Below are 54951 nucleotides of genomic sequence, written 5' to 3' on the forward strand. Positions count from 1 at the left end.
GGCCATCCGCCTCAAGGAAGCCGGCAAGGTCGAAGAGATCGTCGTGGTTTCGATCGGACCTGCGCAGGCCCAGGAAACGCTGCGCACCGCTCTCGCCATGGGCGCCGATCGCGCCATCCTGGTGAAGACCGACGAAGCCGTCGAGCCGCTCGGCGTCGCCAAGGTGCTGAAGGGTGTGGTCGAGGCTGAGACGCCGGGCCTGGTGCTGCTCGGCAAGCAGGCGATCGACGACGATTCGAACCAGACCGGCCAGATGCTGGCGGCCCTGCTGGGCTGGGCCCAGGGCACCTTCGCCTCGAAGATCGAGCTCGCCGGCGATCATGCCAACGTGACGCGCGAAGTCGATGGCGGCCTGCAGACGGTGTCGCTCAAGATGCCGGCGATCGTCACAGTCGACCTGCGCCTCAACCAGCCGCGCTATGCCTCGCTGCCCAACATCATGAAGGCCAAGAAGAAGCCGCTCGACGAGAAGTCGGCCGCCGACTTCGGTGCCGACATCACGCCGCGCCTCAAGGTGCTGAAGACCGAGGAGCCGGGCGGCCGCAAGGCAGGCATCAAGGTCAAGACCGCGGCTGAGCTCGTCGACAAGCTGCGCAACGAAGCCGGCGTGCTCTAAGCGAAGCGGAAAGGGATCAAAAACATGGCAATTCTCCTCATCGCCGAACACGACAACGCTTCGCTCTCCGACCAGACCGCCAAGGCGCTGTCGGCGGCCCAGAAGATCGGTTCCGACATCGACGTGCTGGTCGCCGGCAAGGGCGCCAAGGCAGCGGCCGATGCCGCCGCCAAGCTGAAGGGCGTGCGCAAGGTTCTGCTCGCTGAAAGCGAAGAACTGGCCGAACGCCTGGCCGAACCGACTGCGGCACTCGTCGTCGGCCTCGCCGGCAACTACGACACCATCGTCGCCGCTGCCACCTCGACCGGCAAGAACGTTGCTCCGCGCGTCGCTGCCCTGCTCGACGTCGCCCAGGTCTCGGAAATCATCGAGGTCGTCGCCCCGGACACCTTCAAGCGTCCGATCTATGCCGGCAACGCCATCCAGACGGTGCAGGCACCCGGGGCCAAGAAGGTGATCACCGTGCGCACTGCCTCGTTCCAGGCAGCCCCCGAGGGCGGTTCAGCCGCCGTCGAGGCGGTTGCTGCAGCCGCAAATCCCGGCCTGTCCTCCTTCGTCGAGAACAAGCTGTCGGAGAGCGATCGTCCGGAGCTGACCTCGGCCAAGATCATCATCTCGGGTGGCCGCGCGCTCGGTTCGTCGGAGAAGTTCCAGGAAGTCATCCTGCCCGTCGCCGACAAGCTCGGCGCCGCCGTCGGCGCCAGCCGTGCTGCGGTCGACGCCGGCTACGCTCCCAACGACTGGCAGGTCGGCCAGACCGGCAAGGTGGTCGCCCCCGATCTCTACATCGCCTGCGGCATCTCGGGTGCGATCCAGCACCTCGCCGGCATGAAGGACTCGAAGGTCATCGTCGCCATCAACAAGGACGAAGAGGCCCCGATCTTCCAGGTGGCCGACTATGGCATCGTCGGCGACCTGTTCACTGTCCTGCCCGAGCTCGAAAAGGCGCTTTGACGCCCGATCAGCTCAGGGATTAAAATGTGATGGCCGGGGTAGACGAGTGCTACCCCGGCCATTTAGTTTGCATTGCACAAAACTAAAAGAGCCTGCGACGGGATAGGTGTGATGACGGGTAAGATCGAGACGATCGGCATTGTCGGCGCTGGCCAGATGGGCGGCGGTATCGCACATGTTTCGGCACTCGCCGGCTACAGTGTGCTGCTCTACGACTTGTCGCCGGAGCGCATCGAAAAAGGCATCGCCACCATCAATGGCAATCTGGCGCGCCAGGTCGCTTCGGGCAAGCTCGAGGACCAGGCCCGCAAGGATGCGATGAACCGCATCTCGTCCGCACCCGCCATGGCCGACCTCGCCAGCGCCGATCTCGTCATCGAGGCGGCGACCGAAGACGAGACGATCAAGCGCAAGATCTATGCGCAGCTGTGTCCGCAGCTGAACCCGGAGGCGATCCTCGCCACCAACACCTCGTCGATCTCGATCACGCGGCTGGCCGCCCAGACCGATCGTCCCGAGCGCTTCATCGGTATCCACTTCATGAATCCGGTGCCGGTGATGAAGCTGGTCGAGCTGGTGCGCGGTATCGCCACCGAAGACAAGACTTTCGAATCCGCCAAGGCCTATGTCGCCAACCTCGACAAGACGGTGACGGTCTCGGAGGATTTCCCGGCTTTCATCGTCAACCGCATCCTTTTGCCGATGATCAACGAGGCGATCTACACGCTATATGAAGGCGTCGGCACCGTCGAAGCCATCGACACGGCAATGAAGCTCGGCGCCAATCACCCGATGGGGCCGCTGCAGCTCGCCGACTTCATCGGCCTCGACACCTGCCTGTCGATCATGCAGGTGCTCCACGACGGCTTGTCGGACTCGAAGTATCGCCCCTGCCCGCTGCTGGTGAAATATGTCGAAGCCGGCTGGCTCGGCCGCAAGACCGGACGCGGCTTCTACGACTATCGCGGCGAGCACCCGGTCCCGACACGCTGAGCGGCGTTCCGGCGGGCGCCTCGCCTGCCATGAACCTGCTGCCTCAGTTCGGACGTCCCTGATAATACCAGCTCGGCGTCCGTTCCGGCGGCATCGGCGCCAGTTCGACGCGGTTGCGGCCTGCGCCCTTGGCTTCGTAGAGATGCAGGTCGGCGACGCGGAACAGCTCCTCGAACAACACCGGCCGGTCGAACAGGGCGCCACCGACGCTGACCGTCAGCGTGTGGCGGTTGCCGCCGGGCCGGAAGGGTGCGTCGGCCACCGAACGGCGGATACGCTCGGCGATATCTGCGGCACTGAGCGGCGACGCGCCGGGCAGGAAGACGGCAAACTCCTCGCCGCCGAGACGGCCGAGCATGTCGTCTCCCCTCAGGCAGGGCTGGATCGCCGCGACGATGACGCGCAGTGCCTCATCGCCTTCGGCATGGCCGAAACGGTCGTTGACCATCTTGAAGTGATCGGCGTCGATGACGAGCAACGCGCCCATGGCGCGCTGGCGGCGCGCGATCTCGCGGGTAAGCACATTCTCGACGCGGGATGAGAACGCCCCCCTGTTGAGGCAGGCGGTCAGTGCGTCGGTCGAGGCGGCGACAACGAGCTTGTGGTTGACGACGGCCAGTTCGCGCAGCTTGAGCGTCAGGTAGAAAAACAGCGGTGCTGCCAAAAGTATCGGCACGAGCGTCGCTTCGATCAAGGCGAGACCGAGCATTTCCGAGCCGGCATTGCGAAACAGGGCAATCGTGACCACGAGCGAGACGGCGACACAACCGAGCGTTCCGAACACTGTCCAGCCCGCGAGTTGCAACCATGCCCTTGAAGACAGTTTCGTCAACGATGCCGGCAAATCTGACACCTCCTGGATCGTGAGCCGATTTTCGATCAGGCTGCATGAACAAGAGGTTAGCACAGGTCGTCAAATTCAAGCGATCGCTCACGATTGCTGTCGGACAGCCATGCGCACGTCGAAAGCTCAGCAAGACACAACAGCAGCGAGGTTCGTCGCCCTCCCTCTAGACGCGCTTGCCGTCGCTGCCGAAGAAATGCAGCTTTTCCCGCCGCGTAAAGATCGGCAATTGGTCGCCCGCCTGCACCTCGGTGCGGCCAGCGACGCGCACCACGATCTTGCCGCCGCCAGCCGCGCAATAGAGGAAACTCTCGGCGCCCACCGGCTCGACGCCCTCGACCCTGGCCATCAGCCGGAGGCCGTCACTGGATGCAGCACCATCGGCGCCGACTTCGCAATCCTCGGGGCGGAAGCCGATCGTCGCGGCGTTGCCTGCTATTTCGGGCAAAGTCACCGCATCTTCGAGCTGGCCGCCGCGCAGCGGCAGAAGGTTCATCGGCGGCGCGCCGATGAAGGAAGCGACGAAGGTCGATGCCGGCTTTTCATAGATGTCGAGCGGCGCGCCGAGCTGTTCGACCAGCCCGCCATTCATCACCACCAGAACGTCGGCCAGCGTCATCGCCTCGAGCTGGTCATGGGTGACATAGACCGAGGTGACGCCGAGCTGGCGCTGCAGGCTCTTGATCTCGACGCGCATCTGGCCGCGCAGCTTGGCGTCGAGGTTGCTGAGAGGCTCGTCGAACAGGAACACCTTGGGGTTGCGCACGATGGCGCGGCCCATGGCGACGCGCTGGCGCTGGCCGCCCGAGAGCTCACGCGGGCGACGTTCAAGCAGGTGCTCGAGTTCCAGCGTCTTGGCAGTGGTCCGCACGCGCTTGTCGACCTCGTCCTTCGGCATGCCGCGGTTGCGCAGGCCGTAGGCCATGTTGTCGTAGACCTTCATATGCGGGTAGAGCGCATAGTTCTGAAACACCATGGCGATGTCGCGCTCGGTCGGGCCGACGGCGTTGACCACCTTGCCGTCGATCGAGCAGGTGCCGGCCGAAATAGTTTCCAGCCCTGCAATCATGCGCAAAAGCGTGGACTTGCCGCAGCCCGAGGGGCCGACGAGCACGCACAAAGCCTTGTCGGGAATGGCGATGGAGACGCCCTTCACCGCTTCGACCCCGCCGGCATAGACCTTGCGTACGTCCTTGAGATCGACGGTTGCCATTATTTCTCCGTATCGACGAGGCCGCGGACGAACCAGCGCTGCATCAGCACAACGACCAGGATGGGCGGCACGATGGCCAGCATGGATGTGACCATCACCAGATGCCATTCGGTATCGGCATCGGCAAAGGAGATCATCTTTTTCAGTGCAATGACGATGGTGTTCATGTCGTTACGGTTGGTGACGAGCAGCGGCCAGAGATATTGCGTCCAGCCATAGATGAACAGGATGACGAACAACGCCGCGATATTGGTGCGCGACAGGGGCAGCAAGATATCCTTGAAGAAGCGCCAGGGGCCGGCGCCGTCGACGCGCGCGGCCTCGACCAGCTCACCCGGGATGGTGAGGAAGAACTGGCGGAACAGAAGCGTCGCGGTGGCGGACGCGATCAGTGGCAAAATCAGCCCAGTGTAGGTGTCGATCAGGCCGAGATCGACCATCACCTTGTAGGTCGGCAGGATCCGCACCTCGACCGGCAGCATAAGCGTGATGAAGATCAGCCAGAAAAACACCATGCGGAACGGAAAGCGGAAGAAGACGATGGCATAGGCCGACAGGATCGAGATGACGATCTTGCCGATGGCGATGCCGAGCGCAACGATGGTGGTGTTGACCAAAAGGGTTGCGACGCTGACCCCGCCGATGCGCCCGACGCCGCCGAACAGCGCCTCGTAATAATTCTCGACAAAACGGTCGCCGGGCAAAAGCGGTAGCGGCGGACGCAGGATCGTCTGCAGCGAATGGGTCGAGGCAACGAAGGTGTAGTAGATCGGGAACGCGACGATGACGATGCCGAGGATCAGGATGGCATGCGCGACGTAAATGCCGGCGATCGACTGGCCGATCATCAGCTTGTCGTGACCGCTCGCAGGCACAAGGGCTTTCGGCTCAGCCATAATGCACCTTCCTCTCGACATAGCGGAACTGGATGGCGGTGAGCGCGATCACGATGACCATCAGGATCACCGACTGTGCCGCCGAATCGCCGAGGATCAGATTGACGAAGCCGTCATTGTAGACCTTGTAGACCATCGTCTCGGTCGCCTTGCCCGGCCCGCCGCCCGTCACGGCATGGATGATGCCGAAAGTGTCGAAGAAGGCGTAGACGGTGTTCACCACCAGCAGGAAGAAGGTCGTCGGCGCCAGCAGCGGAAAGACGATGGTCCAGAAGCGCTTGTTTTCGCCGGCGCCGTCGATGGCCGCCGCCTCGATCAAAGTCTTGGGGATCGCCTGTAGGCCGGCGACGAAAAACAGGAAATTATAGCTGATCTGCTTCCACGACGCGGCAGCCACCACGAGCACCATCGCCTGCTCGCCATCGAGCAGCGGGTCCCAGTTGATGCCGAGCCAGCGCAGGCCATAGGCAAGCGAGCCGATCGAGGGGTTGAACAGGAACAGCCACAGCATGCCGGCAATGGCGGGTGCGACCGCATATGGCCAGATCATCAGCGTGCGGTAGAGCCCGCGGCTGCGCACCACCTTCTCGGCCATGACGGCGAGCAGCAATGCCGTCGCCATCGCCACCGCCGCGACCGAGATCGAGAAGATCGCAGTCACCTGGATCGAGTTGAGGTAGTTGGGGTCCGACAGGACCTTCTTGAAATTGTCGAACCAGACGAATTTCGACGACAGCCCGAACGGGTCCTCGCGCAGCATCGACTGGCGCAACGCCTGGCTGGCCGGCCAATAGAAGAAGATCAAGGTGATCGCCAGCTGCGGCGCCACCAGCAGGTAAGGCAGGATCTTGTTGGGAAAGACGACGCGTGGGGACAATGAGGGCCTCTGGTTACGCGTTTGTCAGAAATGGCCTGGCGCCGCATTCTTCGGCCCAGCGTTTGCGCTGCCCCTCACCCTTACCCTCTCTCCCCGTGAAGAACGGAAAGAGGGAGCGGGCCACCTTGCCGCTTGTCCCTTCTCCCCGTCATAAGGGGAGAAGGTGCCGGCGGGCGGATGAGCGGCAGCGCTACGATGGCATCAAGCGGGCGTCAGTTGCCGATCGCTTCCTGGATCGCCTTGTTGCCGCGCGTGACAGCGTTGTCGAGCGCCTGCTGGGCGGTCTGCTGGCCGGCGAGCATCTTTTCGAACTCTTCGTTCTCGATGTCGCGGACCTGCGGCAAGTTGATGAGGCGCACGCCCTTCGAGTTTTCGGTCGGGGCCTTGCCCATCATCTGGGTGATCGGAATCTCTCGGCCCGGGTTCTTGTCATAGAAGCCGGACTTCTTGGTTTCTTCATAGGCAGCAATGGTGACCGGCAGGTAGCCGGACACCTGGTGCAGGCGGGCCTGAATCGGCGTCTGCGACAGGAAGGTGAAGAAGGCTGCGACGCCCTTGTACTCTTCGTCCGATTTGTCGCCAAAGACCCAGAGGCTGGCGCCTCCCGGGATGGTGTTCTGCGGTGTGCCTTCGAGATCAGGATAGTAGGGCAACTGGCCGAGGCCATAGTTCATGCCCGACTTGATGACGTCGCCCAAGCCGCCCGAGGACTCGGTGAAAAGGCCGCATTCGCCGGCGAGGAAAAGCTGTTTGGCCTCGGAAGTGCGACCGCCATACTTGAAGGTGCCGTCCTTGGCGAGGTCGGCGATTGCCTGGAAGTGCTTGACGAAGGGCTCCGAATTGAACTTCAGCTCGACGTCTGTCCCGGCAAGGCCGTTTTCGTTGGTGCCGTACTGGAGGTTGTTCCAGGCGGCGAAATTCTCCAGGCCGATCCAGGTCAGCCAGGTCGAGGTGTAGCCGCAATTCGCAGCGCCGCTGGTCTTGATCTTCTTGGCGGCTTCGAAGACTTCCGGCCAAGTCTTGGGCGGATTGTCGGCATCGAGACCGGCCTTCTGGAAGATGTCCTTGTTGTAGTAGAGGATCGGCGAGGACGAATTGTAGGGGAACGACAGCATCGTGCCATCCGGCTTCGAATAATAGGCGACAATACCGGGCAGGTACTGGCTCTTGTCGAAGGCCGCGCCACCCATGGAAAGGATATCGGCGACCGGCTTGACCGCGCCTTCGGCTCCCATCATGACGCCGGTGCCGACGTCGAAAACCTGGATGATGTGCGGCGACTGCTTGGCGCGGAAGGCGGCGATGCCGGCATTCAACGTTTCGGGATAGGTGCCTTTGAAAACCGGAACGATCTTGTAGTCGCTCTGGCTCTCGTTGAATTCCTTGGAAAGCTGCTCGACGACCTCGTTGTTCGCGCCGGTCATGGCATGCCACCATGAGATCTCGGTGACGGCGAAGGCGGAGGTGCTGGACAACAGCGTCATGGTGGCGGCAACTCCGGCCGCGAAGCCTAGGGTCTTCATTGTCTCGCTCCCGTTCTGGTTGGCGAAATGTTTAGTTCCGCTAGGACCAGTATTGTCGGATTATGACAGCGCCACAACAGTTTTGTAGCGATCGTATGAAGGTCGCATTTGGCGCGCTTCGATTTCGCTTTTTCCACAACCACATGACATGCTTTCGTTTTTCTAGAAAACGAAAACAAATTGCCGAGAATTGGACTCACCCCACCTGCCGACAACGCCGGCTAATGAACGGCTGGAAATGGAATGGACATGCCGCGCGGCTTCCTTCGCGGATGAAAACCGCGAAGATGACGGCCTCGACAGTGCAATCTCAAATTGCAGCGGCGCAAAAGCAAACGTGTGTGGACACGCAAGGCCCTAATTGGCGAGCGCCGCCTCGACCAGCTTTTTGGCGTCGGGGCTGGCCCATTCGGCGGGGCCGTTCATGTTGGCAAGCAGGCAGCCTTCGCCGTCGATCAAAAGCGTGACCGGCAGGCCGAGCGCCAGCCCTCGCTTCTTCAGATCGTTGAACACGGCGAGCGTGTTGTCGCGGTAATGGCCAAGCGAGGAGATGCCGATCTCTTCGAGGAACTTCTGCGGCTTGGTGTCGTCGCCGGTGTCGACATTGATCGCCACGACCTCGAACTCCTCGCCGCCCATCTCGCGCTCCAGAGCATCGAGCGCCGGCATCTCGGCGCGGCACGGCGCGCACCAGGTGGCCCAGAGATTGACCAGCAACGTGCGACCGGCATGGTCGGCGATGGTCATCGGCTTGCCCTCGGGATCGTTGAAGGCAAGCGTCTTCAGCGACTGCGGCGGGTCGGCCGGCATCATCGCGGCGACATGGCCGACGGCGACGGCACCCACGGCTTTGGCCTTTTCTGCCTTCGCCGCGCACAGCTTGTCGTCGGGGCTTGCAGAACTGGTGTCGGCGGCGACCGTCGGCTGCGGCGTCTTGTTGCCAGGAAGGGTCGTGCTGACATATACCGCGACCGCGCCGGCGATCACGCCCGCAACGGCGGCAATCAGTATATGGCGTGGGGCTGGAAACATTTTTCTGCGGTCCGACATCTAATCAATTTTCTCCGGAGCCCGGGTATCACGATGAGCGACAAGAAGGCCAGCAACCAGATGTGGGGCGGACGTTTTGCCTCGGGCCCGGCTGCGATCATGGAAGCGATCAACGCCTCGATCGGCTTCGACAAGAAGCTGTATGCCCAGGACATCCGAGGGTCCGTCGCCCACTCCGAGATGCTGGCGGAAACGGGCATTATTTCGGCTGGCGATCAACAGAAAATCGCTCACGGCCTGAACACGATCCTGCGAGAAATCGAGGACGGCAAGTTCGCCTTCTCGACCCGGCTCGAAGACATCCACATGAATGTCGAGTCGCGCCTTGCCGAACTGATCGGCGCCTCCGCCGGACGCCTGCACACTGCACGCTCGCGCAACGACCAGGTGGCCGTCGACTTCCGGCTCTGGGTCAAGGACGAGTTCCATCGCGTCGCCGAGGCACTGAAGGGGCTGATCGCCGCCTTCCTCGAACGCGCCGAGCAGCATGCCTCTACCGTGATGCCCGGCTTCACCCATCTTCAGACGGCGCAGCCGGTGACCTTCGGCCATCACTGCATGGCCTATGTCGAGATGTTCGCCCGTGACCTCAGCCGCGTGCGCGACGCCATCGAACGCATGAACGAGAGCCCGCTGGGTGCGGCAGCGCTTGCCGGCACCGGCTTCCCCATCGACCGCTTCAAGACTGCCAAGGCCCTCGGCTTCCGCGAACCGACGCGCAACTCGCTCGACAGCGTGTCGGACCGCGACTACGCGCTGGAGTTCCTGTCGATCGCTGCGATCTGCGCCACCCACATGTCGCGCCTCGCCGAAGAGATCGTCATCTGGTCGACGCCGCAATTCGGCTTCGTGCGCCTGTCGGATTCGTTCTCGACCGGCTCGTCGATCATGCCGCAGAAGAAGAACCCCGACGCCGCCGAGCTGGTGCGCGCCAAGACCGGCCGCGTCAACGGCCACCTGATCGGCCTCTTGACCGTCATGAAGGGCCTGCCGCTGACCTATTCCAAGGACATGCAGGAAGACAAGGAAGCGGTGTTCGACGCCGCCGAGACGCTCGACCTGATGCTGGCCGCGATGACCGGCATGGTCGGCGACATGACGATCAACGAGCAGGCGATGAAGAAGGCCGCCGGCTCGGGCTACTCGACCGCCACCGACCTAGCCGACTGGCTGGTGCGGACGCTGGGCATGCCGTTCCGCGAGGCACACCACGTCACCGGCCGTGCCGTGGCGCTGGCCGAAAGCAAGAAGGTCGGGCTCGAAAAGCTGGCACTGGAAGACCTCAAGTCGATCCATGACGGCATCACCGACGACATCTTCTCCGTGCTGTCGGTGCAGAACTCGGTGAAGAGCCGCACGTCCTTCGGTGGAACAGCACCTGCAGAGGTCAAGAAGCAGGTTCGCTATTGGAAGAAACGGCTGGCAAAAGCGTGATCTAGCCGGGGTGCAAAGCCCAAGAATCTCCGCTACAAGCAGCGGGGAAATTTTCGCGGACGGATGGAACATGACCGCTGGCAGGATTCTGGTGACGCTCGGGCTGATTGCGGCGGTTGGCATGGCTTCCGCCTGCGGCCGCAAGGGCGACCTCGACACCCCCTATGAGGCTGCCGTGCAGGCGCAGAAGGATGCCCAGAAGGCCGGCCAGCCGGCTGGCCCGGCACCGGTAAAACCGGTCGAGGACAAGCCTTTCATCCTCGACCCGCTGCTCTGAGCCGCTGTTCATTTTCGAAAGCATGCTGCCGTGAACCATTTCGACTATCGTGACGGCGTCCTCCACGCCGAAGACGTGGCGCTGACCGATATCGCCGCTGCCGTCGGCACGCCGTTCTACTGCTACTCGACCGCGACGCTGACGCGTCATTTTCAGGTCTTCTCCAAGGCCTTCGCAGATCTCGATGCGCTGGTCTGCTATGCGCTCAAGGCCAACTCGAACCAGGCCGTGCTGAGGACGCTGGCAAAGCTCGGTGCTGGCGCCGACACGGTGTCGGAAGGCGAGATGCGGCGCGCGCTGGCCGCCGGCATCCCGGCCGGGAAGATCGTCTTTTCGGGCGTTGGCAAGACGGCGCGCGAAATGGACTTCGCGCTGCAGGCCGGCATCCTGTGCTTCAACGTCGAATCCGAGCCGGAGCTCGAGCTTCTGTCGGCACGCGCTGTTGCCAACGGCAAGACCGCACCAGTGTCGCTGCGCATCAACCCTGATGTCGACGCCAAGACGCACAAGAAGATCTCGACCGGGCTTGCCGAGAACAAGTTCGGCATCCCGCGTCAGCGGGCGCGCGAAGCCTATGCCCGCGCAGCAGCCCTGCCCGGCATCAAGGTCACCGGCATCGATATGCATATCGGCAGCCAGATCACCGAGCTGCAGCCTTTCGACGACGCCTTTGCGCTGATGGCCGAGCTGGTGGAAACGCTGAAGGCGGACGGCCATGAGATCGACCATGTCGACCTCGGCGGCGGCCTGGGCATTCCTTACAAGACCGACAACAACCCGCCGCCTTTGCCCGACGCCTATGCCCAGATCGTGCACAAGCGCGTCGGCAAGCTCGGCCTCAAGGTGATGTTCGAGCCGGGCCGGCTGATCGTCGGCAATGCCGGCATCCTGGTTTCGGAAGTCATCTTCGTGAAGGAAGGCGACGCCAAGAATTTCCTCATCGTCGATGCGGCGATGAACGACCTGATCAGGCCGACGCTTTACGATGCCTATCACGACATCCGCCCGGTGGTGCAGCCGGCAGCAAACGTGCCGCGCATGACCGTCGACATCGTCGGTCCCGTCTGCGAGACCGGCGACTACCTCGGCCTCGACCGCGACCTGCCCAGGCTGAAGGCCGGCGACCTGATTGCCGTCGGCACGGCCGGCGCTTATGGCGCGGTTCAGGCAGGCACCTACAACACGCGGCTGCTGGTGCCCGAAGTTCTGGTCGACGGCGACCGTTTCCATGTCGTCCGCCAGCGCCGGACCTATGAAGAGCTGATCGGCCTCGATTCCGTGCCCGACTGGCTCGCCTGACGGCGCACCAGATTGTCAGGGTGAGCAGGGAATTCTACGGCGTTCCTTACGCCTGCCCCGGAAGTGCTGTGCGTTGAGCTTCACGATTACGTTGGTCGCCTCGCCTTCGCCGCGATTGATGGTATTCTCCCAGAGGCAGGGTGGCTGCATCCCGCGCCGCCCAAGCGGAAGGGCCGATGACGGAACCGACACGACCAGCGCTGCATCGTAGCATTGCCGCCGGCCTGGGCAGGACGCGCCTGGCCATCGCCACGGCGATGATCGTCGAGCGCGGCTGGCCGCTGGTGTTGCCGCTGATCGTTATTGCCAGCCTGTTCGTCAGTCTGTCCTGGCTCGGCCTGTTCCGGCTCCTGCCCGACATGGCGCGACTGGGGCTGGCCGTGACCTTCGTCGCAGCCGCGTTGGCCTCGCTCTATCCGCTGCGCTTTTTCCGCCTGCCGAGCTGGGCTGAGATCGACAGCCGTCTCGAACGCGCCAACCAGCTGCTGCACACGCCGGTGCAGGTCCAGACCGACAAGCCGTCGGGCAAGCCGGACAGCTTTGCCGACGCCTTGTGGCGCGAGCACCAGAAGCGCATGGCCGAACGGCTTGGCACGCTGGGCGGCGACCTGCCCCGGACGCAAGTACCCGAACGCGACCCATGGGCACTTCGCGCCGCCGCTGCCCTGTTGTTCGTTTGCGCCTTCGCATTTTCCTTCGGCCCGACCGGCGGCCGGCTGGGCGACGCCTTCCGGGCGCATGCGGCGCACGACACTGTGCCGCCGCGCATCGACGCCTGGGTGACGCCGCCGACATATACGGGCAAGGCACCGATCTTCCTGACCGCCGATGCAAGCAGGGACGTTCCTGTCATCAACGTGCCCGAGGGCAGCGAACTGTCGCTACGCGTCACCGGCGGCTCGGGCGACGAAACGCTCGCCTTCACCGATGCCGCAGGCACAGTGCGCGACATCGTACCCAATGGCGTCAACACCGACGCAGCAACGCCTGTCGCGACAGGCCCGGTTGCCACGGTCAGGCAGTTTGCCGAAAAGCTCACCGCCCAGGGTAAGCTCACGCTGAAATCCGGCGACGACGAGCTCGACAGCTGGGCCTTCACCGTCATTCCCGACAGCGCGCCGAAAATCAGCTTCGTCGGTGAGCCCAAACGCGCCGTCAACGGCACGCTGGAACTGACCTACAATATCGAGGACGACTATGGCGCGGCCTCGGCCAAGGCCGAATTCGCCCTTGCCGACGCGCAGCCGCTGGATGCACGCCCGCTCTATGGCCCGCCCGAAATGCCGCTTTCCCTGCCCCGCCGTGGTGCGACCAAAAAGCCGGTGAAGGCGACGCGCGACCTGACAGAGCATGTCTGGGCTGGTGCTTCGGTGAAGCTCACCTTGCATGCTAGCGACGATGCCGGCCAAGAAGCCAAGAGCGAAACCAAGACGATCATCCTGCCGGAAAAACCGTTCACCAACCCGCTCGCCCGGGCGGTGATCGAACAGCGGCGCCTGCTGGCGCTCGACGCCAACGCCAAGCGGCGCGTGCTTGATCTGATGGACGCGATCACACTGCGTCCCGAGGACACGATCGACAATCTCTCGCACTACCTGGCGCTGATGAGCGCCCGCTCACGGCTCAAGATGGCCAGCTCTGACGACCAACTGCGCGAGGTGGTCACCTATCTCTGGCAGGTGGCGCTCGGCATCGAGGACGGCGACCTGTCGGCGGCGGAAAAGCGCCTGCGCCAGGCCCAGCAGGCCTTGCAGGACGCGCTCGAACGCGGCGCCAGCGACGAAGAAATCGACAAGCTGATGGCCGAGCTGCGCGAGGCGATGAACGACTTCCTGCGCGAGTTCGCCGAACGCAACCAGCAGAACAAGACCGCGCAGGACCAGACGCCGGCCCAGGAGTTGCGCCAGAGCGACCTGCAGCGCATGCTCGACCAGATCGAGAACCTCGCCAAGTCGGGCAACCGCGACCAGGCGCGCGAGTTGCTGTCGCAGTTGCAGGACATGATGAACAACCTGCAGGCCGGCAAACGGCAGCAGGGTCAGCAGGGCCAGCAGAATTCCGAGATGCGCCAGCAGATGGACAAGCTCGGCGAGATCATGCGGCGCCAGCAGGAGATGATGAACGAGACCTTCCGCATGGACCAGATGCAGCGTGGCCAAGGCGAGCAGAGCGATCCCTTCGGCGAGAACGGCGAGCCCGGCCAGCAGCAGCAACAGGGCGAGCAAGGCCAGCAAAACAAGGGCCAGCAGGGCCGGCCGATGACGCCGCAGGAATTTGCCGACGCGATGAAGCAGCTGCAGCAGGGCCAAGGGCAGCTGGAAAAGGACCTCGAAGCGCTGATGAAGGGGCTCGAGGGCCTCGGCATCAAGCCGGGCGAAGGTTTTGGCGACGCCGGGGAATCGATGAACCAGGCCGAGGGTTCACTCGGCAAGGGCGAAAGCGAACGCGCCGTCGGCCACCAGGGCCGCGCGCTGGAAGCGCTGCGCAAGGGCGCCCAGGACATGATGCAGCAGATGCAGGCCATGCAGGGCGACCAGGGCGGCAGCGGCGAAGGCGGCCGCCAGCAGAATGCCGACCGCGACCCGCTCGGCCGGCCCCGCGCCACCACCGGTCCCGACTTCGGCGACTCGACCAAGGTGCCCGACGAGATCGACGTGCAGCGCGCCCGCCAGATCCTCGACGCCATCCGCAAGCGCCTGGGCAATGCGCTCAGCCCCGAACTGGAGCGGAGTTATCTCGAACGCTTGCTGGAGCTGCGGTAGCCGCGAGCTCACTACGTTTGTTCCTCCTGTACCGACGCACTCCGCCCCACCCCTCTCTGTCCTGCCGGACATCTCCCCCGCAAGGGGGGAGGTTAGTCTCGTCACCGGCACTGCTCATCCTGTCACGTGGTAGCAACGGGCCGTGTGGCTGGTGGTTGGCGGTGGGGGTCGATGACGGCATGATCTCCCCCCTTGCGGGGGAGATCCGGCGGGACAGAGAGGGGTGCGAGAGGCGCGAGTTCGAAGGCGTAATGCTCAAATCGCTCACGCCTTGGCGCCGCACACCCAGCCTCAGCCGGGAACCATGCCCGCCTCCTGCGCCATCGCAAAATCCTTCTGGCTGGCGCGCTGGAAGGCGGGGCGTGCTGCCAAGCGCTCGACATAGTCCAGGAACACCGGCTTCTCGGGCAGCGTCTTCAGCACACGGATGCCGAAATTGATGCCGCCGCCGATCTGGGTGTCAGCTGCGGTGAAGCGGTCGCCTGCGATGTAGGGGCGCGAGGACAGCGTCCTTTCGAGATTGTCGACCATCTCGCTGAACGAGCCGTAGGAATAGCCGCTGCCCATGAATTCGTGACCATACGCCTTGGCCGCCAGCACTGGGTCGAACACCGAATCGGCATAGACGAGCCAGGTCAGGTAAGGCGCGCGCAGCTTGTCGCCTATGGCAGGTGCAAGGCCGGCTTCGGGGAAGACATCACAGAGATAGGTGCAGATTGCCGCCCGCTCGGTGACCAGGATGCCATCGTGGATGATCGCCGGTACCTTCTTGTTGGGCTGGATCGAACGATACTCTTCCGGCACCCCGCCAGGTGCGCGGATATCGACCTTCTCGACCGTGTAGGGGGTGCCGAGTTCCTCAAGCAGCCAAAGCACGTTGGACGCGCGCGACCAGGGCGCGTGGTAAAAGGTGATCATAACTTCCTCCTCATTTCAGAATGCCGCCTGCATAACATTGGTCTCCTGACAGCCTTTTGTCAGGAAGCATGGCAGGATACGGCTTGTTCCCAGCGATCAGCGCCGCTGATGGAAAGCCTCGCGGATGGCGTCGGCCATGGCGTCGACGGCTTCGCTGTTGGCGCGCGGATTGCGATGCATGACGACCCTGGTCGTGTCGATCGCCCCGAATCCTTCGGCCTCCGTCAGCTCGCGGCAATCCGGTGGAATGTTGCTGCGGGCCATCGGCGCCAGCGCCAGTCCGGCGGTGACGGCAAGGGAGAGGCCGTTGGTGGTATCGCTGGTGTAGGCGAAACGGTAATCGATGCCGCGCTGCTCGAGTGAGCGAAGCGCATACTCCCGCGACCAGCCGTGGCGGGTGTACATGGCAACCGGCAGCGGCCGCTCCAGATGCAGCTGGTGGTGAATGGAGGTCACCCAGACCGTCGGGTCATTCATCAGGACTTCGGCGCCCGATGGAAATTGCCACTCGAAGACCACGGCAAGATCAAGTTCGCCGGCCGCGAGCGAAGCCAGTTGGGAGACCGAATAGCCGAACCGCACCGTCACCTCCACCTTCGAATGGCGCTTGGCAAAGGCACCCAGGGCACGCGACAGAACAGGCTGGCCATATTCCTCTGGGATGCCAATGCGGACCGGTCCGCCAAGCGGCGCCGCGCGCATCGACGACGCCGTTTCATCGAGCAGGGCAACGATGCGGCGCGCATTTCCGACGAGCTCGGTGCCGCGTTCGGTCAGGGCGACGCCGCGCGCGCCGCGCGTGAACAGCACCTCGCCGACGACCTCCTCGAGGCGCTTGATCTGCATGCTGACCGCGGACTGGGTGCGCCCGACACCTTCGGCCGCGCGGGTGAAATTGCCGCTCTCGGCAACCGCGAGGAAGGTGCGCAGCAGGTCGCTGTCGAGGCGTGCGGTCATGAAAACGTTTTCAGCCATAAGAAATTCTAATGGCTGCCATCATTCCAATTCGTTTGCATTGTGTCAAACGGCGGGGAATAGTCCCGCTACCCATTGGAAGGTGGTCGCAAGAGATGCGGCTGCGGACTGGTAATACCGTCCTCACTTTCACCCGCCGCAATCTTGCCGGCGGGTATTTTTTTGGGGCAGCTGTGCGCCAGTCGCTGTCGCCGCTGGCCCAACAGGAGGCGCCGACAAGCGCTCTCGTTCCGCCCGATCTCAAGGTACAAATATCGGGACGACCTCTTAGCCAGGCACTCCTGCACCATGCACAACAGAACGCTTCTCGGCATCCTCTGCCTTTGCCTGGGCGTGCTGGTGTTTTCGATCCAGGACGCGCTGATCAAGGCCGTGGCCGGCACCTATCCGGTCAGCGAAGCGCTGCTGATCCGCGCCGTGGTGGCGTTGCCGATCCTGCTCCTGCTGGTGCATCGCGATGTCGGGCTTCCGGCACTCGCCTCGCCCAACTGGCGCTTCCTCGCAACGCGCTCGACGATCCTGTTCGTGTCTTACTGCGCCTACTACCTGGCGATACCGGCGCTGCCGATCGCCGATGCGGCGGCGCTCTTCTTCCTGACGCCATTGCTGATCATGACCATGGCCGGTCCCTATCTCGGCGAACCGGTGCCGTGGCAGAGCCTTGCCGCCGGCACGGTCGGGCTTTTCGGTGTGGTCATCATGGTCAATCCCGGCGCCGGCATCTTCGAATGGGCGGCCTTGCTGTCGCTCGCCTCGGCGTTTCTCTACAGCTTCTCGCAGCTGATGGCGCGCAAGGTCGGCGTGACGGAAAGTGCGACGACAATGGCCTTCTACCAGAACGCCGCCTATCTCTTCGGCGCCGTGCTGATCACCACGATCTTCTCGGCCGCCGGCTTCCAGCAGACAGGCCATCCCAGCCTCGATTTTTTGATGCGGCCATGGATCTGGCCGAGCCTGCGCGACTTCCTGATGATGGGCGCCTGCGGCATCATTGCCGCTGTCGGCATGGTGCTGCTTGGCCAAGCCTATCGGCTGACGCCCGCCAACAAGGCGGCGACTTTCGAATACACCGGGCTGTTGTGGGCACCGCTGTGGGGCTTCCTGTTATTCGCCGAGGTGCCCGGAACCGGCACGGTGATCGGCGCGCTGCTGATCGTCGGCGCCGGTATATTCGCGCTGAATGTCGGGACGCGGACGCCTCAGGCGGCGCCGGCGAGCGCCACTGCCGACTGAGCAGCCAGCGCCCGCGAAACGCGGTCACGAATGTCGTTGAGCGTGAACGGCTTCTGCACCACATCGATGATGATGGCGTCGAGTTCCTCTGCGCGCTCGCGCTGGTCGGCATAGCCGGTCATCAGCAGGATCGGCAGCCCGGGATAGGCGCGTGCTGCATTCTGCGCCATCTCGATGCCGTCCATCTCCGGCATGCGGATGTCGGTGACGATCAGGTCGTACCCGCCGCGCTCTGCGTGAATGGAGTCGAGCCCTTCGGCGCCATCGCAAGCGACGTCGACCTTGTGGCCGGCGCGTTCGAGCGCGCGGGCTGCGAGAGTGCGGACGGACTCATCGTCCTCAACGATCAGAAGTTTTGCCATGGCGGCGATATTTGCCGCGACTGGTTGACGATTCCTGAATGCCGCAAAATTTGTGATTAGCGGCTGATCAGTCTTCGCCCTTGACCACTCCGACGAAGGGCAGTTCGCGGAAGGCGTGCGCCACATCCATGCCATAGCCGACGACGAAATAGTCGGGACAGTCGAAGCCGACATAATCGGCATTGAGGTCGGTCTTGCGGCGCATGCGCTTGTCGAGCAGCACAGCGATCGAGCAGCTCTTGGCGCCGCGCGACATCATCAGCTCGCGGGTGAACTTCAGCGTCTTGCCCGATTCGAGAATGTCGTCGATCAGCAGGACGTCGCGGCCGGCAACCTCGTTGTCGATGTCACGCAGCACGCGGACCTCGCCGCTCGTGGTGCCGGCACCATAGCTTGAAATGAAGATGAACTCGACCTCCGGCGACAGGCCGACGTCGTGCATGGCGCGGATCAGGTCGGCGGCGAAGATGAACGAACCCTTCAGCACCGAGATGACCAAAAGGTCAGTGTAGTCGTGCGCCGCGATATCCTTGGCGAGTTCGAGATTGCGCCGTGCGATCGCCGAGGCGGAGAACAGCACTTCGATTTCCTTGTCGCGCACAACAGGCATGACAGCATCCTATTCCGAGAAAGCGACCCTGACGGTCTTTACCCCGTTCATAGGCACGTCGAGCCGGCTCGAAAAGTCCCATCTTGCGCCGGCTGCCACCGGAACCGTGCCTGTCCCCAGCCTGTAACGCAGGACTTTACCGTCTTCGCCGGTGACGGCGATGACGATCGGCGGCAGCGATACCGCCCTGTTTCCGTCGTTGAAAGCGGTGCCGTCGACGAGCAGAAGCGGCTTTCGGCCGGAGCTGTCGATGCGCGAAACGACGTCGGCGAGGCGCAGCTTCGGCGCCTGCCATGACAGCGGAAACGCCGCAGCATGCAGCACCTGGTGTCCGCCGGCGACCCAAAACGCCATTGCCACCAAGGAGATACAGGAGAGCCAGAAGATCGGCCCGCCGCGCGTCGGCCGGGCGTCCAGCCGCGAATGCGCTGGCCTGAGCATCTCCATTCCGCCCCGATTGGCTGGCTGAGTGGCGAGGACAGGCTGGACGGCGGATGATTCGTTTCGGCGATCGGCGCGAGCCACGACTTCGAAATCGGCGTCGACAATGTCCAAGGCAGGCGCGCGCTGGGGTTGGGCGGATGTGTCGCGGCCGTCATCGGTCATGATTTCGCCGGAAACCGGGCGTGCTTTCCGCTGCTCAGCCATCAGACCCCTTAGACATTCTGCCGAGAGGGGGTAAACGGAAATGGTTAATGCTTCGCCACCGAGGTGCTTCGGCGCCCCATTCCGGACGGAAATTAACCGTCTCTTAACCATGCGGACCCATGGTCGTTTCGTAGAAACGGGCAGCCAGGGTCCCGATGAATCTCCGTGGATTCGCAAGTTCCCAGGGTTTCGTAAGTTCCCAATGTTTCGCAAGTTCAAGGTCTGCAGCACGTGATCCGCTTCGAGAATGTCGGCCTCAGATACGGGATGGGACCGGAGATCCTGCGTGACATCTCCTTCCACATCCCCGAGCGCTCGTTCCAGTTCCTGAGCGGGCCGTCGGGCGCGGGCAAGACCACCCTGCTGCGGCTGCTGTTTTTGTCGCTCAAGCCGACGCGTGGCCTGATCAGCGTCTTCGGCAAGGACCGTTCGCGCATCTCGCGCACCGAGCTGCCGCTGATGCGCCGGCGTATTGGCGTGGTGTTCCAGGATTTCCGCCTGCTCGACCACATGACCACCTACGAGAACGTGGCGTTGCCGCTGCGCGTGCGCGGGCGCGAAGAGGCAAGCTACCGCACCGACGTCACCGAACTGCTCAAATGGGTCGGCCTCGGCGAGCGCATGCATGTGCTGCCGCCGGTGCTTTCGGGCGGCGAAAAGCAGCGCGCCGCGATCGCCCGCGCGCTGATCGAGCAGCCCGAGATCCTGCTGGCCGACGAGCCGACCGGCAATGTCGACCCGCCACTGGCGCGGCGCCTGCTCAGGCTGTTCATCGAGCTCAACCGGCTTGGCACCGCGGTGGTGATCGCAACCCACGATCTCGGCCTGATGGACCAGGTCGATGCTCGGCGCATGATTCTCGCCGGCGGAAGGCTCGACATCTATGACTGAGGCCCAAGCCGACAGCAGCACACACCACGAGGAATTCGAGGACGAATTCGAGGATGCGCCGCTCCAACAGCCGGCGCCAAGGCTGCAGCGCAAGACCGCCCCCATCGTGCCGTCACAGAACATCGCCGGCCGCGCGCTGGTGCTGGTCATCGCCATCATGACGTTCTTGTCGTGCCTGACGCTGGGTGCGGTCACGCTGGTGCGCGACACCGCCTCGGTGTGGGAAAACCAGATCGCCCGCGAGGCGACGATCCAGATCAAGCCCGCCGAAGGGCTGGACATGGAGGCGGCACTGGAGACGGCCGCACGCATCGCCGGCGAATTCGCCGGCGTCAGCGGCACCAAGATCGTCGATCGCGCCGCTACCGCGCGGCTGCTCGAACCGTGGCTCGGCTCGGGATTGAACATCGACGAGCTGCCGGTGCCGCGGCTGGTGATCGTCACCATCGACCAGAGCAGCCCGCCCGATTTCGGCGCGATGCGCCAGGCGATCAGCCCCAAGGTGCCAACCGCCACGCTCGACGATCACCGCACCTGGGTCGACCGGCTGGTGGCGATGGCGCGCACGACGGTCACCATCGGCACCGGCGTGCTGGTGCTGATGCTGGCAGCGACTGTGCTGTCTGTGGTGTTTGCGACGCGCGGCGCCATGGCCGGCAACGGCCACATCATCGAGGTGCTGCATTTCGTCGGCGCCGAGGCCAATTTCATCGCCAGCGAGTTCCGCCGTCACTTCCTGCTCACCGGCATGACGGGTGCGGCCGCCGGTGGCGTTGCCGCTGTGGTGGTCTTCATCATCTTTTCGTGGTGGTCGTCGCTCAATCTCGCGACGCCGGAAGCCGACCAGGCAACCGCCCTGTTCGGCAACTTCGCCATCGGCCTGAACGGTTATCTCGGCGTCGCCGTGATCGTCGCTGTCATTGGCGCATTGACTGCCGCGACATCACATTTCACCGTCGTCAGCTATCTCGGCGACATCGACGTGCAGCATCCGGAAAGGATGTGATCACCGATGATGTCACTTTGTTGCAGAATGTGCTTAGATAGGCGCTGCAAAAGCCGCAATCCCTGCTTAACCATGGCTTCGTGATGGGTCAGAACGCGCTCGCCGCATCGGGGACGGTTTCCGGATCGAAAATCTACCCGGCCGGGCTCAAGCCGCGCCGGAGAAGTGTTTTTTTGCGCCGCATTTTGTTCATCCTCGTCGCAGCGGCCTTCATCTTCACCGGTGGCTTCGCGCTGTTTGCAACGCATGTCAGTCGACTGACCACGCCGGCCAACCCTGCCAAGGCCGACGCCATCATCGTTTTGACCGGCGGCCAGTCGCGGCTGGATGCGGCACTAGACCTGCTCAAGGCCGGCAAGGGCGAACGCCTGCTGATCAGCGGCGTCCATCCCTCGGCAACGCGCCGCCAGCTGCAGCTGGCGACGCGCAGCGACAAGTCGCTGTTCAACCGTGTCGACATCGACCGCGCCGCGCTCGACACCATCGGTAATGCCGAGGAAAGCGCCAAGTGGGTCGAAAGCCACGACTATGCCCGTGTCATCCTCGTCACCAACAACTACCACATGCCGCGCAGCATGCTGGAAATGGGCCGGCTTTTGCGCAAGGCCAGCCTGGACCCCTACCCGGTCGTCAACTCCAAGCTTGGCGAAGGCCGCTGGCTGACCAAGCCCGAAGCGTTCCGCGTGCTGTTCACCGAATACAACAAGTACCTGCTGGCGCTCGCGCGCGGCATCGTGCCGGTCAAGCCGACCTCGGACGGCATGGTCGTGGTGCAGGCCGCCGCCGAATAGGCACTCTGCCACGCAAAAGCTCATTCCAAGACGAAGCGGCGTTTTCCTTTTTGGACGGCTTGGTGTAACCAACGGCGAAATCCCGTCCTCAGGCGCCCCTCACCAATGCTCCATATCCGCTCGCTGGCATTCAACTTCGTCTTCTATGTCAGCCTGATCGCCCAGATGATCTTCTGGACGCCCTACTATTTCCTGTCGCCACGCCACCGCGCCTGGCTGGTGCCCAAATTCTGGGCGCGTTCGAGCCTGTGGCTGCAGGAAAAGATCGCTGGCACGAAGAGCGAGGTCACGGGGCTCGAAAACCTGCCTGCGGGTTCGTTCATCCTGGCGCCCAAGCACCAGTCGTTCTGGGACGCCATCGCCTTTTTCCCCTACTTGCGCGACCCGCTCTACATCCTCAAGCGCGAGCTGATGTGGATCCCGTTCTTCGGCTGGTACATCGCCAAGATGAAGATGATCCCGGTCAACCGTGGCAAGCGCTCGGCAGCCCTGAAGGCCGTTGTCGTGGCAACCCGCCGGGAAATGCAGAACGACCGCCAACTGATCATCTATCCCGAGGGCACCCGCCGCGCGCCCGGCGACGAGCCGGCCTACAAGTGGGGCATCGCCGAACTTTATGCGGCGCTCAACATGCCCGTCGTGCCCGTCGCCCATGTCGCCGGCCTGTACTGGCCGCGTCGCAAGTTCCTGCGCTACCCCGGCACCATCAAGGCCCGTTTCCTGAAGCCGATTCCGGCGGGCCTTTCGCGCGAGGAATTCATGCAGCGCCTGATCTCGGAAACCGAGGCCGCCTGCGACGCGTTCCTGATCGAAGCGGCAACCTCGAAGAACCCGCCGCCGATGCCGCCGACGGCGGTAAAGCGGCTCAGGGAATTGGGCGTCGAGGTCGGCTAGCTGCCGGCCGCCAGCTCGCGCTTCATCCAGCTCGTATCGCCCCAGGTCGACAGCCAGATCATCATGGCTGTCGCCGCCGAGATCGCCCCATAGGCCAGCCTGTAAGGCACGCCCTTGGCGGACCTGCGCTGGCGCGCGACCTCAAGATGCTCGAGTTCCTCCTGCTGGATGTCGAGGATGGCGGCATGCAGCCGCTCGTCCCGACGTTCCAGGAAACGAAGCTGTTCTTCGAGATGGCGATGCACGGTGGCCTCCACCGCTTCCGTGCACAGCCAGACCATCTGCGGTCCAAGCACCGATGTAACCAATCCCAGCACATAGCCGCCAAGCGACCAGAACTTCATGACACGGCACGGCCGCGTGTCGCGTGTCGGCATGGCGTCGCGAAAGATCCTGGCGTGAAGGATCTCGTCGGCGCGCATTTTCTCCAGCTCCGGCTGGATCACCGGGAAGAACCGCCGGGCAACAGCGATTTGCGCGCCATAGATGTTGATCGCGGCGCGTTCGCCAGCGTGATTGACCTTGAGGATACGCTGGATCGTGATCTTGTCCGCGCTTGCAGGCAGCAGCATCGATGTCCCCCGACTACGATGCTCCCTTGATATCACTGATCCTTGATATGTGACACGAGGCTAGCCAGCGGCCATCCGCCGCTCGTGTTCAAGCAGCCAGCGCTTGCGCCAGAGGCCACCGCCATAGCCCGTCAGGTCGCCGCTGGCGCCGACCACCCTGTGGCACGGGATGACGATGGCGATCGGGTTGGCGCCGTTGGCGCGGCCGACCGCACGTATGGCTGCGGGGTTGCCGATCTCGGCGGCGAGGCCGGAATAAGTCACCGAGACGCCCGCAGCAATGCGGCGCAAGCCGTCCCAGACCTGACGTTCAAAGGACGTGCCCTGCGGTGCCAGCCGAGTTGCGAACTCCGCAGACGTGCCAGCGAAATAGGCGGAGAGTTCCGCCTCGATCTGATCGATCGGTGCGGCCCTGCCGAAGGCGATGGCCGAGCCGGTGACCGCCTGCAGCTTGCGCACCTCTGTCGCCAGCGCCTTTCGCTCGAGGAATTCGAGGATGTGCAGGGCATGCTGGTCCGCAATCGCGATCATCGGGCCGATGGGCGTCTCGATCCAGTCGGCCTTGAGCATGGTCTTGCCGCGCAGCTTGGCCGGCGCCTCGCCGAGCAGCCGGGTGACAGCCGCGCGAAATCCGCTGCCGGAATCGAAACCCGCCTCGACCTGGGCGTCGACGACGCTGTCACCTGACGTCAGCCTCTCTGCCGCTTGCCCCAACCGGCGCAGCCGCGCCATTTCGAGAAAGCTCATGCCGAAACGACGCTTGAAGGCGCGGCGCACTGTCGAGGCATCGAGGCCCATGGCGACGATATCGGCCTCCAGCCAGCGCCGTTCCGGCTCGCGTTCGAGTGCTTCGGCCAGCGCTGCGACCAGCGGCTCCGCTTCGCCCGAGCCCATCATCGGCCGGCAGCGCAAGCAGGGCCTGAAGCCGGCATGCAGGCATTCGGCGGTGGTGTCGAAGAACTGCACGTTCTCGCGCCTGGGCTTGCGCGCGGAGCAGGTCAGCCGGCAGAAGATGCCGGTCGTCCTGACGCCGACATAGGCAAAACCGTCATAGCCTGCATCGCGGGCGATCAGGGCATCATAAAGCGTGTCGTCATCGGGGCGTTGGAACAGCATGGCTGATCCTTAGCGCGTCTCCGCTCGGCGCGCCGCCGAAAAACGGGCGTTGATTTTGCCTCCTGACACAGAGCTATTTGCCGACCAGACGTGCCACATCTTCGAGCCAATGGTCGCGAATGCCGAGCGCCCTGAGATGCTCGACGGTGCTGAGCACATAATCCTCGTTGCGGCCCGACTGGCCGACGGCTCCGGTGACGATTTCGGCCGCGTGCGCCGCGTCGAGATTGCCGGCATACTGATGATGCTTGCGGTCGGCGATGTAGCACACCGCCTCCGCCTTTCCGCCGCCATCGAGCTGGATGGTCAGCTGGCGTTCGAGATAGACGCTGGTGACGAGCTCGCGGTCCCTGAGATAGGCAACCACCTCGTCGCGCAGGTCGCCCGGCACGCGGAAGGCGAGGCCGACACAGGAGCCGCCACGGTCGAGGCCGAGCACCAGGCCCGGCCGCTGCTCGGTGCCACGATGGACCCAGGAGCGGATGCAGAGCGAACGACGAAACCCCATCAACCGGGCACGGCGCGTCTCGACATGCGCGAAACCTGGCCGCCACATCAGCGAACCGTAGCCAAAAACCCAAAAATCGCCCATATCGCCAGCCTGTTGGTGATCGCGGTGAACAGAACCGCGTTAGCGAGAGCCCGAGCATGCCGTCAAGTCAGGAACCAAGAGCAAACTACAGCCGCCGCTTCATGTGGCTCGGGCTTTTCATCGTGCTTCTGTTCGGCGGCTACAGCGCCGGATGGTTCTGGTTCGCCGGCAAGGCCGAAAGCGAGGTGCGCAAGGCGATCGCCGGAGTCAACCGCGATGGCGTGTCGCTCGAATGCGCCAACCCCGAGATCAAGGGCTTCCCGTTCCGCATCGGCCTGTTCTGCGACCGGCTGGACTACGAGGATGCGGGGCGCAGGATTTCGGCCAGCGCCGGCAGTTTCCGCACCGCCGCCCAGGTCTATCAGCCGATGCACTCGGTGCTGGAGATCGACGGCCCGCTCAGGATCACCGCGCCCGACCTGCCTCAGTTGCAATTCAACTGGGATTTGCTGCATGCCAGCGCACGTATCGCCAAGCCGTTGCCCGAACGTATCTCGGTCGAAACGCTCAAGCTTTCCGGCCAGGCAGCGTTTATCGACGGCGTCGCCAAGCCGCTGTTCACCGCCGAGCAGACGCAGACGCATCTGCGCCCGAACGGCGCCAACATCGATCTCGCCGGTACCTTCACCGGCTTGCAGATCGACCCGCAGGCGATCGGCGGACGCACGCTGCCCAAGCTCGACGGCAGCGCCGACACCTCGCTCAACAATGGCGTCGCCCTTGTGGAAAACAGGCAGCCGGCGCTGCGCGGCCAGTCGGGCAGCATTCGCTCGCTGACGCTGACGTCGGGCGGTACGACCGGCGTCGCACTCAGTGGCCCATGGTCGGTCGGCGACGATGGACTGATCGATGCAGATCTCAAGGTGACGATCCAGAACCCGCGCGAGCTGTCGCGCATCCTGTCTCAGGTCATTCCGGAGCAGGCCAAGCAGTTCGAGACCGCCTTCACCGGCCTCGCTTTGCTCGGCGACGCGCCGACCCTGCCGCTCAAGATCGTCAAGGGCAAGGCGACTTTGGGCTTCATTCCGCTCGGCATGGTACCGGCGGTAGATTAGGGGAGTAAGGCAGTAGGGGAGTAGGGGGACGATCCCCTGCTCCCCTGTTCCCCTATTCCCCTAACCCTTCGCCGGATGCTCGATGGCCTCGCGGCCGAAGTTCGGCACGTCGACTTCCTGGCCGGCGTCGATGATCGAGCGGCGGATGGCGCGGGTGCGGGTGAACATCTCGAACAGCTTGTCGCCGTCGCCCCAGCGGATAGCCCGCTGCAGCGACGCCAGGTCTTCCGAGAAGCGCGCCAGCATTTCCAGGATCGCGTCCTTGTTGTGCAGGCAGACGTCGCGCCACATCGTCGGGTCGGAAGCCGCCAGACGGGTGAAGTCGCGGAAACCAGAAGCCGAATATTTGATCACTTCCGACTTGGTCACCGACTCCAGATCGTCGGCTGTGCCGACGATGTTGTAGGCGATGATGTGCGGCAGGTGCGAGACGATGGCGAGCGTCATATCGTGATGTTCGGGATCCATCGTATCGATGTTGGAGCCGCAGCGGCGCCAGAACTCCGACAGCTTCTCCAGCGCCACCGGATCGGTATCAGGCAGCGGCGTGAAGATACACCAGCGGTTCTCGAACAGCTCGGCGAAACCGGCATCGGGGCCCGACTTCTCGGTACCGGCCAGCGGATGGCCGGGGATGAAATGCACGCCCGCGGGTACATGCGGGGCCATCTGCGCGATGACGGAGGCCTTGGTGGAGCCGACGTCGGTGAGGATGGCGCCCGGCTTCAGCGCTGAAGCGATGTCGACAGCCACCGCTTCCGAAGAGCCGACCGGCACCGAGACGATGACGAGGTCGGCATCCTTGACGGCTGCCTTGGCGTCGGTCGAGTAGCTGTCGCCGAGGCCGAGTTCCTCGGCGCGGGCGAGCGTGGGTGCGCTGCGGGTGGTGATCGCAATGTGACGGGCGAGCCCTTCACGGCGGATGACGCGGGCCAGCGACGAGCCGATCAGGCCGATGCCGACGAGGGCGATCTTTTCAAAGAGAGGATCTGACATGGTTCAACTTTTCAGGAATTCGGTGAGTGCGGCGACGACGCCGCGATTGGCTTCTTCGGTGCCGATGGTCATGCGCAGCGCATTGGGGAAACCGTAGCCGGTGACCCTGCGCAGGATATAGCCGCGCGCCGTGAGATAATCGTCGGCGGCAGCGGCCGAGTGCTTGCCGTCATCGGGGAAGTGCACCAGCAGAAAGTTGCCGACCGAAGGCGTGACGCGCAGGCCGAGCTTTTCGAACTCGGCGACCAGCCATTCCGCCCATTTGGCGTTGTGCGCCACCGTGCGCTCGACATGGCCGCGGTCTTCCATTGCCGCCACGCCGGCCTCGATGGCCGCCGCATTGACGTTGAAGGGACCGCGCATGCGCTCCAGCACGTCGATGATGTGCGACGGCGCATAGATCCAGCCGATGCGCATGCCGCCAAGGCCGTGGATCTTGGAGAAGGTCCGCGTCATGACGACGTTCTCGTTGGCCGCGACCAGCTCGACGCCCGATTCATAGTCGTTGCGGCGGACATATTCGGCATAGGCGGCATCGAGCACGAGCAGCACGTTCTTGGGCAGTGCCGCGTGCAGGCGGCGCACCTCCTCGAACGGCAGGTAGGTGCCGGTCGGGTTGTTGGGGTTGGCGAGGAAGACGATCCTGGTCTTCGGCGTCACCGCCGCGATGATGTTGTCAACGCTGGCCTTCTCGGCATCCTCCTTGGCAACGACCGGCATGGCACCGGCTGCCTGGGTGTAGATCTTGTAAACCATGAAGCCGTGCTCGGTGTAGACGGCCTCGTCGCCCGGCGAGAGATAGCTCTGGGACAACAGGCCCAGCACTTCGTCGGAGCCATTGGTGCACAGGATGTTGGCAGGATTCAGCCCATGGGTCGCCGCGATCGCCTGCCTCAGGCGTGACGCCGACCCATCGGGATAATACTCCATCTTATGCGATAGCCTTTGGACGGCCTCGATCGCATGGGGCGAGGCGCCGAGCGGATTTTCGTTCGACGACAGCTTATGGACCTTGGCGACGCCTGCCGGAGCGGAGCTCTTGCCGGGGACATAGGCTGCGATGTCCATGATGCCGGCGCGGGGTTCGGGGCGAATCTGCTCGGGTGCCTTGGTCATTTCGAAATATCCTGGATTGGCGCCTCCGGCCGGAGGCCGCAGCGGAAATACCGCCCGGTGCACGCAATGTCGAGGAAAACCGGCGGAACCGGGCGGTCTGGCCGGACGAATGGGTCGCGGTTGACGCAATCCCCGACCGGGCGTAATAGCAGGGCATAGACCCGTGGTGATTTGGCCGGTCGGCTTGCAGCCACGTTAAACAAGTCGCTAAAGGGCCGTTTGCGATCCGTAAACCGGCTTTGCGACAGCAATGCCGGTTTTGTTTTTTGGAGTTCGCACAGTGCCGATCAAGATCCCGGATCAACTCCCCGCCCGCCAAGTGCTGGAAAAAGAGGGCGTGTCCATCATGGATGAGCAGACAGCTCTCCGCCAGGACATCCGTCCGCTGCAGATCGGCCTGCTCAACCTGATGCCCAACAAGGTCAGGACCGAAACGCAGATCGCGCGCCTGATCGGCGCCAGCCCGCTGCAGGTCGAACTGACGCTGGTGCGCATCGGCACCCACAAGGCCAAGAACACCTCAGAAGATCACCTCATCGCCTTCTATCAGACCTGGGAAGAGGTCAAGGATCGCAAGTTCGACGGCTTCATCATCACCGGTGCGCCGGTGGAACTGCTGCCTTTCGAGGACGTGACCTACTGGGACGAACTCAAGCAGATCATGGACTGGACGACGACCAACGTGCACTCGCCGTTCTTCATCTGCTGGGGCGCGATGGCGGCCGCCTGGCATTTTCACCGCGTTCCCAAGCACACGCTGGAGCACAAGGCGTTCGGCGTCTACCGCCACAACAACAACGCGCCTGCCTCGCCCTATCTCGCCGGCTTCTCCGACGATTTCGCCATACCGGTGTCGCGCTGGACCGAGGTCCGTGCCTCTGACATCCCCGAAGGCTCCGGCCTGGAGCTTTTGATGGAATCGGAAGAGACCGGCCCGAGCCTGCTGGCCGAAGAAGCCGGCAACCGGCTCTACATGTTCAACCACATCGAATACGACTCGACCTCACTCAAGGAAGAGTATGACCGCGACGTGGCCGCCGGCGTGACGATTGCCGTGCCGCACGAATATTACCCCGACGACGACCCGCAGCGCCGGCCGCTGAATCGCTGGCGCTCGCACGCCCATCTTTTGTTCGGCAACTGGATCAACCGCGTCTACCAGACCACCGAGTACGATCTGGAAAACATCGGCAAGGGCCGCTAGCCTCCCCGAACAGGACCGCGCTCGACGCCGGGCGCGGTCCTTTGCCCTACCCCGCTTTGGCTCGATGCTCGTGGAAGGCGCAGGCGAGGATGCGCAGGGCTTCGCGCGAGCGGCGGTCGGTGAGCGACGAGTGCAGCACGATTTCGGTTGCCGGCACATCGGGCAGACCGAACTTGCGGCTGACTTCGACGGTTCCGGGAGGCGCGAGACGGCTGGGAAAGACCGCCGTCGCCAGCCCGGCCGACACTGCCGCCGTCACCAACGACGAGCCGCCGCCGACGAACACCTCGACCCAGGGAATGCCGGCATCGTCGAGCGTGCGTATCGCCAGATCGCGCACGCCGCACAGCCGCGACAGCGTCGCCAGCCGGATCGGCTCGCCAAGACGATGATCGAACTCGGGCGTCGCAAACCAGCCGAAATGCTCCGGTCCCAGCACCTCGCCGTCGCGGCGGTCGTCCTCGCGCCGGACAATCGCCGCATCGAGCTCGCCACGGTCGAAGGCGTCGAGCAGCAAGGTCGAATTGTCGACCTGGACCTCGATGGTCAGGGCCGGGTCGTGCTGGCTGAGGCGGGCCAGCAGCGTCGTCACCTCCGGTCCGGCGACATGGCCGGCAATGCCGAGCGTGAAGCGCCGCGCCGAACATGACAGGCCGGCAACCGCTTTGTCATGCGCGGCTAGGAAGCTGCGTGCCGATTCGATGAACAGCGCGCCGTCGGCCGACAGCCTGACGCGGCGCGGAGTACGTTCGATCAGCTTGCGGCCGACACGCTCCTCCAGCCGCTTGAGCTTGACGCTTACCGCCGCCTGGGTCGAGCCCATGGCGTCGGCTGCACGGGTGAAACTCTGCAGCTCCGCCACCATGACGAAGTTACGAACGGCCTCGGCGTCGAGCCACAGCATGTCATCTATACCGACTTGTTATCACTGATATAGTTTTGCATAGCATTTATGCATGATCAAGCTTGGCATATCTCGGATGTTTCCAGATAACCAGCGGCGACCGGACTTCCTCCCCCGACGCCGCCAGCCGGAGACATGGGATGAAGCTGACGATGAGAGACAGTCTGGCGCTGGGGGCGATCTGCCTGTCGGCGCTGATGTTTGGTCTTGAGATATCGAGCGTGCCGGTGATTCTGCCGACGCTCGAACATGTGCTGCATGCCGACTTCAAGGACATGCAGTGGATCATGAACGCCTACACCATCGCCTGTACGACGGTACTGATGGCAACAGGAACGCTGGCCGACCGCTACGGCCGCCGGCTCGTTTTTGCGCTTACGGTTGCCGCTTTCGGCGTGACCTCCTTGATGTGCGGCCTCGCCCCCACCACCACAGTGCTGATCGTCAGCCGCTTCCTGCAGGGCATGGCCGGCGGCGCCATGTTCATCTGCTCGATCGCCATCCTCTCGCACCAGTTCCAGGACGCCAAGGCACGCGGCAACGCCTTTGCCGTCTGGGGCGTCATATCAGGCATCGGCCTTGGCTTTGGCCCCATCATCGGCGGCGTGATCGTCGCCCTGTCGACCTGGCAGTGGGTCTTCCTCGTGCACGCTCCACTGGCATTGCTGTGCCTGGTGCTGACCTTCGGCAGCGTCAAGGAATCGCGTGACCCGCAGGCGACGAGGCTGGACCTGCCCGGCATCGTCATCCTGAGTGCTGCTGTCTTCGGCCTGACCTACTACATCACCCAAGGCGCTGATCTCGGCTTCCTCAGCCCGACGGCACTGGCTATTGCCGCGGCGACGCTGATCGGCCTGATCGCCTTCGTCGCGGTCGAGCGGCGGCACTCGCACCCGATGTTCGACTTCTCGGTGTTCCGGATCCGTGACTTCTCCGGCGCCATCGTCGGCTGCGTCGGCATGAACTTCAGCTATTGGCCGTTCATGGTCTACCTGCCGATCTATTTCACCGCAGGCCTCGGCTATGACAGCACCGAAACGGGGCTCGCCGTGCTCGCCTATACGGTGCCGTTCCTGGTGATGTCGCCGGTGGCGCAGTATCTGCTCTTGCGCACCAGCCCACGCACCGTCATTCCGCTCGGCCTGTTCACCATCGGCCTCGGCTTCATCGCCATGTGGCTGGGCAGCCCTGTCGAAGGGGCGAGCGGCCTGACGGTGCTGCCCGGGGCGCTGATTGCCGGCATCGGTCTCGGTCTGACGACGACGCCGGCCACCAACATGACCACGGGTTCGGTGCCGGCCAGCCGCGCCGGCATGGCCTCGGGCATCGATGCCAGCGCCAGGCTGATCGCGCTTGCCATCAATATCGCCGTCATGGGCTTCGTTCTCGTCGAGGGCATCCTTGCAGGACTTAGGGGGGCGCTGCCCGAGGGCGCCGATGCCGGCCAGCTCCGCTCGCTGGCCGAGCGCATCGCCGCCGGTGGCGTAACCGACGGCGCACAAGGCGCCCTCGATGTGCCGGCCGACGCGGTCCATGCCGCGCTGGTCAACGGATTCCACTGGGTGATGCTCTATGGCGGCCTCGGCGTATGGGTGCTGGCGGCACTCAGCTTCGTGCTGTTCGGTGCCGGAAAGTCGTCGGCCAAGCCTTGCTCGGATGCGCAGACGCACGCGATCTGAGCGCACCGCTGCAGGCCTGCTCCAGCGGCCTGCAGCCCGGCCGATCAAGCCGGAGCCTTGGCCTTTGCCACATCCTTGATGCGGATCGGCTTGAGCACCGGCCCACGCTTGTCCTTGGCAAGGTGGACTGTCCGGTCGAACAGGCCGCCATTGTGACGTTGCGGGCCAAAATAGACGACGCCGGTGCTGGCGAGCTCGCCCTCGAACATGTCTTTGACCCGCTGATGCGCTGCTGCGTCGAGCGTCTCGAAGGCCTCGTCGACAATCGCCCAGTCTGGCTTGTGCAAACGCAGTCGCGCGAAGGCGACGAGCCGCAATTCGTCGCTGGTGAGTTCGTCGTTCCATGGCGCGACACGGTCGAGCGAGGTTGCCAGCCGCTCCAGCCCGACGGCGGCAAGCGCTTCGGCAAAATCCTTGTCGTCGAGGACTGTGCCGCTGGACGGATAGGCAAGCACCTCGCGCAGCGTGCCCGGCGGCAGGTAGGAAACGCGCGGCAGGAAGGCGACCTGCTTGTCCTTGGGCAGTTCGATGCGGCCCTTGCCCCATGGCCACAGCCCGGCGAGCGCGCGGAACAGCAGCGTCTTGCCGGCACCTGCCTCGCCCGTGACCTGCAGGCGCTCGCCCGGCCTGACCCGGAGATGCGGCTCCGAAAGCCGGATGCAACCGCTTGGCGAGACCAGCTGGAGATCGTCGAACGCCAGGCTGCCGTCGTGGCTTTCGGCGACGTCGATGCGCTCCTCCTTGTCGTGCAGCCCGTCGGCTGAGACCAGCACGCGGCGGATCACGCCGACGCGCATCAGCGTGGCGCGCCAGTCGGCGATGGCGCCGACATTGTTGATGAACCAGCGCAGCGAGGCGTGGACCTGGTTGAAGGCGCTGACAGCCATCATCAGCCCGCCGAAGCTGATGTCGCCAGCGAAATAGACCGGTGCAGCGACCAGGATCGGCGCGACCACGGTAAACCAGCCATAACCGTCGGTGACCCAGCCGAGATTGATCTGGGTGGCGAAGATGCGGCGCAGCGAATTGAGCACGCCGGCAAGATCGAGCTCCAGCCGGCGCTTTTCATCGGCCTCGCCGCGCGCCAGCGAGATGGCGTCGATGTTCTGGTTGATGCGGACCATCGAGAAACGAAGCTCGGCTTCGCGCGAATAGCGATCGGCGTTCTGGGCAATCAGCGGCCGGCCGACCAGCCAGCTCAGCAGCGATGCGGAGCCGGCATAGGCGATCGCCGCCCAGACCATGTAACCGGGAATGCTGAACGAGCGCTCGCCGACGTGGAAGACGAAGCCGGACGACAGGCTCCACAACACCCCGACGAAGGACACCAGCAGGATCGAGGCCTGCAGCAGGCCGATGGCGAGGTCGGTTGTAAGGTCGGCAAGGTGGCCGGCATCCTGCTGCATGCGCTGGTCGGGATTGACGCCGACGGCCCCGGCATTGGCGAGGCGGAAGGCACGGCCAGGCCGCAGCCATTCGGTGATGAGGTCGAGCGTCAGCCCCTCGCGCAGCTTGAGCCGGATCATCTGGTTCAGCCATTGCTGGCCGACATTCAGCACCAGGAGGCAGCCGGCGATCGCCGCGAAGATCGTCAGCTGGCGCAGGAAGGCGTCGAGGTCGCGGTTTTCGAGCGCGTCGTAGAACGGCTTGTTCCAGCGGTTGAGCACGATCTGCCCGGCCGACGTGGCGAGGATGACGGTCAGGATCGACAGGCCGAGCCAGACGAGTGTTCGGCGCACCGGAGAGCCGGCAAGCGCCTGCCGCGCCATTCTGAGATGGTCGAAAAACCGGCCGTCGACATCCGCTGCCAGAGGCTCACGATTGGTGTGGATGAACGATTGGGCTGGCATGCGCATCCTCCGGCTGGCCGCTTCGTGCGAATCGGCGCGGGCGGAGTGTGCCATTCAACTGCGATGGCGTATCAGCGAGTCGGCTGAACAGACCGTGATTGAAAACGCAGTCTTTGGCCGAGGCTCAGCCCTTCGGCACGAACACGTTGACCGATTTCGGCCGGATGCGGAAATGCGCCGGCGTCCAGGTAACCAGCTCGCCGTCGGTGTTGACCGGTCGCGGCTGCTTGGTGCGGATCGTCACCTCCGTGGTCTTGAAGGCGCGGACGTCGTCCCACTGGCCTTGCGTGCCCTTGCGCAGGCTGGGCAGAAGCCTGAGCAGCCGCCACCAATGGTCGACCTCGAGGCTGTAGAGATCGAGCCAGCCGTCGTCGGCGGTCGCGGTCTCCTCGACGGTCATGCCGCCGCCATAATGGCGACCGTTGCCGACCGAGACCTGCATGGTGCGGATCTTTTCGGTGGTGCCGTCATGGTCGACATAACAGGTGAACAGCCGCGAACGCATCAGGATGCGGGCGGCGACGATGCCGTAGCCCAGCGTGCCCCAGCGCTTCTTGGCGTGCTCGGTGAGCTCGCCCGCCAGTTCGGCGCTGAAACCGATGCTGGCGACGTTGAAGAACAGATGGCCGTTGACCTCGCCGAGATCGACGGTTGCCTGGTGGCCGGCGGCGATGATTTCCGCCGCCTTCACCGGGTCGGCGGGAATGCCCATCGTGCGGGCAAAGTCATTGGCTGTGCCGAGCGGCAACACGCCGAGCGTCAGGCCGGAATAGGACAGACCGGCGGCCGCGTTGTTGAGCGTGCCGTCGCCGCCACCAACGATTGCCATGTCGAAATGATCGGCATTGCGCGAGATCAGCTCGGAGGCGTTCTCGTCCTTGCTTGTTGCCATCTCCTCGATCTGGAGACCGGCATCGACGAGCACCTGACGGGCGGCATCGATCGACCCGCCACCACGGCGTGCGCGCGGATTGACGATCAGCATCGCGCGCTTGCCCCTGGAATGCTGCACGGCGCGCTTTTGGTTGATGACGTCGGTCAGGAGGAAACCCCTATTCTTCACGGTGGGCCAAGCCCGCTGTCATCTAGGGATCGATCTGGCAAATTTGAAGGCAGGCGGATGAATATGCCGGCGGCGAAGCCAAGTAACCGGAAATATTCGCGTCAGTCCTGGGACGTTTCACGCACGCCGCGCCAGGCCGAGATGATGGCTGCGGCGGTAGCCTTGCCGGCCGCGTCGTCGATGAGCCAGGAAATCACCGAAATGCGCATCACCTCGCGTCCGCGCCATTTGGCGCCGCCGGCGAAGGCAACGCCGTCCCGCTGGAGCCGGATGATCGTTGCCCGGGTCAGTTCATCGCCGCGCTCGGCAGGCTCGTCGGCGCCGAAACGCACCAGCACCTGGTTGAGCACGACATCGTTGAGTACTGCGATGGCGTTTTCACCACGCAGCTCATCGGCGATCAGCCGGGCAACACGACAGTGCCGCTCGACCATCGTGGCTATGCCCTCGCGGCCGAGATGGCGGATGATCGCCCAGGTGGCAAAACCACGCGCCCGCCGCGACAGTTCGGGAACGAAATGGCTGGGGTCGCGCTCGCCCTCCATAGCCGTCGGCAGATAGCTCGCCGCAATCGTCATGGCGCGGCGATGCGCCTCGCTGTCGCGGACGATGGCATAGCCGCAGTCATAAGGCGTCTGCAGCCATTTGTGACCATCGGTTGCCCAGGAATCACAAGCGTCGAGCCCCTCGGTGAAATGCCTGAAAGCAGGGCAGGCACGCGCCCAAGCCCCGAAAGCGCTGTCGACATGGATCCAGGCACCGACCCCGCGGGCGATCGGCACCAGTTCGGTGAACCTGTCGAAGCCGCCGGTGTTGATCTGGCCCGCCTGCAGGATGACGATTGCCGGCCCCCGCACGTCAGCCGCACGGCGAGCGAAATCCTCCGGCTCCATCTGGCCTTGGCTGTCGGTGGCGACCCGGATCAGCCGATCATGGCCAAGGCCGAGGAATTGCAGCGCCGAAAACACCGTGGTGTGGGCGTCGTCTCCGATCAGCACGGAAATCGGCGGCGCGCCGAACAGGCCGTTGGCGTCGACATCCCAGCCGACACGTCGCAGCACCGCGCCGCGCGCTGCGGCCAGGCAAACGAAATTTGCCACCGTAGCACCTGTGACAAAGCCGACCGAGCTTTCGCGCGGCAGATCGAGCAGGTCGAGCAGCCAGCGCGCGGCAACCGTCTCGGCCGCGGCGGCCGACGGCATGGCGTGGTGGTTGCCGGCGTTCTGGCCCCATGCGCTGGTCATCCAGTCCGCAGCGACGCCGACCGGGTGCGAACCGCCAATGACCCAGCCGAAGAAGCGTGCGCCGGTGGTAACGTTGAGGCCCGGTTCGGCCCGTGCCGCCAGTTCGTCGACCACGACGCCGGGTGCTTCTCCGGTCTCGGGCAAAGGGCCGTCAAAGGCGGCCAAGGCGTCGGCGTAGCCATGCAGCGGACGCTGCGGCCTGGATGGCAGTTCCGACCTGTAACGGATGGCATGGTCCGCGGCCTGGCGCAGCAGGCGCCCGATCTGTTCCCCCTCCATGGCAGTACCCTCTGCTCCAAGAGTGCCGTAATCCGCAGAAACATTAGAAACCAAGCATATTCCGCGCAGGGCTTCCCGGCAACGAACGCACCCGCAGTCTAACGGTCTAGCTCCGGGAAATAGGGATCGGAATAGATCCGCCTGTCGTGTTCGCCGGCCATGCAGTCGACCCGGGGCTCGGTGTCGATCCTGACGACCGGCACGGCATGGGTGTCGCCGCTGACCTCGAGCACCAGCTTGCGCCGGATCGCAGTGGCGAATTCCGACGCCGCCTTGATCGGCAGGACGAACGAGCCGGCGCCGCCGGTGACACATTTGGCGTAATAACGGTCGAGCCGGGACGCCGTTCGCGACGGCCGGATCAGGATCGGCAAGCCGTTGATGACGATTCCCTGGGCCAGAGCAGCGTCACGCGCGGGAAGCACCGGGTTGCCGAAATTGTTCGGCCCGTCGCCCGAAATGTCGATAACGCGGCGAAAGCCGTCGGCGTCGTTGCTGTCGAACAGCTTGGCGCCATAAGTGACCGCGCCCGAGATCGAGGTGCCGCGAAAGCCGCTGAACGGCCTCGCCTCGAGCCTGGCGGCGAAGGCGGCAGCACTCTGCGGCCCGTCGATGATCTGCCACGGCACCACCGATTCCTCGCGCACGGTGCCCGCCCATTCGAAATAGGTGATGGCGACGCGGCCATGCTGGCCGGACAGAACGGCATCAATGAAATCAGGGTGGCGCAGCGCCTCGACATAACCCGCGCGCTGGAGGGTGAACTCTTCCAGATCCATCGAGCGCGAGACGTCGACCGCAAGCACGAGCTCGACATCGACCGCAACACCAGCCACCGGGCGCGGCACCTCGCAGCCCAGACACAAGACTATGGCCAGCACGCCCAGCATCGTTTGCAGGCTCTCCGACGGATGGATCAGTGTCGCGGCAATGGCGTCGGAATGGAAGTGGTGCGGCTTCACCCCTTCGTGAGGTACAGCCTAGCCACCATGCTCCGCGTCGCCACGGCGCAGGGCTGGAAAGCCGCGTGAGGCGCCGGTGGGCGACAGCACCGGCACGAAGACGCGCCGCGAGGCGCGCTGCGCCACCGGAATGCCCTGGTAGACGCGCTTCTGCGCCTCAACAACGATGGCGCCGGCAAAGATCGGCCAGAGGCGGCGGCCTGCGCGCTCGAACAGATGGTCGAACTTCATCATCCATTTGCGCCGTGACGGCGGGAAATGCAGCGCATCCGACCATGCCGAGACGGTGAAATTGGCCTCGCGCAACAGTTCGTTGAGCTGGCCGGACGAGAATGGCCGCCCGGTGCCGAAGGGCGTGTGCTCGAAACGCGCCCACATGCCGCGCCGGTTGGGCACGACAATGACGATGCGCCCCGCCGGCGACAGCACGCGCCAGATCTCCTTCAGCGTCTCGCGCGGGTTTTCGGCATGTTCGAGCGAATGGACCAGCAGCACCCGGTCGACGGAGGAATCGACGAGCGGCAACTCCTCGTCAAAGACGAGTGCCGTCGAGGACGGCCCATTCGCCGGCCAGACCACGGCACCTTGTGTAGCCGGCATGAAGGCAAAGACACGCTCGGCATCGCTGCCGAATCGGTCGAGCCAGGGCAGCGTGTAACCGAGCCCGACAAGCCGCTCATTGGGCAGACCGGCCCACACCGACGACAGCGCCATGGATATCGACTGCTCGGCGAGGCGGCCAAGCGGCGTCGAGTAGAAGGAGCGAAGATCGACGATGTCGGAATTCATGGGCCGAAGGTAGACGCGCCGCCCACCGACTTCAACGACCCCGCCCCATTTGGCGTGACAGGCTTGCCGACGCGCCCTATCGTCGTTCCCGAACTGGAGTATTGCCATGGCCGCCGAGATCAAGCTTTTCATGTGCCGCACCGACAATTTCGGCGCGCTTTTGCACGACCGCGAAACCGGTGAGACGGCAATCATCGATGCCCCGGAGGAAGGCCCGATCCAGTCGGCGATCGAACACAGCGGCTGGACGCCGTCGACGATCCTGACGACGCATCACCATGCCGACCATGTCGAGGCGAACCTGGCCTTGAAGAGCCGCTACAAGCTGCGCATCATCGGCCCCGAAGCCGAGCGCGACAAGATCCCCGGCATCGACGACACGGTCGAGCAAGGCTCGGTCATTCCTTTCGGCAACGAGACCATCGAGGTCATCGAGACACCGGGCCATACGGCCGGCCATGTCTGCTACTACCTGCCGAAATCGAAGCTGGCCTTCACCGCCGACACGCTGTTTGCGCTCGGCTGCGGCCGGCTGTTCGAGCGTCCCGCACCCGTCATGTTCGAATCGCTGAAGAAGCTCGCCGCCCTGCCGCCGGAGACGGTGATCTATTGCGGGCACGAATACACGCTGTCCAATGCGCGTTTCGCGCTGACGATCGATCCGGACAACGCAGCCCTGCGCGCCCGCACCGATAAGATCGAGGCGTTGCGCAGCGACGGCAGGCCGACGCTGCCGACGACAATCGGCGAGGAGCTGGCGACCAACCCGTTCCTGCGCTGGGCCGATCCAGCCATCCGCAAGCATCTCGGCATGGAAAAGGCGGCCGACGTCGACGTCTTCGCTGAGGTCCGGAAGCGCAAGGACAATTTCTGACCATGACGGCTCAGGAGATCATTGCCAGCCTCGGCATGCAACGCCACCCCGAGGGCGGCTGGTATGTCGAGACATTTCGCGACAATCCGGAAGCCGGACCGCATGGCCCGCGCGGCAACCAGACGGCGATCTATTTTCTGCTCGAGCACGGTGACGTGTCGGCATGGCACCGGGTCAAGGACGCTGCCGAAATCTGGCACTACCATGCCGGCGCGCCGATCGAACTGAAACTGTTCCAGGAAGGCGGCATCCTTGTCGCCCACACGCTTGGCGTCGACATCGCAGCCGGCCAGCGGCCGCAATGCGTGGTGCCGTCCGGCTGGTGGCAGACGGCGCGTTGCCTGGGTGACTGGACGCTTGTCGGCTGCACGGTGTCACCGGGTTTCGAATTCGCCCAGTTCGAGTTGGCGGAACCGGGCTGGGAGCCGAGTGTCGGCTAGGCCCCTGCCCCGTCGGCGGCCGGCCCCTTGCCCTCGCCAAAGATCAGCGATTTCGCCGCCAGCACCGCACCGCCGGTGATGAGCACGCAAGCGGCGAGGATGCGCAGCGATGGTTCGGCGAAGCCGGCCGCGATCAGCACCAGGGTCGACAGCAGCGGGGCTGCGTAGCTCGCAGCACCGAGCACCTGGATGTTGCCGCGCTTGACGCCGATGTCCCAGGCATAGAAGGCAGCACCGACCGGCATCAGGCCGAGGCCAAGCACGGCGAGCCACTGACCGGCATTGGCCGGCAGCACGGTCTCTTCCAGCGCCAGGTGGCAGGCAAGGGACAGCACCGACGTCGCCAGGCAGAACCACGTGACGACGGTCGTCGGCACCGAGGGAAAGCGGCGTGACAGAAGCGAATAGCCCGACCACAGGAAGGCGCAGGCGAAGGCCATGATGTAGCCGAAGGCGTAGCGCGGCTCGAAGGCCAGCCCGCCGCCCTTGGTGACGATCAGGAAGGTGCCGGCCAGGCCGAGCAGCGCACCGGCGATGTGGTTCCAGCGCAGGCGCTCGCCCGGCATCAGCGCCGAGCCGAGCACAATGAAGAGCGGCCAGAGATAGGCGATCAGGCTGGCCTCGACCGCCGGCGCGTTGCGCAGCGCGGTGAAGTAGAAGAAGTGGTAGCCGAACAGGCCGACGATGCCGATGATCCAGACCTGCGCCGGGATCTTCTCGGCCTTGTCGGGCTTGGGCATGAACAGGCGGGTAACGAGGCCGACGCAGGTGCCGACGGCGAAGGTGATCGCCGACATCAGGAACGGCGGCACCGAACCGGAGGCGTCGGTAAGCAAGGCCAGCAGCGCCCACATGGCGACCGCCGAAAATCCGATCAAGGTTGCGCGCCCCACTTACCCCTCCCGGCGCAACGCGCCTTTCCCCGTGGAGGCTGACCGCGTCCGGAAACCGGCGCCCCCTCTTCGTTGCGCATGATCTTATCCGAAAATCGATGTCCACTTTTCGGGAACATGCTTCGTTCGGGTCATGCTCAATTGGTCGCTTCGAAGCGCCGTGCCTTGACGGTGATCGTTCCGATCTCCGTGCTTACGGTCGCATATATAGGCGCATATACTCCGGTTTCGCCGAGCGGCGCAAACGTCACCATGATGCGGCTGCGGTCGCGCAGGAAGGTCAGCGCCTTCTTGTCGGTGCGGTAGCCCGAGACAGGCTGGAAGCCCATGCGGCAGGTGACTGTGTCGCCTTCGAACCCCTTGACCACCATCTTCTTGCGCGACACCTCGGTCAGCTTGAGGTCGGCACGCAGTTCGCCGTCATAGATCCTGACAGTGCGGCCGCAGACCTTGTCGAGGCTGGGCGCGCGGATGACGGTCGCAGCGATCGGATCGGCGACGCCGCGCAGGTCGTTGGCGCCGAGCGGAATCCAGGTCTTGCCGCGCTTCTTGGGCGGCGGCACCACCTCGGTGCTGGTGACGCGGTCGCCGGAAAAGCCGACTGCGACGAGCGAGCTGACCTTGCCCGAGACATAGTCGGCGCGGAAGGCTCGTGGCCTGGTGCGGCCCTCGCCAAAACTGCCGCGCGACGAGATCGTGCCGCGCGTGTCGTCGAAGAAGGCCGCCAGCCCGGCGCTGGAGACCCTGCCGTTGACGACATAGGAGTTGCCCTCATAGGTGCTGTCGAAGGTCGCCTTGGCGACCGGAATGCCAAGACACGAGAGCGAGTAATCGCCGCTGAAGGATTTGCCGGCGGCGAGCAGCGGCGACGGCAGGACGGCGAGGCAAAGGCAAAGCAGGATCGGTGCGGGGCGGCGCATTCTCGGTAACACCTCATCGACAGCGCAAGCTGCGCCTGCCGCTGTTCACGTCCCTGCGCGATGGTTATAGAACCAATTCCGGCCATTCTGTGGAGTTGGGGACAATGCCTGGAAACAACCGGGGTGCTTGACGCGTCGGTGAAATACACTTATGGAACGCCAACTTTTTCCATGAGGCCGCCTGACTGAGACCGCGCGCCATCGTTATTCGGTGCGTCATCGTCGCTTGGTCCGCCAGAACTGAAGGTAAGTAACATGTCCCGCGCTTGCGAACTCACCGGCAAAGCCGTCATGACCGGCAACAATGTGAGCCACGCCAACAACAAGACCCGTCGTCGCTTCCTGCCGAACCTGGTCAACGTCACGCTCATCTCCGAGACGCTGAACCAGAACGTGCGCCTGCGCATTTCGGCCAACGCCCTGCGCACGGTCGAGCATCGCGGTGGCCTCGACGCCTTCCTGATCAAGGCTGACGCGGAAGAGCTGTCGCAGCGTGCGCGCCTGCTCAAGAAGCAGATCGCCAAGAAGAACGCCGAGCAGGCCGCAGCCTAATCGTCTGACGAGGCGGGGGACGACCGCCTGGAGCCTCTGACGGCCGCAAGGACGATGGAGGCTCCGCCCAAATCCGCCCGGGCTATGCCCGTACCGCTGGTTCCATTACCCAGGATAAAAAAATGAACTCCGGTTCAAGATACCTGCCTTTCGTGGCGGCCATGGCGCTTGTCGTCGTCGCTTCCAACATTCTCGTCCAGTTCCCGATGCAGGGACAGGTCGGACCTTTGGCGCTTGCCGACGTCCTGACCTGGGGCGCCTTCACCTATCCCTTCTCATTCCTGGTCACCGACCTTGCCAACCGGCGCTACGGCCCGAAGCTGGCACGGCGTATCGTCTTCGTCGGCTTCACGGTTGCGGTGGTCTGCTCGATCGTCATTCCGCCGGTGCTGTTCCGCTATGGCCTGATCCCGTTCGACACGGCTGCCGATCGACTGGCGCGAATCGCCGTTGCCTCCGGTGCTGCCTTCCTGACCGCCCAGTTGCTCGACATCACCGTGTTCAACTGGCTGCGCCGGCAGAGCTGGTGGCGCGCGCCGATCTTCGGCACGCTCGTCGGTTCGGTGTTCGACACGGCGATCTTCTTCGGCATCGCCTTTTCGGCAGCCTTCGCTTTCCTCGGCTCCGAGGATGCATTCGCCCTGGAAGCGGCCCCGCTGTTCGGCGTGCTGCCGTTCGAGGCGGCGCGCTGGATCTCGTGGGCGCTCGGCGACCTCACGGTGAAGCTTCTGATCGCCGTCTTCGCGCTGATCCCCTACCGCCTGATCGCCGCGCGCTGGACACAGCCGGCGCTGGCATAGCCGCCAACAAATACGACAGCATTGCCAAGAGCATCCGATGATCGATCGGCTGCTCTTGCATGTCGGGCGCCGCCGCATACCTTACCGGCTCGCGCCACGGCATGATCGGCAAGGGTATGGCTCTCGATTCGGTTGATCTTTTCCTCGAGGTCGTTCGGACCGGAAGCTTTTCCGGCGCAGCCAGAGCCACCGGCATCCCCGTCTCAACGATAAGCCAGCGTATCGCCGCACTCGAAACCCGCCTCGGCAGCACCTTGCTCAAGCGCACCACGCGACGTCTGGCCTTGACCGAAACCGGCGCAAGCTATCACGAGGTCGCGTCGCGGGCGCTGGCCGAACTGCGCGGCTACGAGGCCGAGCTGACCGACACGGCGGCAGGGCTGAGCGGCAAGCTCAGAGTGGCGAGCACGATCGCCATGGACGATGTGCTGGCGCCGCTGCTGAGCAGCTACCTCGAGGCTCATCCCAACATGTCGCTGGAGCTCAATCTGAGCAGCCGCAACGCCGACCTGTTCACTGATGGCATCGACGTCGCCATTCGGGTCGGCACGCTGCGCGACGATTCGGGGCTGGTGGCGCGTTCGCTTGGCAGTGCCGCGCTGAGGCTCGTGGCGTCACCTGCCTATCTCGCGGCACATGCACCAATCAGCCATCCTGGTGACATCGACACCGGCCAGCTGATGTCCTTTTCCGGATATGCCTCGGCACAGCTACGCCACGCCGGCGGCGACCCCTACAAACTGAGCATCTCCGGTCGTTTCACCGGCAACCAGCTTTCGTCATTGCGGCATCAAGCCGTCGCGGGTCGTGGTATTGCGCTGGTGCCGGCTGCGTTCCTGGCCCGGGAACTGGCCAGTGGCGAGCTGGTGATTCTGTTGCCCGAGTGGAGCGGCGAGGCGCAGCCGATCCACATCGTCTATCTGCGCCAGCGCATCGTCTCGAGGCGCCTGCGCTCCTTCATCGACCATGTCGTCGCGCATTTTCCGCGCCAGCTGTTCGTCGCCTGATCTTCCGTCGATCCGGAAGCTGCATCCTGAAATCTCCGGCTAATCCACCCGGGTACCTGTCCTTACCTTCGGCTCATCAAAGCGACGAAAGGACATGCAGATGCAGGACACACAGGGATTCTACTCGATCATCGACTACACCGTGGACGGCGCCCAGACACAGCAAGAGCTGATCGACGCCTTCGCCGGCCTGCAGGAAAAATGGGTACGGTTCTATCCCGGCTACAAGTCGGCGCATCTGTTTGCCAGCACCGACGGCACGCGCGTCTACAACATCATCCACTGGGAAAGCGAAGCCGCGCATCGCGAATTCGAGCGCGTATCGGACAATGCCGCGCGCATTGCGGCGATCGAGGGCGTCATCGACGGCCTCAAGGGCAAGGCCGAGCCCAGAATGAGCGGCCCACCGCGCTACAACCTCGTCCGCGAAATCGCGCCCGGCCCGCGCCCGATCGACGCCTGAGCCGGGAGGAGACCATGCAGATCGAGATGCATGCCGACGTGCTGTGTCCGTGGAGCTACATCGCCAAGCGCCGCCTCGAAGCCGCCTCGGCGCTTGCCGGCACGCCGATCAGGATCGTTTGGCGCAGCTTCGAGTTGTCGCCCGAAGGCGCTCTGATATCAGGCGACAGCGCCGCCGACATGATCAGGCAATGGCGCGGCGATGCGGCCGAAGCGCGGCTCGCCCAGATCACAGGGTTCGGAGTGGTCGAGGGCATCAAGCTAGACCTGGAGAACGCCCGCCCGGTCAACAGCTTCAACGCGCACCGGCTGGTTCACCTTGGTGCAGCGAGCGGCAAGGCCGACGCGGTGATGGAACGCCTGCTGCAGGCCTATCACAGCGAGGCCGAAAACATAGCCGACCGCGGCGTTCTGGACCGGCTTGGCCGCGAGGCCGGGCTTGCGCCAGGTGCGGTGGCGGAATTGCTCGCCGGCGACGATTTCGCCGCCGCCGTGCGCGCCGACAAGCGCCTCGCCGTCGAACGCGGCATATCGGGCGTGCCGGTGATGGTCCTCGCCGGGACAGCGCCGACTTCGGCGGTCAAGCCGGTCGAGGAGCTTGCCAAGCTGCTGCGACAGGCGGCGGCAAGCGAGCCGAGCGCATGAGCATCGGTATTCGCTACTTTCCGCGACCACCGGGGACATGCTGACGTAATGCAATCTCGACAATGTCGCGGGAGTTACGTCAGACACGGTGGATACATGACCATTACACTACGCCCGCTCAACGATGCCGAGCGGGCAACAATGCTTGAACTGCAAGTCGCGCCGGCGCAGCAGAATTTTGTCGCCAGCAACGAGGATTCGATCGAAGAGGCTGATGCGGGCCACCATTGCGCGCCGTTCGCCATCTATGCCGATGACCTGCCGGTCGGCTTCACCATGTATGCGCTCGATCCCGACGACGGCAATTACTGGATCTATCGGCTGATGATCGACCAGCGTTACCAGCGGCTCGGCTATGGCCGCAAGGCGTTGCTGGAGATGCTGAAGCTGATGTCGAAGCTGCCCAGCTGCGGCCATGTCACCTTGAGCGTCGTGCCGGAAAACGAAATGGCGATGGCGCTCTATCGCGAGGTTGGCTTCCGCGCGACGGGCGAGGTTATCGGTGGCGAGGTCGTCTTTCGTCACGACCTTTCGGCGATCGGCTGAGGCCGATCAGCGGTCGATTCGCGTCGACAGGACGATCGACGACAAGGTGCGTTCGACACCTTCGAGCGCACCTATTCGGTCGATCAAGGCATCGAGGTCGCGCACCGACGGCGCCTCGACGACGACGATCATGTCGAAATTGCCGCTGACCGAATGCAGCGTGCGCACCTCGGGAATCCGCTTCAGCACCGCCTCCACCGCCGCCGAGACCTTGGGCAGCGCGGTGACCAGGATATGCGCGCGAACCAGGTTCTTCTCGTAGTCTGGCGACAGCCTGACGCTGTAGCCAGCAATCACCCCACGCTGTTCCAGCCGCTCGATCCGGCTTTGCACCGTCGTTCGCGACACACCTAGCTTGCGCGCCAGCTCGGCCGTCGAGGCGCGCGCGTTCTCGCGCAACAAGGCAAGCAGGGCGCGGTCAGGGTCTGTCGTCATTTCGTCGATACCATACGTCGTTTCGTCCAAAACATATCGGCCTTTCGGCAATATCGATACTGCCTTTTGACGTGGTGCGACCGTAGACTCCGCGCGAAATTCCATTTGAAGGGGACATGACCATGAAACAGATCGTTGTCGTAGGCGCAGGCAAGATCGGCTCGACCATCGCCGACATGCTGGCCGAGAGTGGCGATTACCAGGTGACCGTGGTCGACCGCTCGCAGGCCGCACTTGATTCGCTCGAGACCGGCAACGCCGTCGAGACGCTTAAGGTCGAGATCGCCGAAGCTGGCGCCCTCGACGCCGTTTTGGCAGGCAAGTTCGCCGTACTTTCCGCTGCCCCCTTCCACCTCACCACGCGCATTGCCGAGGCAGCCGCCAAGGCCGGCGTGCACTATCTCGACCTGACCGAGGACGTCGCTTCGACCCGCATCGTCAAGGAACTGGCTGTCACCGCCAAGAGCGCCTTCATCCCGCAGTGCGGCCTCGCACCAGGCTTCATCTCGATCGTCGCCAACGATCTCGCCAAGCGCTTCGATTCGCTGGAGAGCGTGCGCATGCGCGTCGGCGCACTGCCGCAGTACCCGTCCAATGCGTTGAACTACAATCTGACCTGGAGCACCGACGGCGTCATCAACGAGTATTGCGAGCCCTGCGAGGCGATCGTCGAAGGCTCGCTGGTCGAGGTGCCGCCGCTGGAAGAACGCGAAGAGTTCTCGCTCGACGGCATCACCTATGAGGCGTTCAACACCTCGGGCGGTCTCGGCACGCTGTGCGAGACCTACAAGGGCAAGGTGCGCACGCTGAACTACCGCACCATTCGCTATCCCGGCCACGCCGCGATCATGAAGGCGCTGCTCAACGATCTCGGCCTGCGTCACCGCCGCGAAGTGCTCAAGGACATCCTGGAGAACTCGCTGCCGGCGACCATGCAGGACGTGGTGGTGATCTTCGTCACCGTCAGCGGTCGCAAGGGCGGGCGCCTGCTCCAGGAAAGCTACGCCAACAAGATCTACAGCCGCCAGATGGGCAAGATGGTGCGCAGCGCCATCCAGATCACCACGGCTTCCGGCATCTGCGCCGTGCTCGACATGCTGGCCAACGGCGCATTGCCGCAGCAGGGCTTCATCCGCCAGGAAGACATCGCACTCGACGCCTTCCTCGCCAACCGCTTCGGCCACAACTACGCCCAGGCCGCGACAAGCCATCTGGCAGCCTGATTGGGGGACGCCTTACGGGGAAGATACCCCGGAGGTCATGATTTTTGCAGCGAGGGGTTAGGGGACCCCTCGCTTTCTTTTTGTCCGGATAGCTGCGACCGGCTCCCTGCTTGGCTCGGCCAAGGGCAAGTTCAGGCAGATCAGATCGCTACCATCGGCCCGAAGAAGCCGATGATGCGCGCGATGCGCTTCCCGTCGGGCGAAAGCTCGGCAATATCAAGGCCTTCGGGCAGCGGTGTGCCGTCGGCCTCGACGACGCGCCAGCCGAAGCGGGCAACGCCGTGATGAAGATCGACAGAGGTGGTGCGGACGATCTTCGCACCGGGGCGGCTCATCCGGATACTTGCGATATGCACCAGAAGCTCATCGGCACCGACAGTGTCGGCCCGCGGGTCGGTGTATGTCGCCCGCTCGGCCCAGACGGCTTCGAGCAGCTCCTTGCGACTGTCGGCGTCGGGTTCGTTCCAGACCGCGCAGTAGCGGTCAATGAGGCTGGTTACATCGGACGACATGGCTGGCTCCCGCATCGCAGGCGCCGACAATAGCGGACAATCGCTGCTCAATCGCCGTGCAGGATGAATTCCAGGTAGAGGTTGCGCTGCAGGATCGAATGGTTGTCGTCGGAGACCAGCGATACCATCAGCGCGCCGTCGCTGCGCTGCCAGACGTCGAGCCCTTCCATGTTGTCGATCTGGTAGCCCATGTTGGCTTCCAGCAGCACCGGGCCGTCGGCGATCTGGCCCCTGGCGATTGTCTCGGAGGCAATGCGCCGGAGCCGCATCTTCACGCCCGAAGCCATCGAGAAGCTACGTTCAAGCAGCAGCAGGTCGCCATCGGGCAGGAAGGCGCCGTCGGTGATGTCGAACTCGCCGTTGCGCTTGACCGTGAAGACGCCCTTCTTGGGCCCCTCGATGATCGCGGCGAAGATGTTGCCTGATGTGTCGAGGCTCTTTTCCGACACCACCACAAGCCCGCCCTTCTCAGTGGAATAGGCGACGGTCTCGAAGCCGCGATTCGTCCTGAGCTCGTTGCGCGGCACGAGGAACTCGAGCTCGCGGAACGGCGGCTGCATGTTGTCGGGATCGATGCGGTACTGGGCGACGCGGTGGGTGCGCTCGAAGCCCACGGTAGCGATACCGTCCTTCACCGCAAGGCCCTCTGCATCGGCCTGCCATTTCTTTTCGATGGCGACACCGGAGCTGTCCACCATCTGCACCATGCGGAAGTTCTCGATGCCCGTCGGGCGCATCGCGGAATCGCGGGCGACACGTCCAAAATACCAGAAGCCGGTGTCGGCGACGCCGATGAAGTCACTCCCCGATTTGAGGAAGCGGAAGGCCGACAGCGCGCCGAGATTGCGCGACGACGAGGTCATTTCGAGGCCGCCGACGAATTCGAGCGGACCAAAGATCTTCTGGTCGAGACCGATCTGGAAGCGGGCGATGGGACGGGCTGATATCTCGATGCGCTCGATGGCAGGCTGCTCGGCGCGCGAGGACGCGGTGAGCGATGCCGACAGCGCGAGCGCCGCCAAGGCAGCGCAAGCAAGGTGCCGCAGCCGGGCCATGGACAAGCTCACCCGGCGCGCCGGAAGCCGCCGCGGCGGGTCTCGCGCGCACTCTCTTCGCCGAACAGCGAGGCGAGCTGCTCGGTCATCGCACCTGCCAGTTCCTCGGCGTCGACGATGGTGACGGCACGGCGATAGTAGCGCGTGACGTCGTGGCCGATGCCGATCGCCAGAAGCTCGACCGGCGAGCGCGTCTCGATCAGGTCGATGACGGCGCGCAGATGGCGCTCCAGATAGTTGCCCGGATTCACCGACAGCGTCGAATCGTCCACCGGCGCGCCGTCCGAGATCATCATCAGGATCTTGCGCTGCTCGGGCCGTGCGATCAGGCGCTGGTGCGCCCAGAGCAACGCTTCGCCGTCGATGTTTTCCTTAAGCAGGCCTTCGCGCATCATCAGGCCGAGATTGCGGCGGGCGCGGCGCCACGGCGCGTCGGCTGACTTGTAGATGATGTGGCGGAGGTCGTTGAGGCGGCCGGGGTTCGGCGGCTTGCCGTCCTTCAACCACTTCTCGCGTGCTTGTCCGCCTTTCCAGGCGCGCGTCGTGAAGCCGAGGATCTCGACAGAGACGCCGCAGCGCTCCAGCGTGCGCGCCAATATGTCGGCGCAGGTTGCGGCAACGGTGATCGGACGGCCACGCATCGAGCCGGAATTGTCGAGCACCAGCGTGACGACGGTGTCGCGGAACTTGGTGTCGCGCTCCTGCTTGAACGACAGCGGCTGCATCGGGTCGATGACGACGCGCACGAGGCGTGCGGGGTCGAGATAGCCCTCTTCCAGGTCGAAGTCCCAGGAACGGTTCTGCTGCGCCATCAGGCGGCGCTGCAGGCGGTTGGCGAGACGGCCGACGACACCAGACAGATTGGCGAGCTGCTTGTCGAGGAAGGCGCGGAGACGGTCGAGTTCGTCCTCGTCACACAGCTCCTCGGCGCCCACTGTCTCGTCGAAAGCGGTGGTGAAGACCTTGTAGTCGATTTCGCGCGGCAGGTTGGCGAAGGGATTGTCCTGGCGGCGCGCCTCGCCCGGCGTCTCGGAATCGACGTCATCGTCGTCGGACATCTCGTCGGACGTGGCATCGGACGCCTCCATCTCGCCGGACTGCTCTTCGTCGGCGGAGGATTCGGCATCTTCGGACTGTGCCTGCTCGGAGCCGGAATCGTCCTCGCCGCCCTCCTCGCTCTGCTCCTCGCCTTGCGGCTGGTCGTCGTCCTGGTCCTCGTTGTCCTCGGTCTCCTGGTCGTCGCCATATTCCTCGGCCATCTCGAGCGAGGCCAGCATATGACGGACGACACGGGCGAAAGCCTGTTGGTCCTCGAGGCTGCCGAGCAGGCCGTCGAGATCGCCACCGGCCTTCTGGTCGACCCAGTCGCGCCAGAGCGCGACCATGCGCTCGCCGCTCTTGGGGACGGGCTGGCCGGTCAGCTTCTCGCGCACCATCAGCGCCAGCGCTTCCTCGAGCGGCGCTTCCGACTGTTCGGTGACGTCGGCGAGATTGGCCTTGGCGTATTTGTCCTCGAGCATCGAGGTGATGTTCTGGGCAACGCCTGTCATGGCGCGGCTACCGATGGCCTCGACACGCGCCTGCTCGACCGCGTCGAACACGGCACGGGCTTGCTTGCCCTCGGGCGCCAGGCGGGCATGGATGCGGCCGTCGTGGCAGGCACGCTTCAGCGCCATGGAATCGCCGAGGCCCCGGGTGACGGCGATGTCACTGGGCGAGGCCTTCTTGGGCAGCTCGGGCAGGCGGGCGCGATTGCCGGCAAGCGCCGGCCGCTCCTTGGCGAAGGCCACTTCGAGGCCGTTGTCGCCCGAAATGGCACGCATGCAGACGGTCATCGCGCGCTTGAAGCTGTCGGCTTCAGAGCCCGTCTTCGACTTGTTGCGTGTGTTGTCGCCCGGCCCTGCCATTTGAGCCTGTTCTTATCCAAGCACGACGTTGGCAGCGGATTCCGGCAGGTCCTCACCGAAGGCGCGCTGGTAGAATTCGGCAACGACTGAGCGTTCGAGTTCGTCGCACTTGTTCAGGAAGGTGAGCCTGAAGGCCATGCCGACATCGCCGAAAATCTCGGCGTTTTCAGCCCAGGTGATGACGGTACGCGGGCTCATGACCGTCGACAGGTCGCCATTGATGAAGGCCGAGCGCGTCATGTCGGCGACGCGGACCATCTTGTTGACGATCTCCTTGCCTTTGGCGTCGCGGTAGTGCTTGGCCTTGGCAATGACGATGTTCACTTCGTTGTCGTGCGGCAGGTAGTTCAGCGTGGTCACGATCGACCAGCGGTCCATCTGCGCCTGGTTGATCTGCTGGGTGCCGTGATAAAGGCCGGTCGTGTCGCCGAGGCCGACGGTGTTGGCGGTGGCAAACAGACGGAAGGCCGGGTGCGGGCGGATAACGCGGCTCTGGTCGAGCAGGGTCAGGCGGCCCGACGATTCGAGCACGCGCTGGATGACGAACATCACGTCGGGGCGGCCGGCGTCATACTCGTCGAAGCAGAGCGCGACATTGTGCTGGTAGGCCCAGGGCAGGATGCCGTCCTTGAACTCGGTGACCTGCATGCCTTCCTTGACGACGATCGCGTCCTTGCCGACCAGATCGATACGGCTGACATGGCTGTCGAGGTTGACGCGGACCATCGGCCAGTTGAGACGGGCGGCGACCTGTTCGATGTGGGTCGACTTGCCGGTGCCGTGGTAACCCGACACCATGACGCGGCGGTTGTAGGCGAAGCCGGCGAGGATCGCCATGGTCGTTGCCTTGTCGAACAGATAGTCCGGATCGATGTCGGGCACATGCTCCGACGAGGCCGAATAGGCCGGCACGACCATCTTCGAATCGAAGCCGAAGGTGTCTTTCACCGACACCGTGGTATCAGGCAGGTTGGTGATGTCGCGATCGACCTTGTTCATAGCGTCTCCACGCGCGAGGCTTCAGGCCACGCCGGCAATCGAATTTTCTTCGGGGGCGGTCATAAAGCCTTTTCCGACCAGATGAAAGTTGGAAAAAGGCCGCGACCGCGGCTGGCTCAACACAATCCCGCTTGCTTGAGCACGCGATATGCCTGGAGCACATCCCTGAAGCGGTCTTCAGAACCTCGGTCGCCGCCATTGGCGTCGGGGTGGTGGCGTTTGACCAGTTCCTTGTAGCGCGCCTTGATATCGGAGCCGGTGGCGCGCGAATCGAGTCCCAGCGTCTCCAGTGCCTTGGCCTCCAAGGGCTTCGCCTTGCGCTGGCGCGGCGCGCCCTGGGCACCGAAGGGGTTATGCGGATCGCGCATGCGGCTGTAGTAGCCGGCGCGGCCCGAGCGCTGCTGGGCAAAGTCAGGCGCCGAACGCGCCGAGCCGTTGGATCCCATGGTCCAGGTCGGCCTGTGGCCGGTCAGCGCTTCCTTCTGAAAACGCGCGATATCGCCGTCGGCGAGGCCGGAGAAGTAGTTGAAGCCCTTGTTGTACTCGCGCACGTGATCGAAGCAGAAGCGGAAGTACTCGCCTTCCCTCATGCGGCCGACCGGCGCCTTGTGCGTTCCCGGCTGCTTGCAGCCGTCCCACTGGCAGAGCGGGGCATGCGACTTCACCTCCGCTTCCGGATCGGGCCGGACGCGAATCTTGTCGAAATATTTTGGGTACGGCTTCATCTGATCGTATTTACCGCCTCTTGGCGCGGCGAAACAAGAATTGACATTTCGAGGATGTTGGCCCTAACGCCTGATTTGCGGCCCAATTTTGCCCGAGGGCATGATTGGTCGCGGCGACACATGTGGTGAAAGGCGAGACCGATGTCCATACAGGCGACTATCGAAACGAAGCTGAACGAGGCATTTTCGCCGGAGCGGCTCGTCGTGCTCAATGAAAGCCACCTGCATGCCGGCCACCACCATGTCGACGGCGGCGATCACGCCACCTTCGACGGGTCAGGCGAGACACATTTCCGCATCCGCATCGTCGCCCCCGCCTTTGCCGGCATGAGTCGCATCGACCGCCATCGCGCCGTCAACGACGCGCTGGCAGCCGAACTCAAGGCCGGCCTGCACGCACTGGCGATCGAGCCGGCAGCCCCCGGCGAAGCGACACGCTGGTAATTTTCTTTCTGGACGATTGTTGAGCGCAGCCCAACGCTGCCTCGTCATTTGCCTGTCACATACATCCATTAGTCTGGATATATGGATGCAAACGACACGATCGACGCTCTCGCCGCGCTGGCCCAAACGACACGGCTGGAGGCCTTTCGCCAGATGGCCGCCGCCGAGCCGGACGGCATTGCCGCCGGCGACCTGGCACGCCGACTCGACGTGCCGTGCTGACCCGCGCCGGCCTCGCCACCGGCGACCGCCAGGGGCGCTCGATCATCTACCGCGCCAACCTCCCTGCCCTGCGCAATGTGCTGTTGTTCCTGCTGCAGGATTGCTGCGACGGCAAGCCGGAGATCTGCGCGCCGCTGCTCGCCGAATTGTCTCCCTGCTGCACGCCATCGGAGTAATGCCATGACCCATCGGCCTTTCAACGTGCTTTTCCTCTGTACCGGCAACAGCGCCCGCTCGATCCTCGCCGAGGGCATCCTGCGCAAGGATGGGGCACCGCATTTCAACGCCTTTTCCGCCGGCAGCCAGCCCAGGGGCAGCGTCAATCCCTTCGCGCTCAAGGTGCTTGAAAGCTATGGCTATCCGGCCGACGGCTTCCGCTCGAAGACCTGGGATGAGTTCGCCGCGGCCGGCGCCCCGGAGATGGATTTCATCTTCACCGTCTGCGACGACGCTGCCGGCGAAGCCTGCCCGGTCTGGCTCGGCCATCCGGCCAACGCGCATTGGGGCATCGAGGATCCGAGCCACGTCGAAGGCACCGACCTCGAAAAGGAAGCAGCTTTCGTCACCGCCTTCAAATACATGCGCAACCGCATCAGGGCATTCACCGCGCTGCCCATCACCAGCCTCGACCGCATGGCGCTGACCGCACATCTGCATGATATCGGCAAGATGGAAGGTGCCAGCACAAAAGCAGGCGATTCCAGCACATGAGCGCTTTGCTCGCGCGGCGATTGCTTGCCGAATGCCTAGGAAGTGCCTTCCTTCTCGCAACCGTGGTCGGCTCCGGCATCATGGCGGCGCAGCTTGCGCAGGGTAACGTAGCGCTGGCACTGCTCTGCAATGCCCTGGCCACCGGGGCCATGCTGGTGGTGCTCATCACCATTCTCGCGCCAATCTCCGGCGCGCATTTCAACCCAGCAGTCAGCCTCGTGACGGCGCTCGACCGGCGCCTGGCATGGTCGCTGGTCGCGCCCTATGTCGCAGCACAAGCGAGCGGCGCGATACTGGGCGTATTGCTGGCGCACGCGATGTTCGACCTGCCGCTGCTGCAGGTCTCGACCACGGTCCGAACCGGCCCGGGCCAATGGCTCGGCGAGGCAGTCGCAACCTTTGGACTGGTGTTGACCATCTTCGGCTGCATTGCCCAGGCACCCAAAACGACGCCCGCCGCCGTCGGTCTCTACATCTTCGCGGCCTACTGGTTCATCTCGTCGACGTCCTTCGCCAATCCAGCTGTGACCATCGCGCGGGCGCTGACCGATACATTCGCGGGCATCGCGCCCGCCGACACGCCGGCATTCATCGCGGCCCAACTGGCCGGAGCGGTGCTTGGCCTGGCGGCAGGTCGGGTCTTGTGGCTGGGTGTTACTTCGGCGGACGCGCTGCGGCCGGTTGAGGCTCGACCACCGCGGGCCTGATCCTGATCCGCGCGAGGCGGTTCTTGTCGCGTTTCATGACGATGAAGCGCTTGCCGTGGAAGGTGAAGGCCTGTTTTTCCTCGGGGATCGACTGGGTCTCGTGGATGACGAGGCCGGCGATCGTCGTCGCCTCGTCGTCCGGCAGGTGCCAGTCGAGCGCGCGGTTGAGGTCGCGGATCGGCACGGTGCCATCGACGACCACGGAGCCGTCGGCCTCCTGCTTGACGCCCTGAATATCGATGTCGTGCTCGTCGGCGATCTCGCCGACGATCTCCTCGATGATGTCTTCCAGCGTCACCAGCCCTTCGACCTCGCCATATTCATCGACGACGATGGCGAAATGCGCCTTGCGCCGCAAAAAGGCGTTGAGCTGTTCCTGAAGCGA

58 protein-coding genes, 1 pseudogene and 1 riboswitch (2 of these 60 cut by a window edge) are annotated in these 54951 nt (G+C 64.1%); of the genes and pseudogenes, 28 read left to right on the plus strand and 31 right to left on the minus strand.

Going from position 1 to position 54951, the window contains the following annotated elements; all coding sequences use genetic code 11:
- From Amn_RS23380 to Amn_RS23390, 3 genes are all read left to right on the plus strand, one after another.
- A protein-coding gene (locus Amn_RS23380) for an electron transfer flavoprotein subunit beta/FixA family protein (RefSeq protein ID WP_067957703.1) crosses the window boundary here: on the plus strand, window positions 1-616 show its 3' portion. Its footprint begins 134 nt before the window's first position; the window shows 616 of its 750 coding nt (coding positions 135-750); the start codon falls outside the window, past its left edge; its stop codon occupies window positions 614-616.
- A gap of 24 nt (window positions 617-640) precedes the next feature.
- Entirely contained in the window at window positions 641-1570 is a 930-nt protein-coding gene (locus Amn_RS23385; RefSeq protein ID WP_286292345.1) for an electron transfer flavoprotein subunit alpha/FixB family protein, read from the plus strand.
- 111 nt (window positions 1571-1681) lie between these two features.
- Window positions 1682-2563, plus strand: a complete 882-nt coding sequence (locus Amn_RS23390) for a 3-hydroxybutyryl-CoA dehydrogenase (protein WP_067966133.1) — start codon at window positions 1682-1684, stop codon at window positions 2561-2563.
- A 43-nt stretch (window positions 2564-2606) separates the two neighbouring features.
- Here the strand turns inward: Amn_RS23390 and Amn_RS23395 are convergent, their stop codons facing one another.
- From Amn_RS23395 to tlpA, 6 genes are all read right to left on the minus strand, one after another.
- Entirely contained in the window at window positions 2607-3347 is a 741-nt protein-coding gene (locus Amn_RS23395) for a GGDEF domain-containing protein (protein WP_182575180.1), read from the minus strand.
- 226 nt (window positions 3348-3573) lie between these two features.
- Window positions 3574-4620, minus strand: a complete 1047-nt coding sequence (gene ugpC / locus Amn_RS23400) for a sn-glycerol-3-phosphate ABC transporter ATP-binding protein UgpC (RefSeq protein ID WP_154386140.1) — start codon at window positions 4618-4620, stop codon at window positions 3574-3576.
- A complete protein-coding gene (ugpE, locus tag Amn_RS23405; RefSeq protein ID WP_154386175.1) occupies window positions 4620-5468 on the minus strand; it encodes a sn-glycerol-3-phosphate ABC transporter permease UgpE in 849 nt (282 codons plus the stop codon). The genes ugpC and ugpE overlap by 1 nt, the downstream gene beginning before the upstream one ends.
- A gap of 40 nt (window positions 5469-5508) precedes the next feature.
- Window positions 5509-6393: a sn-glycerol-3-phosphate ABC transporter permease UgpA gene (gene ugpA / locus Amn_RS23410; RefSeq protein WP_067957693.1), complete on the minus strand. Its 885-nt coding sequence runs from the start codon at window positions 6391-6393 to the stop codon at window positions 5509-5511.
- 212 nt (window positions 6394-6605) lie between these two features.
- Window positions 6606-7916, minus strand: a complete 1311-nt coding sequence (ugpB, locus tag Amn_RS23415) for a sn-glycerol-3-phosphate ABC transporter substrate-binding protein UgpB (protein ID WP_067957691.1) — start codon at window positions 7914-7916, stop codon at window positions 6606-6608.
- A 357-nt stretch (window positions 7917-8273) separates the two neighbouring features.
- Window positions 8274-8966, minus strand: a complete 693-nt coding sequence (gene tlpA, locus Amn_RS23420) for a thiol:disulfide interchange protein TlpA (protein WP_067957688.1) — start codon at window positions 8964-8966, stop codon at window positions 8274-8276.
- Between the two features lie 33 nt (window positions 8967-8999).
- Here tlpA and argH point away from each other — a divergent pair, with 33 nt between their 5' ends.
- The 4 genes from argH (at window position 9000) to Amn_RS23440 (ending at window position 14738) form a co-directional block, all read left to right on the plus strand.
- Window positions 9000-10400: an argininosuccinate lyase gene (gene argH / locus Amn_RS23425; protein ID WP_067957685.1), complete on the plus strand. Its 1401-nt coding sequence runs from the start codon at window positions 9000-9002 to the stop codon at window positions 10398-10400.
- A 70-nt stretch (window positions 10401-10470) separates the two neighbouring features.
- Complete coding sequence (locus Amn_RS23430; protein WP_154386139.1) at window positions 10471-10677, plus strand: lipoprotein; 207 nt, start codon at window positions 10471-10473, stop codon at window positions 10675-10677.
- A 30-nt stretch (window positions 10678-10707) separates the two neighbouring features.
- Entirely contained in the window at window positions 10708-11976 is a 1269-nt protein-coding gene (gene lysA, locus Amn_RS23435; protein WP_185910318.1) for a diaminopimelate decarboxylase, read from the plus strand.
- A gap of 176 nt (window positions 11977-12152) precedes the next feature.
- Window positions 12153-14738, plus strand: coding sequence for a TIGR02302 family protein (locus Amn_RS23440; protein WP_154386138.1), 2586 nt, complete (start codon window positions 12153-12155; stop codon window positions 14736-14738).
- Between the two features lie 291 nt (window positions 14739-15029).
- Here Amn_RS23440 and Amn_RS23445 read toward each other — a convergent pair whose 3' ends face one another.
- Entirely contained in the window at window positions 15030-15656 is a 627-nt protein-coding gene (locus tag Amn_RS23445; RefSeq protein WP_154386137.1) for a glutathione S-transferase family protein, read from the minus strand.
- A gap of 96 nt (window positions 15657-15752) precedes the next feature.
- Window positions 15753-16613 carry a LysR substrate-binding domain-containing protein gene (locus Amn_RS23450; RefSeq protein WP_067966130.1) on the minus strand — a complete coding sequence of 287 codons (861 nt, stop codon included), beginning with the start codon at window positions 16611-16613 and terminating at the stop codon, window positions 15753-15755.
- Window positions 16614-16919: 306 nt separating this feature from the next.
- Between Amn_RS23450 and Amn_RS23455 the strand changes: the two genes are divergently transcribed.
- Window positions 16920-17864 (plus strand): DMT family transporter, encoded by a 945-nt coding sequence (locus tag Amn_RS23455; protein ID WP_154386136.1) that lies wholly within the window; start codon window positions 16920-16922, stop codon window positions 17862-17864.
- Here the strand turns inward: Amn_RS23455 and Amn_RS23460 are convergent.
- The 3 genes from Amn_RS23460 to Amn_RS23470 all read right to left on the minus strand — a co-directional run bounded on the left by Amn_RS23460 (window position 17831) and on the right by Amn_RS23470 (window position 19595).
- Complete coding sequence (locus Amn_RS23460; RefSeq protein WP_154386135.1) at window positions 17831-18226, minus strand: response regulator; 396 nt, start codon at window positions 18224-18226, stop codon at window positions 17831-17833. The genes Amn_RS23455 and Amn_RS23460 overlap by 34 nt on opposite strands.
- A gap of 67 nt (window positions 18227-18293) precedes the next feature.
- Window positions 18294-18836, minus strand: a complete 543-nt coding sequence (gene hpt / locus Amn_RS23465) for a hypoxanthine phosphoribosyltransferase (protein WP_067957665.1) — start codon at window positions 18834-18836, stop codon at window positions 18294-18296.
- A 9-nt stretch (window positions 18837-18845) separates the two neighbouring features.
- Window positions 18846-19595 (minus strand): hypothetical protein, encoded by a 750-nt coding sequence (locus tag Amn_RS23470; protein WP_154386134.1) that lies wholly within the window; start codon window positions 19593-19595, stop codon window positions 18846-18848.
- A gap of 120 nt (window positions 19596-19715) precedes the next feature.
- On the opposite strand from Amn_RS23470, the gene ftsE reads away from it, so the two are divergent.
- The 4 genes from ftsE (at window position 19716) to Amn_RS23490 (ending at window position 23066) form a co-directional block, all read left to right on the plus strand.
- Window positions 19716-20375: a cell division ATP-binding protein FtsE gene (gene ftsE / locus Amn_RS23475; protein ID WP_067957659.1), complete on the plus strand. Its 660-nt coding sequence runs from the start codon at window positions 19716-19718 to the stop codon at window positions 20373-20375.
- A complete protein-coding gene (locus tag Amn_RS23480; RefSeq protein ID WP_154386132.1) occupies window positions 20368-21381 on the plus strand; it encodes a cell division protein FtsX in 1014 nt (337 codons plus the stop codon). Before ftsE ends, Amn_RS23480 begins: the two co-directional genes overlap by 8 nt.
- A gap of 173 nt (window positions 21382-21554) precedes the next feature.
- On the plus strand, window positions 21555-22172 hold the full coding sequence (locus tag Amn_RS23485; protein WP_246340916.1) for a YdcF family protein: 618 nt from the start codon (window positions 21555-21557) through the stop codon (window positions 22170-22172).
- Between the two features lie 105 nt (window positions 22173-22277).
- The gene (locus Amn_RS23490; RefSeq protein ID WP_154386130.1) at window positions 22278-23066 is read left to right on the plus strand and encodes a lysophospholipid acyltransferase family protein; all 789 of its coding nucleotides are present in this window, start codon (window positions 22278-22280) and stop codon (window positions 23064-23066) included.
- On the opposite strand, the gene Amn_RS23495 is transcribed toward Amn_RS23490, so the two are convergent.
- The 3 genes from Amn_RS23495 to Amn_RS23505 all read right to left on the minus strand — a co-directional run bounded on the left by Amn_RS23495 (window position 23063) and on the right by Amn_RS23505 (window position 25346).
- On the minus strand, window positions 23063-23638 hold the full coding sequence (locus Amn_RS23495; RefSeq protein WP_154386129.1) for a demethoxyubiquinone hydroxylase family protein: 576 nt from the start codon (window positions 23636-23638) through the stop codon (window positions 23063-23065). The two genes, Amn_RS23490 and Amn_RS23495, sit on opposite strands and share 4 nt — an antisense overlap.
- Window positions 23639-23698: 60 nt before the next feature.
- Entirely contained in the window at window positions 23699-24754 is a 1056-nt protein-coding gene (locus tag Amn_RS23500; protein WP_154386128.1) for a bifunctional transcriptional activator/DNA repair enzyme AdaA, read from the minus strand.
- A 73-nt stretch (window positions 24755-24827) separates the two neighbouring features.
- A complete protein-coding gene (locus Amn_RS23505; protein ID WP_286292372.1) occupies window positions 24828-25346 on the minus strand; it encodes a gamma-glutamylcyclotransferase in 519 nt (172 codons plus the stop codon).
- Between the two features lie 56 nt (window positions 25347-25402).
- Between Amn_RS23505 and Amn_RS23510 the strand changes: the two genes are divergently transcribed.
- Window positions 25403-26401 (plus strand): DUF2125 domain-containing protein, encoded by a 999-nt coding sequence (locus Amn_RS23510; RefSeq protein ID WP_154386126.1) that lies wholly within the window; start codon window positions 25403-25405, stop codon window positions 26399-26401.
- A gap of 60 nt (window positions 26402-26461) precedes the next feature.
- Here the strand turns inward: Amn_RS23510 and Amn_RS23515 are convergent, their stop codons facing one another.
- Entirely contained in the window at window positions 26462-27397 is a 936-nt protein-coding gene (locus tag Amn_RS23515) for a prephenate/arogenate dehydrogenase family protein (protein WP_286292376.1), read from the minus strand.
- A 3-nt stretch (window positions 27398-27400) separates the two neighbouring features.
- Window positions 27401-28513: a histidinol-phosphate transaminase gene (gene hisC, locus Amn_RS23520; RefSeq protein ID WP_286292378.1), complete on the minus strand. Its 1113-nt coding sequence runs from the start codon at window positions 28511-28513 to the stop codon at window positions 27401-27403.
- A 153-nt stretch (window positions 28514-28666) separates the two neighbouring features.
- A riboswitch (SAM riboswitch) is annotated at window positions 28667-28744 on the plus strand.
- A 49-nt stretch (window positions 28745-28793) separates the two neighbouring features.
- Here hisC and metA point away from each other — a divergent pair.
- Window positions 28794-29717 carry a homoserine O-acetyltransferase MetA gene (metA, locus tag Amn_RS23525; protein WP_182575175.1) on the plus strand — a complete coding sequence of 308 codons (924 nt, stop codon included), beginning with the start codon at window positions 28794-28796 and terminating at the stop codon, window positions 29715-29717.
- Between the two features lie 46 nt (window positions 29718-29763).
- On the opposite strand, the gene Amn_RS23530 is transcribed toward metA, so the two are convergent.
- A complete protein-coding gene (locus Amn_RS23530) occupies window positions 29764-30621 on the minus strand; it encodes a LysR family transcriptional regulator (RefSeq protein WP_286292382.1) in 858 nt (285 codons plus the stop codon).
- Window positions 30622-30761: 140 nt separating this feature from the next.
- On the opposite strand from Amn_RS23530, the gene Amn_RS23535 reads away from it, so the two are divergent.
- Entirely contained in the window at window positions 30762-32300 is a 1539-nt protein-coding gene (locus Amn_RS23535; RefSeq protein ID WP_286292385.1) for an MFS transporter, read from the plus strand.
- 44 nt (window positions 32301-32344) lie between these two features.
- Here Amn_RS23535 and Amn_RS23540 read toward each other — a convergent pair whose 3' ends face one another.
- The 5 genes from Amn_RS23540 to Amn_RS23560 form a co-directional block, all read right to left on the minus strand.
- Window positions 32345-34150, minus strand: a complete 1806-nt coding sequence (locus Amn_RS23540; protein WP_286292387.1) for an ABC transporter ATP-binding protein/permease — start codon at window positions 34148-34150, stop codon at window positions 32345-32347.
- A gap of 124 nt (window positions 34151-34274) precedes the next feature.
- A complete protein-coding gene (locus Amn_RS23545) occupies window positions 34275-35135 on the minus strand; it encodes a lipid kinase (protein WP_067966126.1) in 861 nt (286 codons plus the stop codon).
- Window positions 35136-35314: 179 nt separating this feature from the next.
- A complete protein-coding gene (locus tag Amn_RS23550) occupies window positions 35315-36736 on the minus strand; it encodes a pyridoxal phosphate-dependent decarboxylase family protein (RefSeq protein WP_154386120.1) in 1422 nt (473 codons plus the stop codon).
- A 98-nt stretch (window positions 36737-36834) separates the two neighbouring features.
- A complete protein-coding gene (locus Amn_RS23555) occupies window positions 36835-37626 on the minus strand; it encodes a DUF1194 domain-containing protein (protein ID WP_154386172.1) in 792 nt (263 codons plus the stop codon).
- Between the two features lie 90 nt (window positions 37627-37716).
- Window positions 37717-38487 carry a class I SAM-dependent methyltransferase gene (locus tag Amn_RS23560; protein ID WP_154386119.1) on the minus strand — a complete coding sequence of 257 codons (771 nt, stop codon included), beginning with the start codon at window positions 38485-38487 and terminating at the stop codon, window positions 37717-37719.
- 106 nt (window positions 38488-38593) lie between these two features.
- Between Amn_RS23560 and gloB the strand changes: the two genes are divergently transcribed.
- Both gloB and Amn_RS23570 read left to right on the plus strand, forming a co-directional pair.
- Window positions 38594-39361, plus strand: coding sequence for a hydroxyacylglutathione hydrolase (gene gloB / locus Amn_RS23565; protein ID WP_286292390.1), 768 nt, complete (start codon window positions 38594-38596; stop codon window positions 39359-39361).
- A 2-nt stretch (window positions 39362-39363) separates the two neighbouring features.
- Complete coding sequence (locus tag Amn_RS23570; protein WP_154386117.1) at window positions 39364-39801, plus strand: cupin domain-containing protein; 438 nt, start codon at window positions 39364-39366, stop codon at window positions 39799-39801.
- Here the strand turns inward: Amn_RS23570 and yddG are convergent.
- Both yddG and Amn_RS23580 read right to left on the minus strand, forming a co-directional pair.
- Window positions 39798-40694 carry an aromatic amino acid exporter YddG gene (gene yddG / locus Amn_RS23575; protein ID WP_182575168.1) on the minus strand — a complete coding sequence of 299 codons (897 nt, stop codon included), beginning with the start codon at window positions 40692-40694 and terminating at the stop codon, window positions 39798-39800. The two genes, Amn_RS23570 and yddG, sit on opposite strands and share 4 nt — an antisense overlap.
- A 137-nt stretch (window positions 40695-40831) precedes the next feature.
- A complete protein-coding gene (locus tag Amn_RS23580) occupies window positions 40832-41614 on the minus strand; it encodes a DUF3108 domain-containing protein (protein ID WP_286292395.1) in 783 nt (260 codons plus the stop codon).
- Window positions 41615-41869: 255 nt separating this feature from the next.
- Here Amn_RS23580 and rpmB point away from each other — a divergent pair, with 255 nt between their 5' ends.
- From rpmB to Amn_RS23610, 6 genes are all read left to right on the plus strand, one after another.
- Window positions 41870-42166 carry a 50S ribosomal protein L28 gene (gene rpmB, locus Amn_RS23585; RefSeq protein ID WP_067957607.1) on the plus strand — a complete coding sequence of 99 codons (297 nt, stop codon included), beginning with the start codon at window positions 41870-41872 and terminating at the stop codon, window positions 42164-42166.
- A 122-nt stretch (window positions 42167-42288) separates the two neighbouring features.
- The gene (locus tag Amn_RS23590; RefSeq protein WP_154386115.1) at window positions 42289-42966 is read left to right on the plus strand and encodes a queuosine precursor transporter; all 678 of its coding nucleotides are present in this window, start codon (window positions 42289-42291) and stop codon (window positions 42964-42966) included.
- A gap of 59 nt (window positions 42967-43025) precedes the next feature.
- Window positions 43026-43973, plus strand: coding sequence for a LysR family transcriptional regulator (locus Amn_RS23595; RefSeq protein WP_154386114.1), 948 nt, complete (start codon window positions 43026-43028; stop codon window positions 43971-43973).
- 100 nt (window positions 43974-44073) lie between these two features.
- Window positions 44074-44436: an antibiotic biosynthesis monooxygenase family protein gene (locus Amn_RS23600; RefSeq protein WP_154386113.1), complete on the plus strand. Its 363-nt coding sequence runs from the start codon at window positions 44074-44076 to the stop codon at window positions 44434-44436.
- Between the two features lie 14 nt (window positions 44437-44450).
- Window positions 44451-45080, plus strand: coding sequence for a DsbA family oxidoreductase (locus Amn_RS23605; RefSeq protein ID WP_154386112.1), 630 nt, complete (start codon window positions 44451-44453; stop codon window positions 45078-45080).
- A 96-nt stretch (window positions 45081-45176) separates the two neighbouring features.
- Window positions 45177-45626: a GNAT family N-acetyltransferase gene (locus Amn_RS23610; RefSeq protein WP_182575166.1), complete on the plus strand. Its 450-nt coding sequence runs from the start codon at window positions 45177-45179 to the stop codon at window positions 45624-45626.
- A 6-nt stretch (window positions 45627-45632) separates the two neighbouring features.
- On the opposite strand, the gene Amn_RS23615 is transcribed toward Amn_RS23610, so the two are convergent.
- Window positions 45633-46061 carry an Lrp/AsnC family transcriptional regulator gene (locus Amn_RS23615; RefSeq protein ID WP_154386110.1) on the minus strand — a complete coding sequence of 143 codons (429 nt, stop codon included), beginning with the start codon at window positions 46059-46061 and terminating at the stop codon, window positions 45633-45635.
- A gap of 122 nt (window positions 46062-46183) precedes the next feature.
- On the opposite strand from Amn_RS23615, the gene Amn_RS23620 reads away from it, so the two are divergent.
- Window positions 46184-47284: a saccharopine dehydrogenase family protein gene (locus Amn_RS23620; protein WP_182575165.1), complete on the plus strand. Its 1101-nt coding sequence runs from the start codon at window positions 46184-46186 to the stop codon at window positions 47282-47284.
- 140 nt (window positions 47285-47424) lie between these two features.
- On the opposite strand, the gene Amn_RS23625 is transcribed toward Amn_RS23620, so the two are convergent.
- The 5 genes from Amn_RS23625 to Amn_RS23645 form a co-directional block, all read right to left on the minus strand.
- A complete protein-coding gene (locus tag Amn_RS23625; protein ID WP_154386108.1) occupies window positions 47425-47796 on the minus strand; it encodes a nuclear transport factor 2 family protein in 372 nt (123 codons plus the stop codon).
- A gap of 47 nt (window positions 47797-47843) precedes the next feature.
- On the minus strand, window positions 47844-48851 hold the full coding sequence (locus tag Amn_RS23630; RefSeq protein ID WP_182575164.1) for an esterase-like activity of phytase family protein: 1008 nt from the start codon (window positions 48849-48851) through the stop codon (window positions 47844-47846).
- A gap of 8 nt (window positions 48852-48859) precedes the next feature.
- Window positions 48860-50758: a cobaltochelatase subunit CobT gene (cobT, locus tag Amn_RS23635; protein WP_154386106.1), complete on the minus strand. Its 1899-nt coding sequence runs from the start codon at window positions 50756-50758 to the stop codon at window positions 48860-48862.
- A gap of 12 nt (window positions 50759-50770) precedes the next feature.
- A complete protein-coding gene (cobS, locus tag Amn_RS23640) occupies window positions 50771-51757 on the minus strand; it encodes a cobaltochelatase subunit CobS (protein ID WP_067957584.1) in 987 nt (328 codons plus the stop codon).
- A gap of 116 nt (window positions 51758-51873) precedes the next feature.
- Window positions 51874-52482, minus strand: a complete 609-nt coding sequence (locus tag Amn_RS23645) for a J domain-containing protein (RefSeq protein ID WP_154386105.1) — start codon at window positions 52480-52482, stop codon at window positions 51874-51876.
- A gap of 141 nt (window positions 52483-52623) precedes the next feature.
- Between Amn_RS23645 and Amn_RS23650 the strand changes: the two genes are divergently transcribed.
- The 4 genes and pseudogenes from Amn_RS23650 (at window position 52624) to Amn_RS23665 (ending at window position 54566) form a co-directional block, all read left to right on the plus strand.
- Window positions 52624-52926, plus strand: coding sequence for a BolA family protein (locus Amn_RS23650; protein ID WP_182575163.1), 303 nt, complete (start codon window positions 52624-52626; stop codon window positions 52924-52926).
- Window positions 52927-53007: 81 nt separating this feature from the next.
- Window positions 53008-53324, plus strand: a pseudogene (locus tag Amn_RS23655) (ArsR/SmtB family transcription factor).
- 4 nt (window positions 53325-53328) lie between these two features.
- Window positions 53329-53859 (plus strand): arsenate reductase ArsC, encoded by a 531-nt coding sequence (locus Amn_RS23660; protein WP_154386102.1) that lies wholly within the window; start codon window positions 53329-53331, stop codon window positions 53857-53859.
- Complete coding sequence (locus Amn_RS23665; protein ID WP_182575161.1) at window positions 53856-54566, plus strand: aquaporin; 711 nt, start codon at window positions 53856-53858, stop codon at window positions 54564-54566. The genes Amn_RS23660 and Amn_RS23665 overlap by 4 nt, the downstream gene beginning before the upstream one ends.
- On the opposite strand, the gene Amn_RS23670 is transcribed toward Amn_RS23665, so the two are convergent.
- Window positions 54514-54951: the 3' portion of an HlyC/CorC family transporter gene (locus Amn_RS23670; protein ID WP_154386100.1), read on the minus strand. It continues 486 nt past the right edge of the window; only the last 438 of its 924 coding nucleotides appear in the window; its start codon lies beyond the right edge, outside the window; it ends in the stop codon at window positions 54514-54516. The genes Amn_RS23665 and Amn_RS23670 overlap by 53 nt on opposite strands.

The sequence above is a fragment of the Aminobacter sp. Y103A genome, from assembly GCF_030294925.1.
Lineage (GTDB): Bacteria > Pseudomonadota > Alphaproteobacteria > Rhizobiales > Rhizobiaceae > Aminobacter > Aminobacter ciceronei.

Coding starts and splice junctions, on each gene's coding strand:
- Amn_RS23625 (WP_154386108.1), bottom strand. CDS start 47,796: ATGTCGTCCGATGTAACCAGCCTCATTGACCGCTACTGCGCGGTCTGG.
- Amn_RS23460 (WP_154386135.1), bottom strand. CDS start 18,226: ATGGCAAAACTTCTGATCGTTGAGGACGATGAGTCCGTCCGCACTCTC.
- Amn_RS23600 (WP_154386113.1), top strand. CDS start 44,074: ATGCAGGACACACAGGGATTCTACTCGATCATCGACTACACCGTGGAC.
- Amn_RS23630 (WP_182575164.1), bottom strand. CDS start 48,851: ATGGCCCGGCTGCGGCACCTTGCTTGCGCTGCCTTGGCGGCGCTCGCG.
- Amn_RS23390 (WP_067966133.1), top strand. CDS start 1,682: ATGACGGGTAAGATCGAGACGATCGGCATTGTCGGCGCTGGCCAGATG.
- Amn_RS23620 (WP_182575165.1), top strand. CDS start 46,184: ATGAAACAGATCGTTGTCGTAGGCGCAGGCAAGATCGGCTCGACCATC.
- tlpA (WP_067957688.1), bottom strand. CDS start 8,966: ATGTCGGACCGCAGAAAAATGTTTCCAGCCCCACGCCATATACTGATT.
- Amn_RS23455 (WP_154386136.1), top strand. CDS start 16,920: ATGCACAACAGAACGCTTCTCGGCATCCTCTGCCTTTGCCTGGGCGTG.
- Amn_RS23480 (WP_154386132.1), top strand. CDS start 20,368: ATGACTGAGGCCCAAGCCGACAGCAGCACACACCACGAGGAATTCGAG.
- Amn_RS23490 (WP_154386130.1), top strand. CDS start 22,278: ATGCTCCATATCCGCTCGCTGGCATTCAACTTCGTCTTCTATGTCAGC.
- Amn_RS23530 (WP_286292382.1), bottom strand. CDS start 30,621: ATGCTGTGGCTCGACGCCGAGGCCGTTCGTAACTTCGTCATGGTGGCG.
- Amn_RS23660 (WP_154386102.1), top strand. CDS start 53,329: ATGACCCATCGGCCTTTCAACGTGCTTTTCCTCTGTACCGGCAACAGC.
- ugpE (WP_154386175.1), bottom strand. CDS start 5,468: ATGATCGGCCAGTCGATCGCCGGCATTTACGTCGCGCATGCCATCCTG.
- Amn_RS23560 (WP_154386119.1), bottom strand. CDS start 38,487: ATGAATTCCGACATCGTCGATCTTCGCTCCTTCTACTCGACGCCGCTT.
- Amn_RS23615 (WP_154386110.1), bottom strand. CDS start 46,061: ATGACGACAGACCCTGACCGCGCCCTGCTTGCCTTGTTGCGCGAGAAC.
- Amn_RS23540 (WP_286292387.1), bottom strand. CDS start 34,150: ATGCCAGCCCAATCGTTCATCCACACCAATCGTGAGCCTCTGGCAGCG.
- cobS (WP_067957584.1), bottom strand. CDS start 51,757: ATGAACAAGGTCGATCGCGACATCACCAACCTGCCTGATACCACGGTG.
- Amn_RS23445 (WP_154386137.1), bottom strand. CDS start 15,656: ATGATCACCTTTTACCACGCGCCCTGGTCGCGCGCGTCCAACGTGCTT.
- cobT (WP_154386106.1), bottom strand. CDS start 50,758: ATGGCAGGGCCGGGCGACAACACACGCAACAAGTCGAAGACGGGCTCT.
- argH (WP_067957685.1), top strand. CDS start 9,000: ATGAGCGACAAGAAGGCCAGCAACCAGATGTGGGGCGGACGTTTTGCC.
- Amn_RS23450 (WP_067966130.1), bottom strand. CDS start 16,613: ATGACCGCACGCCTCGACAGCGACCTGCTGCGCACCTTCCTCGCGGTT.
- Amn_RS23505 (WP_286292372.1), bottom strand. CDS start 25,346: ATGGGCGATTTTTGGGTTTTTGGCTACGGTTCGCTGATGTGGCGGCCA.
- ugpB (WP_067957691.1), bottom strand. CDS start 7,916: ATGAAGACCCTAGGCTTCGCGGCCGGAGTTGCCGCCACCATGACGCTG.
- Amn_RS23385 (WP_286292345.1), top strand. CDS start 641: ATGGCAATTCTCCTCATCGCCGAACACGACAACGCTTCGCTCTCCGAC.
- hpt (WP_067957665.1), bottom strand. CDS start 18,836: ATGCCTGTTGTGCGCGACAAGGAAATCGAAGTGCTGTTCTCCGCCTCG.
- Amn_RS23570 (WP_154386117.1), top strand. CDS start 39,364: ATGACGGCTCAGGAGATCATTGCCAGCCTCGGCATGCAACGCCACCCC.
- Amn_RS23470 (WP_154386134.1), bottom strand. CDS start 19,595: ATGGTTAAGAGACGGTTAATTTCCGTCCGGAATGGGGCGCCGAAGCAC.
- rpmB (WP_067957607.1), top strand. CDS start 41,870: ATGTCCCGCGCTTGCGAACTCACCGGCAAAGCCGTCATGACCGGCAAC.
- Amn_RS23440 (WP_154386138.1), top strand. CDS start 12,153: ATGACGGAACCGACACGACCAGCGCTGCATCGTAGCATTGCCGCCGGC.
- Amn_RS23495 (WP_154386129.1), bottom strand. CDS start 23,638: ATGCTGCTGCCTGCAAGCGCGGACAAGATCACGATCCAGCGTATCCTC.
- Amn_RS23550 (WP_154386120.1), bottom strand. CDS start 36,736: ATGGAGGGGGAACAGATCGGGCGCCTGCTGCGCCAGGCCGCGGACCAT.
- Amn_RS23500 (WP_154386128.1), bottom strand. CDS start 24,754: ATGCTGTTCCAACGCCCCGATGACGACACGCTTTATGATGCCCTGATC.
- hisC (WP_286292378.1), bottom strand. CDS start 28,513: ATGACCAAGGCACCCGAGCAGATTCGCCCCGAACCCCGCGCCGGCATC.
- Amn_RS23515 (WP_286292376.1), bottom strand. CDS start 27,397: ATGTCAGATCCTCTCTTTGAAAAGATCGCCCTCGTCGGCATCGGCCTG.
- Amn_RS23665 (WP_182575161.1), top strand. CDS start 53,856: ATGAGCGCTTTGCTCGCGCGGCGATTGCTTGCCGAATGCCTAGGAAGT.
- Amn_RS23595 (WP_154386114.1), top strand. CDS start 43,026: ATGTCGGGCGCCGCCGCATACCTTACCGGCTCGCGCCACGGCATGATC.
- Amn_RS23545 (WP_067966126.1), bottom strand. CDS start 35,135: ATGCTGATCGTCAATCCGCGCGCACGCCGTGGTGGCGGGTCGATCGAT.
- ugpC (WP_154386140.1), bottom strand. CDS start 4,620: ATGGCAACCGTCGATCTCAAGGACGTACGCAAGGTCTATGCCGGCGGG.
- Amn_RS23535 (WP_286292385.1), top strand. CDS start 30,762: ATGAAGCTGACGATGAGAGACAGTCTGGCGCTGGGGGCGATCTGCCTG.
- Amn_RS23645 (WP_154386105.1), bottom strand. CDS start 52,482: ATGAAGCCGTACCCAAAATATTTCGACAAGATTCGCGTCCGGCCCGAT.
- Amn_RS23590 (WP_154386115.1), top strand. CDS start 42,289: ATGAACTCCGGTTCAAGATACCTGCCTTTCGTGGCGGCCATGGCGCTT.
- Amn_RS23605 (WP_154386112.1), top strand. CDS start 44,451: ATGCAGATCGAGATGCATGCCGACGTGCTGTGTCCGTGGAGCTACATC.
- Amn_RS23580 (WP_286292395.1), bottom strand. CDS start 41,614: ATGCGCCGCCCCGCACCGATCCTGCTTTGCCTTTGCCTCGCCGTCCTG.
- Amn_RS23610 (WP_182575166.1), top strand. CDS start 45,177: ATGACCATTACACTACGCCCGCTCAACGATGCCGAGCGGGCAACAATG.
- Amn_RS23510 (WP_154386126.1), top strand. CDS start 25,403: ATGCCGTCAAGTCAGGAACCAAGAGCAAACTACAGCCGCCGCTTCATG.
- gloB (WP_286292390.1), top strand. CDS start 38,594: ATGGCCGCCGAGATCAAGCTTTTCATGTGCCGCACCGACAATTTCGGC.
- Amn_RS23650 (WP_182575163.1), top strand. CDS start 52,624: ATGTCCATACAGGCGACTATCGAAACGAAGCTGAACGAGGCATTTTCG.
- Amn_RS23555 (WP_154386172.1), bottom strand. CDS start 37,626: ATGCTGGGCGTGCTGGCCATAGTCTTGTGTCTGGGCTGCGAGGTGCCG.
- Amn_RS23430 (WP_154386139.1), top strand. CDS start 10,471: ATGACCGCTGGCAGGATTCTGGTGACGCTCGGGCTGATTGCGGCGGTT.